Source organism: Candidatus Bathyarchaeota archaeon, from assembly GCA_026014585.1.
Lineage (GTDB): Archaea > Thermoproteota > Bathyarchaeia > Bathyarchaeales > Bathycorpusculaceae > Bathycorpusculum.
This window is the reverse complement of sequence record JAOZIA010000015.1, coordinates 1-40,542: the sequence shown is the minus strand read 5'-3', so window position 1 is coordinate 40,542 and position 40,542 is coordinate 1. Positions and strand designations below refer to the sequence as shown.

At 39.0% G+C, this 40,542-nt stretch carries 37 protein-coding genes; 12 read left to right on the top strand and 25 right to left on the bottom strand.

The annotated features are described in order from the left end of the window. The 6 genes from NWF01_06040 to NWF01_06015 all read left to right on the top strand — a co-directional run. Positions 1 to 905, top strand: a 905-nt coding sequence (locus NWF01_06040) for an RsmB/NOP family class I SAM-dependent RNA methyltransferase (protein MCW4024579.1), incomplete at its 5' end; no start/stop codon positions are given. A gap of 60 nt (positions 906 to 965) precedes the next feature. Further along, positions 966 to 1,559 carry a hypothetical protein gene (locus tag NWF01_06035; GenBank protein MCW4024578.1) on the top strand — a complete coding sequence of 198 codons (594 nt, stop codon included), beginning with the start codon at positions 966 to 968 and terminating at the stop codon, positions 1,557 to 1,559. 174 nt (positions 1,560 to 1,733) lie between these two features. Then, complete coding sequence (locus NWF01_06030; protein ID MCW4024577.1) at positions 1,734 to 1,925, top strand: hypothetical protein; 192 nt, start codon at positions 1,734 to 1,736, stop codon at positions 1,923 to 1,925. An 81-nt stretch (positions 1,926 to 2,006) separates the two neighbouring features. Next, on the top strand, positions 2,007 to 2,192 hold the full coding sequence (locus tag NWF01_06025) for a CooT family nickel-binding protein (protein MCW4024576.1): 186 nt from the start codon (positions 2,007 to 2,009) through the stop codon (positions 2,190 to 2,192). A gap of 430 nt (positions 2,193 to 2,622) precedes the next feature. Next, positions 2,623 to 3,294, top strand: coding sequence for a hypothetical protein (locus NWF01_06020; protein MCW4024575.1), 672 nt, complete (start codon positions 2,623 to 2,625; stop codon positions 3,292 to 3,294). After that, positions 3,295 to 3,549 carry a GIY-YIG nuclease family protein gene (locus NWF01_06015; protein MCW4024574.1) on the top strand — a complete coding sequence of 85 codons (255 nt, stop codon included), beginning with the start codon at positions 3,295 to 3,297 and terminating at the stop codon, positions 3,547 to 3,549. 4 nt (positions 3,550 to 3,553) lie between these two features. Here the strand turns inward: NWF01_06015 and NWF01_06010 are convergent, their stop codons facing one another. The 4 genes from NWF01_06010 to NWF01_05995 form a co-directional block, all read right to left on the bottom strand. Further along, a complete protein-coding gene (locus NWF01_06010) occupies positions 3,554 to 4,612 on the bottom strand; it encodes an NDP-sugar synthase (protein ID MCW4024573.1) in 1,059 nt (352 codons plus the stop codon). 211 nt (positions 4,613 to 4,823) lie between these two features. Continuing rightward, on the bottom strand, positions 4,824 to 5,552 hold the full coding sequence (locus NWF01_06005) for a polyprenol monophosphomannose synthase (protein MCW4024572.1): 729 nt from the start codon (positions 5,550 to 5,552) through the stop codon (positions 4,824 to 4,826). A gap of 72 nt (positions 5,553 to 5,624) precedes the next feature. Continuing rightward, positions 5,625 to 6,704, bottom strand: a complete 1,080-nt coding sequence (gene wecB, locus NWF01_06000; protein MCW4024571.1) for a UDP-N-acetylglucosamine 2-epimerase (non-hydrolyzing) — start codon at positions 6,702 to 6,704, stop codon at positions 5,625 to 5,627. A 79-nt stretch (positions 6,705 to 6,783) separates the two neighbouring features. After that, the gene (locus NWF01_05995) at positions 6,784 to 8,367 is read right to left on the bottom strand and encodes an oligosaccharide flippase family protein (GenBank protein MCW4024570.1); all 1,584 of its coding nucleotides are present in this window, start codon (positions 8,365 to 8,367) and stop codon (positions 6,784 to 6,786) included. 208 nt (positions 8,368 to 8,575) lie between these two features. On the opposite strand from NWF01_05995, the gene NWF01_05990 reads away from it, so the two are divergent. Then, a complete protein-coding gene (locus NWF01_05990) occupies positions 8,576 to 9,022 on the top strand; it encodes an NUDIX hydrolase (GenBank protein MCW4024569.1) in 447 nt (148 codons plus the stop codon). Here NWF01_05990 and NWF01_05985 read toward each other — a convergent pair. From NWF01_05985 to NWF01_05890, 20 genes are all read right to left on the bottom strand, one after another. Beyond that, positions 9,019 to 9,960, bottom strand: a complete 942-nt coding sequence (locus tag NWF01_05985) for a GDP-L-fucose synthase (protein ID MCW4024568.1) — start codon at positions 9,958 to 9,960, stop codon at positions 9,019 to 9,021. The two genes, NWF01_05990 and NWF01_05985, sit on opposite strands and share 4 nt — an antisense overlap. Then, positions 9,957 to 11,000, bottom strand: a complete 1,044-nt coding sequence (gmd, locus tag NWF01_05980) for a GDP-mannose 4,6-dehydratase (GenBank protein MCW4024567.1) — start codon at positions 10,998 to 11,000, stop codon at positions 9,957 to 9,959. The genes NWF01_05985 and gmd overlap by 4 nt, the downstream gene beginning before the upstream one ends. Positions 11,001 to 11,162: 162 nt before the next feature. After that, positions 11,163 to 12,746: a flippase gene (locus NWF01_05975; protein ID MCW4024566.1), complete on the bottom strand. Its 1,584-nt coding sequence runs from the start codon at positions 12,744 to 12,746 to the stop codon at positions 11,163 to 11,165. Positions 12,747 to 12,881: 135 nt separating this feature from the next. Further along, positions 12,882 to 14,534: a LamG domain-containing protein gene (locus NWF01_05970; protein ID MCW4024565.1), complete on the bottom strand. Its 1,653-nt coding sequence runs from the start codon at positions 14,532 to 14,534 to the stop codon at positions 12,882 to 12,884. Positions 14,535 to 14,551: 17 nt separating this feature from the next. Then, a complete protein-coding gene (locus NWF01_05965; GenBank protein ID MCW4024564.1) occupies positions 14,552 to 15,913 on the bottom strand; it encodes a nucleotide sugar dehydrogenase in 1,362 nt (453 codons plus the stop codon). A gap of 112 nt (positions 15,914 to 16,025) precedes the next feature. Then, positions 16,026 to 16,790, bottom strand: coding sequence for a class I SAM-dependent methyltransferase (locus NWF01_05960; protein MCW4024563.1), 765 nt, complete (start codon positions 16,788 to 16,790; stop codon positions 16,026 to 16,028). A gap of 13 nt (positions 16,791 to 16,803) precedes the next feature. Continuing rightward, positions 16,804 to 17,952 carry a glycosyltransferase family 4 protein gene (locus tag NWF01_05955; GenBank protein MCW4024562.1) on the bottom strand — a complete coding sequence of 383 codons (1,149 nt, stop codon included), beginning with the start codon at positions 17,950 to 17,952 and terminating at the stop codon, positions 16,804 to 16,806. Then, positions 17,945 to 22,183, bottom strand: a complete 4,239-nt coding sequence (locus NWF01_05950; GenBank protein ID MCW4024561.1) for a hypothetical protein — start codon at positions 22,181 to 22,183, stop codon at positions 17,945 to 17,947. The genes NWF01_05955 and NWF01_05950 overlap by 8 nt, the downstream gene beginning before the upstream one ends. 64 nt (positions 22,184 to 22,247) lie before the next feature. Next, a complete protein-coding gene (locus tag NWF01_05945; protein ID MCW4024560.1) occupies positions 22,248 to 23,393 on the bottom strand; it encodes a glycosyltransferase in 1,146 nt (381 codons plus the stop codon). A gap of 14 nt (positions 23,394 to 23,407) precedes the next feature. Further along, positions 23,408 to 24,652, bottom strand: coding sequence for a glycosyltransferase (locus NWF01_05940; GenBank protein ID MCW4024559.1), 1,245 nt, complete (start codon positions 24,650 to 24,652; stop codon positions 23,408 to 23,410). 12 nt (positions 24,653 to 24,664) lie between these two features. Further along, positions 24,665 to 25,864 carry a glycosyltransferase family 4 protein gene (locus tag NWF01_05935; protein ID MCW4024558.1) on the bottom strand — a complete coding sequence of 400 codons (1,200 nt, stop codon included), beginning with the start codon at positions 25,862 to 25,864 and terminating at the stop codon, positions 24,665 to 24,667. Between the two features lie 39 nt (positions 25,865 to 25,903). Further along, positions 25,904 to 27,145: a glycosyltransferase family 4 protein gene (locus NWF01_05930; GenBank protein MCW4024557.1), complete on the bottom strand. Its 1,242-nt coding sequence runs from the start codon at positions 27,143 to 27,145 to the stop codon at positions 25,904 to 25,906. Positions 27,146 to 27,157: 12 nt separating this feature from the next. Beyond that, the gene (locus NWF01_05925) at positions 27,158 to 28,126 is read right to left on the bottom strand and encodes a glycosyltransferase family 2 protein (GenBank protein MCW4024556.1); all 969 of its coding nucleotides are present in this window, start codon (positions 28,124 to 28,126) and stop codon (positions 27,158 to 27,160) included. A 63-nt stretch (positions 28,127 to 28,189) separates the two neighbouring features. Further along, complete coding sequence (locus NWF01_05920; GenBank protein MCW4024555.1) at positions 28,190 to 28,462, bottom strand: hypothetical protein; 273 nt, start codon at positions 28,460 to 28,462, stop codon at positions 28,190 to 28,192. Between the two features lie 153 nt (positions 28,463 to 28,615). Next, positions 28,616 to 30,193 (bottom strand): hypothetical protein, encoded by a 1,578-nt coding sequence (locus NWF01_05915; protein ID MCW4024554.1) that lies wholly within the window; start codon positions 30,191 to 30,193, stop codon positions 28,616 to 28,618. A 1-nt stretch (position 30,194) separates the two neighbouring features. Beyond that, the gene (locus NWF01_05910; GenBank protein ID MCW4024553.1) at positions 30,195 to 31,115 is read right to left on the bottom strand and encodes an NAD-dependent epimerase/dehydratase family protein; all 921 of its coding nucleotides are present in this window, start codon (positions 31,113 to 31,115) and stop codon (positions 30,195 to 30,197) included. Continuing rightward, positions 31,112 to 32,278, bottom strand: a complete 1,167-nt coding sequence (locus NWF01_05905) for a glycosyltransferase family 2 protein (GenBank protein MCW4024552.1) — start codon at positions 32,276 to 32,278, stop codon at positions 31,112 to 31,114. Before NWF01_05905 ends, NWF01_05910 begins: the two co-directional genes overlap by 4 nt. Positions 32,279 to 32,408: 130 nt before the next feature. Beyond that, positions 32,409 to 32,675: a hypothetical protein gene (locus NWF01_05900; GenBank protein MCW4024551.1), complete on the bottom strand. Its 267-nt coding sequence runs from the start codon at positions 32,673 to 32,675 to the stop codon at positions 32,409 to 32,411. 424 nt (positions 32,676 to 33,099) lie between these two features. Continuing rightward, positions 33,100 to 33,354: a hypothetical protein gene (locus NWF01_05895; protein MCW4024550.1), complete on the bottom strand. Its 255-nt coding sequence runs from the start codon at positions 33,352 to 33,354 to the stop codon at positions 33,100 to 33,102. Then, positions 33,351 to 33,779 carry a hypothetical protein gene (locus tag NWF01_05890; protein ID MCW4024549.1) on the bottom strand — a complete coding sequence of 143 codons (429 nt, stop codon included), beginning with the start codon at positions 33,777 to 33,779 and terminating at the stop codon, positions 33,351 to 33,353. The genes NWF01_05895 and NWF01_05890 overlap by 4 nt, the downstream gene beginning before the upstream one ends. A 296-nt stretch (positions 33,780 to 34,075) precedes the next feature. Between NWF01_05890 and NWF01_05885 the strand changes: the two genes are divergently transcribed. The 5 genes from NWF01_05885 (at position 34,076) to NWF01_05865 (ending at position 38,574) form a co-directional block, all read left to right on the top strand. Next, complete coding sequence (locus tag NWF01_05885) at positions 34,076 to 35,230, top strand: DEAD/DEAH box helicase (protein MCW4024548.1); 1,155 nt, start codon at positions 34,076 to 34,078, stop codon at positions 35,228 to 35,230. 108 nt (positions 35,231 to 35,338) lie between these two features. Continuing rightward, positions 35,339 to 36,562 carry a cysteine desulfurase gene (locus NWF01_05880; GenBank protein MCW4024547.1) on the top strand — a complete coding sequence of 408 codons (1,224 nt, stop codon included), beginning with the start codon at positions 35,339 to 35,341 and terminating at the stop codon, positions 36,560 to 36,562. Between the two features lies 1 nt (position 36,563). After that, positions 36,564 to 37,070, top strand: coding sequence for an iron-sulfur cluster assembly scaffold protein (locus NWF01_05875; protein MCW4024546.1), 507 nt, complete (start codon positions 36,564 to 36,566; stop codon positions 37,068 to 37,070). Beyond that, positions 37,067 to 38,305 (top strand): cysteine desulfurase, encoded by a 1,239-nt coding sequence (locus tag NWF01_05870; protein ID MCW4024545.1) that lies wholly within the window; start codon positions 37,067 to 37,069, stop codon positions 38,303 to 38,305. The genes NWF01_05875 and NWF01_05870 overlap by 4 nt, the downstream gene beginning before the upstream one ends. Beyond that, positions 38,305 to 38,574 (top strand): hypothetical protein, encoded by a 270-nt coding sequence (locus NWF01_05865; GenBank protein ID MCW4024544.1) that lies wholly within the window; start codon positions 38,305 to 38,307, stop codon positions 38,572 to 38,574. The genes NWF01_05870 and NWF01_05865 overlap by 1 nt, the downstream gene beginning before the upstream one ends. On the opposite strand, the gene NWF01_05860 is transcribed toward NWF01_05865, so the two are convergent. Beyond that, a complete protein-coding gene (locus tag NWF01_05860; GenBank protein MCW4024543.1) occupies positions 38,571 to 40,094 on the bottom strand; it encodes a hypothetical protein in 1,524 nt (507 codons plus the stop codon). The two genes, NWF01_05865 and NWF01_05860, sit on opposite strands and share 4 nt — an antisense overlap. Positions 40,095 to 40,542: the final 448 nt, after the last annotated feature.

The window sequence follows — 40,542 nt, the reverse complement described above, 5'->3', positions numbered from 1 at the left end:
TAAGCCTCAAAACCTTCCATCCCCTCTGGTTTGTCCAGTACTGCATTGGGCTTTTCGGACGGCAAGAAGCCGAAGCATTCCTACATGGCAGCATGAAAACACCGCCCGTATACATCCGAGTTAACACCCTCAAAGACCTCGAAGAAGACATCGTAGCAAAACTAAAAGAAGAAAACGTAACATTAGAAAAAACGGTGCCATTAGAGAACGTTTACCACGTAATCGAAACGAAGCAACCCCTCAACTCGCTACCCAGCTACAAAGCGGGATTGTTCTATATTCAGGATAAAGCGAGCTGTTTTGCCGCACAAGTCACAAATCCTCTGCCAGGCAGCACACTTTTTGACGTTTGTGCCGCTCCTGGAGCCAAAACCACCAATCTAGCCCAGTTAATGGATAATGAGGGCAGCATTACTTCGGTTGATTTTTCGGCTCGAAGGCTTGTGTCTTGGAAAAAGGAAATTGAGCGTATGGGAATAATTAATGCGGAGCCCGTGTTGGCGGATGCAACCCAACCGTTGCCTCTTGATGGAAAAGCGGATGCTGTTGTTTTAGACCCACCCTGCACCAGCACAGGCGTATTTGCCAAGCAACCCTCCGCAAAATGGCGCCTAACCCCAAAATCCTTAACAAAAATGGCGGAAATCCAGTGGCAAATGATTTGCAACTGCGCAGAAAAAGTCTCCCCGGGCGGAACCCTGACCTACTCGACCTGCAGCATCACTTTGGAGGAGAACGAGTGCATCATTGAGCGGTTCCTAAAAGAGCGCCCAGACTTCAAACTGGTTGATATTGAACCTAAAATCGGCGTGCCTGCCTTCAAAGGCTTAACGCAGTGTCAACGGCTCTATCCACACCTGCAAAGCTGCAACGGCTTTTTCATTGCCAAACTACAAAAAACCTAAGTGTGTTTTGAAGGGAGATTTAAATTTGCGGTCAAACAATAGTTGCGTCAGTGTCGTTTGATGGCAATTGAACAGTTTATGGTGCAATCTCCCTTCAGTGTTTTTGTAATCGTTATTGTTGCGGGCATTATTGCTGCTGGTTCGGTTCTTGCGGTGTTAGGTTTTTTGGGTAAATTGTCAAAATTTGTGTCCATTGGGTATAGATTGAATAGTAAATTGGTGGCTATAATCAGTGGGATTTTGTTGGTCGCGTTAGCTGTTAGTATAGCGTTTGTATATTTTTCTCCTTCAACAATTACGGTTGGTTCGGGATATGTTAATGTGCAGTTCGCAAACTTTTCGCCTGATTTACCTAATGTTCCTTTTGTCAGCGGAAACAAAAATATTACCTCCACTGAGGTAGCGTCTGTTTTTGTTGGGCAGGTAGGTTCGGGAAATTTTACTTTAGATAAACAGTATGGAACTAATTTTGATAATGTTAACGTAGGTGTTTTTACGCTTGGAAATGGAGCTAAAGCTTACGTGGCATCAAACAACTCAACCAACCTGATTATACAGTTAAACAGTGGAGAATACCTGATTTTGGGCACAGCAAACACTGATGCCCTTGCAGCGAGTTTTTCCAAAAACGTTTACCCACTAACCCCACCCTAAAGAGCACACTCAGCTAAGCCTGTTTGTTCTCCTCGAAATGAACACCACCGCTTGTTGCGCCCAATAACTATCGGTGTGCTGTAGGTTACTCAAGGCGACCACAAAAAACCAAACCCAAACACGACAACACCTTAAAATGAACCGCTACCCTAAACAAAGCAGAGGCACCACGCCTTGACCAATGGCAAAACCATCTTTTGGTTAACACTATTTTTTGCAACCATCACAGGCGTCACAGTTGCAGTAGCAGCAAACCCAGCCCAAAACCTAGCCATCTGGGCAGCACTGCTCCCACTGGTTTTCATAATTGTTGCTTTCTCAGCAGAAATCTTTGTTTTAGAAGCACTAAAAAACACAGCCAAATAAACATTTTTTCAACCCATTTTTGCATTAGCAGATAAAAGTCCTTATAACTTAGAAAACAGCTTTTCTTTAATGTGAGTCGTAATGTGCGAGTTTAATGTAATCTTAAACGGCAAAGTAATGTTCAGAGACGTAATTTACGCTAAAGCTGACGGCGACAAAGTGATTGTAAGAAACATTATGGGCGAGGCAAAAGAGTTTGAAGGATGCAAAATCACCGAAGTTGACGTAGCAGCAACAAGACTCGTCTTAACAGCCACCAACCCATAATCAATCTTCGCTCAAAGAAAAGAGGATGCCAAGTCGAGTCTAAGCCCAAATAGCAAATATTAGAGCCTAACTCATTGCTTTATTATCTCTGCTTTTTTCTTTGCAAAGATATTTGGCAACCAGTTATTTCCGTTGCAACTCCAACATTTACTGTTTCAGCGTACTTCTCGGCTTGGACAATATTAACTTAGCTTTTTTAAAAATATAAAAATAATTAACAGTGTCACCTGAAAAAAAATCTCAGCCTATTTTAGGGTTTTACAGGAAAATGCAGAAAAAATCATGCATAGAAAAGCAATTGTTCTTTTTTATGTAGACTATTTAAGGCTCTAAGCTGCAAATATGCTTTTTTGGCATGGGCAACATAGGTTTTCTTGTTTATATATTAAAACAAGCTTTGTTTTATTGTTAACTTTAAGGGTAGAGAAGCATGAGTGGAAAGCTCAAGTTTGAATATGATTTAACCAAGCTTCTTTGCAAACTGACCAAAGACACAGACAACGAAGTAGAAAACAAACTTAACATGCTAAAAGATTGGCTTATCAAACTACAAAAAGAAAACGTAGTAAAAATCAACCATTCCGTCATGGAACTCATCTGCTCAAAATTTTTAATCCAAAAAGGATACGACGTCCAAATCGAGTACCCCCTAAATGAAATACTAACCTGCGACCTATACGCCATAAAAGGAATGGGAAACTTGGTAGTTGAAATAGAAACAGGCTTCATACCACCAGAAAACGCGTTAGCACCCATGACCTACACGTCCGCTAGGTTGGCAAGCAAAATCATCCGATACAGTAGTTTTGCTGGAAAATTCGCTTTAGGTGTTCCGCCACATTACGTTTTACCTTTTCCATCCGCTTTAGCTAAGCCCCCAAGAAAACGCACAGAAGAAGAAATTAAAAAAATCAAAGCCTTATGTGATTATTACTATCAAAAACCACCAGTTACAATAGAAGATATCAAAAACGCGCATCTGCACGGAATTTACATTATTGATGTTGACAGAGGAAGTGTGCAAGAAATAGACCCTGAAGCTTATTTTGAACATGCGATACAGAAAGGTATGGACTTTAACTATAACATTGAGGAACAATAGATGGGGATGACATTTTTTGTTTACATAATTCAGTGCATTGATGGCAGTTTCTACACAGGTTACACTAAAAACCTGCAGCAACGAACACGACAACACCAAAATGGTAAAGGAGCAAAATACACTAAAGCCCACAAACCCGACAAGCTGGCATACGTAGAACGCTTCGATACGCAGGTAACAGCTATGCAGCGGGAGCGACAGATAAAAAAGCTGAGTCATCAGCAAAAACAGGATTTAATAGATAAAAATCCTTAGCGGTTTAACACTGCTGTGAGACGTTGCTGGCTGGACAAACCTTGGTTCCTTTACCTAAAGAGAGGTTATCTTTTACTTTTGCGTGGTCACCAATCAGGCAACCCTCGGCAATAGATGCTTCCTTGCCAATCAAAGCGGATTCACCAATACGTGCACCTAAAACGACGGCGCCGTCACCTATTTGTGTGTTCTCGAAAACAACTGAACCCTGAATCTGAACGTTTCTGCCAATGGTAACGTTTTTTCCTAAAATCACATTTGGCCCAACAGTCGAGTTTTCCCCAACCGTGACGCCTTTAGCGAAAGCAACAGGATCCCTGCATGAGAAATGAGAACAATTTACATGAGTAGCAAAATGCTCCAAAAACATCATGTTAGTCTGCAGGTATTCCTCGGGCTTGCCAATGTCAATCCATAAACCATCCAGTTTATGCCCGTAAAGCTTGCGTTCTTGAGCTAAGCTTGGAAAAATCTCGCGTTCCATAGAAACCGCCCTTCCGGCTGGGATGTAATCAAGAATTTTGGGGTCCACAACGTAAACACCTGCATTAATCAGTTTAGATGGTTCAGTGCCTTTGCAGGGTTTTTCAACAAAAGTCTTAATGCGACCACCATCTTCAAGCTCCGCAACACCATATCGACTGGGGTCATCCACACAATGAAGCGCAATTGTGGCAACAGCTTTGCCCTCTTTGTGGCTGTTTAGCAATTCGCGATAATTTATTTCAGTGATTAAATCGCCGTTTAAAATAAAAAAAGGCTCATCATGCCCAAGTAGCCTTTCAGCTTTTCTTACGGGTCCGGCTGTTCCAAGAGGCATGTTTGGTGGGTCATGGCTGTATTTGATTTTTAAACCGCATTTTGGAATATGCTGTTGTTTAATATGAAACTCTGTTAGTTTGTTGACAGCTAGGATTACCTCGTCAACGCCGTTATCAGCTAGTTTCTCAAAAGTCCACTGTAGCAGGGGCTTGTTTATTATTGGAAAAAGAGCCTTAGGTTTAGTGCAAGATAATGGTCGCAGTCTAGTTCCAAATCCACCAATTAGTATTAATGCCTTCAATTGTTAACCCTCAATCAAACATCGCTCTATCATCAATTTGACATATTACGCTAATAGTAGCCTTGCGCTAGAGTTAATGTTTTTACGGTTAAAATGTTTGTTTATTTTTTTTCTTTAGATGACTATATTTTTAGATACGGGTTTTTTGGTGGTGGTTTGGGTTTTGGTTGCTGACTGGTTATGTGATGTCTGATTAGTGCATGTTTAGGGTTTACTTGTGTAAGCCGGCTTTTAGTATGTATAGGAAAAAACTTCGGATTTCGATGCCTGCAAGTTTAGATTTGCCTCTTTTTCTATTTACAAAAGATATAGGAACTTCAATTACTTTGAAATTGTTGAGTTTTGCTTGCCGCACAGTTTCAATTTGGATTTCGTAGGTTTGACTGTGCAGGCTGTCAACTGCTACTTTAAGAAAATCCACTGAATAACAGCGATAGCCGCTGGTGCAGTCATTGAGTTTTATTTTAAGAGAAGACCTAGCCAAACGATTTGCAATGCGGCTAATTAATTTACGAGAAAAAGACCAACCCTCAATCCTGCCGCCACTGCAGTACCGGCTACCGATAACTATTCCACAACCCTCAACCATACCATCCAGAAGCGAAGGCAATTGTTGTGGGTTATGCGAAAAATCTGCATCCATAACAATTATTTTTTTAGGCATTTTTTCCAGAGCCAAGAAAAATTTGAAGGCATCTGTTATTGCTGAGCCTAACCCATTTTTTTTAGCTCGTTCGATAAGAAGAATGTTATCAGATTCTTTTTGGAGTTCACGCACAATCTGTGCGGTTCCATCAGGACTGGAATCGTCAACAACCAAGATTAAGGCATTTAATTTGAGGGCAAGGATGTCTTTGATTAATTTGTAAATGTTTTCTGCTTCACAATAGGTAGGAAGAACAATACCGATATCCGAGTTAAACCGTAAATTGTCTCTCATTTTATGAGCCATCAGAATTTACATATTAAACTATTAATAAACTTTGAGCAAACAAGCTCTCACTTGCCAGAGTTAAGAAAAATTGTCACGTAACACATTAACGATTTTCTGTCCAGTGGTTCCGTCTCCAAAGGGGTTGACCCAAATCCGACTTTTAGTTAAACCTTCTTTTGCAGCCTTAAGAATCCGAACCGAATCCGTTCCTGCCAAAATGTTTGACCCAACATCAATAGTTTCAGGACGCTCAGTATTCTCTCGAAGCGTAACACAAGGAACTCCCAAAATGCAAGTTTCTTCCTGAACCCCGCCAGAATCAGTCAAAACAAGTTTGGCTTTGCACTCAAGCTGCAAAAAAGCCAAATAATCCAAAGGCTCAACCAACGTTAAACCCGTGGTGTCTATGCCAAAGAGTTCAAGCTGCTTTTTAGCCCGCGGATGGATGGGGTAAATTATTGGAACATTGAACTCTTGCTGAACAAGCTGCAACCCACGAATAAGACCCGCGAAATGCTCCTTATTATCCACGTTTTCTTGACGATGAGAAGTCGCAAGCATAAACTGCCCCTCCTCCACAGCTAAATCATTTAGAATTTTGCTCTTTGCTTTGGCAATCTCTAAATTTTGGTAAACAGCATCCACAACTGTGTTCCCAACCACAAACACCTTCTCTTCAGGAATACCCTCATGTAGCAGAATTTGCTTTGATTTTTCGGTTGGTGCAAACAGGTAATCAGAACAATGATCAGCTAAAACACGATTAACCTCTTCAGGCATACCACGGTCATAACTTCGCAAGCCAGCTTCCACATGCCCAACCTTAATGTCAAGCTTTCCCGCAGCAACAGCACCAGCTAAAACCGTGTTTGTGTCACCTTGAACAAGAACAACATCAGGGTTTGTTTGTTGCAGAATTTTTTCTATACCAATTAGCATTTTTCCCGTTTGTTGTCCGTGGAAACCTGATCCGACATCCAAATTGAAGCTTGCTTCAGGAAGATTTAGTTGCTCAAAAAACACTCTATCCATGTTGTAACTGTAATGCTGTCCCGTATGCAAAATAAAATAATCCAAACCTAAACGCTGACACTCACGTATGATTGGAGAGAACTTGACTACTTCTGGTCTTGTTCCAAGGATTACTAAAATTTTCAAGCGCTAACAACCAACCAACAGAAACAACCTCAAACCTAATAACCCTTGCTCAATTGGCTATTATTGCAATAATTAGCTATTATAAGTTCATAAAAGTCATTACCCGTTCAAGAAAAGCAAGCAGTCTACTAATCAATCTACCAAGAACGCCGAGTCCTTCAACAATTAACTTCAAGTTAGCAATATCCTCTTTTGTAACAGACCGCGAAAACAGTAGTGCAGGAACCAAAACCACGACAAATACCAATACACCCAACAGCAACTCAATCCAAGCAGCAAAAGGCAACCAAGAAACCATAAAGTACGTCACGACAGCAGCAACACCAGATGAAAGAAGAATACACACAGAAGCTCTCCAATCTACAGTTGCACCATAAGTTTTCTTAACAAAATTCAGGCCCATAAAAAGGCTAGGCAAATTCGACACCAACATAGCTAAAATCAAACCTAAAACCCCAAAAAGCATTATCAAACCGTAACCTAAAGGAAAACCAATCAACCCAGTTAGCAGGGCCATTCGTAAAGTAAAACTTGTTTGACCTTGACCATTTAAAAGAGAAGGCAAAATAAGGTGCCCAAAAGCGATATACAAATATTGAATTGCAAACAATGCAAGAAAAAGCCCAGCAGTATTGTAAGTATTGCCAAATAATGTTGCCACAGCAGGTTCAGAAAGACACATAACTAAGGCTGTTACGGGCACCACAAGTAAAGAGCCATATTTAACTGAAAAACTGAAAATGTTCCTAAGAGATTCCTGATCCCTTCTTGGATCTAATTTAGAAAAAGCCGGAAACATCATAGTACTAATAGGTGTAATAAAAAACGCTATAAGAACCACAAAATTTATAGCGACGCCATAGTTGCCGATTTGTACGTTGTCTGCAGCATAATGAATAGGCAATAGAAAAGCGTAAAATTGTGGAAGCAACACAGTTATAATTGTAGCCAAAGATAAGGGCAAGCAATATGAAAATATTGCCGTAAAGTACGCCTTGATTTCTAATTTCTGCGAAAAAGGTTTAGGAAGCCGCCTGTAAATAACACCAATTAATGCCACACCAACTAAACCTGCAACAAACGCGCTAACCGTATAGCCTATTGAAGCGCCAGCAACCCCAAAACCCAAAGCCACTAAAGCAATCATAATTGCAGTTCTAAAAACACTTTGGAAAATCAACATAACACTGTTAAGCTCTAAGCGGTCGTATCCCGTGAAAGCCACAGTAGACGCCACCACTAAACTATTTGCAAGTATAGAAAAAGAAACAAGCTGAATGAATGGAGCAATAACGGGACGATTAAAGACCACCGTTGCTAGAAAATCCGCTGAAACAAACGAAAATATTGAAAGCACCAGCCCCATTACCACTTCAAATAAGACACCGGTCAAAAAGACACTACGAACCTCATCAACCCTACCCTCCGCACGATACTGAGCCACAAAACGAACCATAGCAGAATTCACACCCCAATCCCTCAAAACTTGAATCAATAATGGAGCCGTTATCACTATAGTGTATAACCCATACAGGTCTGAGCCTAGAAGCCTAGCAATAAATATGGCTCCAATTGACGAAATCAGGGTTGAAACAATCAAACCCCAAAGCACATGGAAACTGCCCTTCGCTGAAACCTTAGCGATATCCTCAACTTTGCTCATGTCACATTATTCCAATGTAAATGTATCTTTTTGTTTCAAAGAAGGGTTTATTGTTTGGGGTAAAAAAACGATGTAAAGCGGCACAGAAATGCGAAAACCTAACAGCTTGATTGTAAGCTCGTTGATAATTAAACAAAACAGCGCCGTCAAAAATAGAGTGATGATAAAATTTTTATATGTAGATTAGGAAGAAAAAAGAGAGAAAAACATGGTTACGTCTGATGAAAGTAATTTTATCCCTTCAGAATTATACAATCAGATAACGCAACTGTTACCAATCGTTTCTGTTGAAGCCGCCATAGAAATAGAAGGCGCGTTTCTTTTTTTGAAAAGAAACAACGAACCGGCCAAAGGCGAATGGTGGCTTCCAGGTGGCAGAATAAAAAAAGGAGAACTAATAGAAGATGCTTTGCGCAGGGAAATCAAGGAAGAAACAGGACTTGAAGTAACTCAGTGCAAGCTGATTAATGTTTACTCAAGGGTGTTTCCTCAACGTCACGACATCACGATAGCATATTTATGCAAGTGTAAAGGAACAAAAATAATTCTCAATGATGAACATTCGGAATATGTGTTCTTAAAAGAAAACACTGTACCGTTGCACCAGTACCTGCTGGAAGTCATTAAGGACTGCAAAGAGAGCATTAGAAGCTAACTTTGTTTTCTGTACCACCCAATGGTTTCCTGTAAACCTTCAATAAGGTCAGTTTTTGCTTCAAAACCAAACTCTGCACGCGCTCTTGTAATATCCAAGCATCGTCGTGGTTGCCCATCAGGTCTTGAAGTGTCCCAGACTATTTCACCGTTGAACCCTGTTAGTTTACCGATAAGATTCACCAGTTCTTTTATGGTTATTTCCTTTCCTGCACCAAGGTTTACAGGGGCTGGTTTATCATATTTTTCAGCTGCCGCAACTATTCCTTCAGCAGCATCCTTTGCATACAGAAACTCACGGGAAGCTTTGCCTGTTCCCCACACGACAACTTGTTTTTGGTTGCTTTCCACAGCGTCAACAAATTTTCGGATAAGTGCAGGAATAACATGGGAAGATTCAGGCTTAAAATTATCTTTAGGTCCATAAAGGTTCACAGGAAGCAAATAGATTATGTTCATACCGTACTGTTGCCTGTAGGCTTGCGCCATAACCAATAGGGCCTTTTTAGCGATACCGTAGGGAGCATTTGTTTCTTCAGGATAACCATTCCAGAGGTCATCTTCTTTGAAAGGGATGGGTGTAAATTTTGGGTAAGCACATACGGTACCAACTTGAACAAATTTTTTCACGTTAGCAACTCGGGAAGCTTCCATTAAATTAGCACCCATCATGATGTTATCATAAAATAGTGTCCCAGGATATTTCTGGTTAAAACCTATTCCGCCCACTCTTGCAGCTAAATGAATAATAACATCAACATTTTTAACCACATTCAAGCAATTGTCCCACGACCGCAAATCAGTAGTGCTACTTCTAGGAATAACTATCTGACTTCTTGCAACACCACGCTTGTTAACCAAATTATCAACTATATGGGAACCTAAAAAACCAGCCCCACCAGTTAAAAGCACAGTTTTATCTTCCCAGAAACTACTCAATCTACCTTCCACCATCTATCTGGAAATTTTTTGTTTAAAATTTCATCGCCTTCACCAATCGGCGTTAACCCAACTTTACGCATGTCCGCATCAACCATTACTTTAATCAGGTCTTTAAACTGAATTTTAGGTTTCCATCCGAGGACCTTACGGATTTTTCTTGAATCAGCAGCTAGATCCTCTGTTTCAGTAGGTCTATAGTATTTCTGATCAACTTTAACGTATTTATCCCAGTTCATGCCTGCATACGAAAATGCTTCTTCAACGAACTCTTGTACAGAATGTTGCTCACCTGTACCAACTACAAAATCATCTGGTTTGTCCATCTGAAGAATTTTCCACATTACTTCAACATATTCAGGCGCATAACCCCAATCCCGTTTAGGCTCAAGATTGCCGAGGTAAAGAAACTGTTGCTTTTTTGCAAGAATATTAGCAATAGCCATTGTGATCTTTCTTGTAACAAATATTTCGCCTCTACGGGGAGATTCGTGGTTAAAAAGAATGCCATTGCAGGCAAACATATTATAGCCCAAACGGTAATTCTTTGTCATCCAAAATGCGTAGACTTTTGCTGTTGCATAAGGACTAGTAGGACTAAAATTACTTTCCTCATTTTGAGGCGAAGGCACACGACCAAACATTTCACTGCTTGAAGCCTGATAAAATTTCCCATGATTACCACTACGTCGAATGGTCTCTAAAATTCTAGTCGTACCAAGGGCGGTAACGTTACCAGTATATTCAGGCATACTAAAACTAACCTTAACGTGACTTTGCGCCGCCAAATGATAAACTTCATCAGGCTTTACATTATAAAGTATATTTGCTATTTGCTCTGAATCAGAAAGGTCCCCATGATGAAGAAAGAAGCGTGCATTGGGGTCATGAGGGTCCACATAAACGTGATCAATCCTACTTGTATTAAATGTGCTTGCCCTACGAATTATTCCATGCACTTCATAACCTTTGGAAAGCAAAAACTCTGAAAGATAAGAACCATCCTGACCAGTAACACCTGTTAGGAAAGCTTTCTTCATATTAATCAAACCTAACAACACTAAACGGAGCAATATTAAGTTTTAAAAAAACCTTAACTCATTTTTTGTGATGTTGTTTTGGTACTTGCCAACCAGTTCAACCAATCAAAACAACAATCAACTATAAAATGGCATGTTTATTCTGATATGAAAATTTACCGTTTATAATTTTAGCAAAGTCATTATCCGCTCAAGCAAACTAAGAACTCTACAAACTGGCACACTCAACGCACCCAATCCACTTGTCATCACCTTCAAGTTTACAATATCAACTTTAGTTACAGAGCGTGACAACAACAATGCAGGTACCAAAACCACGAAAAACAAAATTACACCCAACAATAATCTAATCCAAGCAGCAAAAGGCAACCAAGAAACTACAAAATAAGTTATGGCCCCAGCAACCGCAGACGAAAGAAAGATACGTAAAGATGAACCCCAATCCAACGTTATACTATAAGTTCGTTTAATGAAAACAAGCCCCATAATAAGACTAGGCGCGCTGGAAATTATGGTAGTAAAAATAAGACCAAAAACCCCGAAAGACATTATAGAAAAATACCCCAATGGAAAACCAATCAACCCGGTCAATAAAGCCATCTTTAAAGTAAAACTTGTTTGACCTTGACCATTTAGTAAAGCGGACAAACTCAGGTTTCCAAAAATTACATATAAATATTGAATTGCAAACAAAGCAAGAAAGATACCAGCAGTAGTATATGTGGGTCCAAAAAGTGTTGCTACAGCGGGTTCAGATAAACTCATTACTATAACAGTTACGGGGACCACTAACAATGAACCATATTTCACCGAGAACTGAAAAATATTTCTCAATGACTCATGGTCCCTCTTTGCGTCCAATTTAGAAAAAGCGGGAAACATCATAGTGGCAATAGGAGTAATAACAAAAGAAATCAAAATTACAAAATTCATGGCTACACCATAGTTACCAATCTGCACATTATCTGTTATGTAATAAATTGGTAACAAAAATGCGTAAAATCTGGGAAGGAGCGATAGTATAATAGTTGCTAAAGACAGAGGCAAACAATAAGTTAACATAGCGGTGAAGTATGCTTTGATTTCAAGCTTACGAGAGAAGGGTTTAGGAAGCTTTCTATAGATAATACCAATTAAAGATAACCCAATTAAAGCCGCTATAAACGTACCAATTGTATAACCTACTGTAGCTCCAGAAGTACCAAAACCTAAAAACACCAATATTATTACAATTGCGGTTTTGAAAATATTCTGAAATATGAGCATTACACTGTTAAGTTCTAGCCTGTCATACCCTGTGAAAGCTGCAGTAGCTGCTGAAATTAAACCACTTGCGAATATGGCAAAAGAAACAATTTGGATAAGTGGAGCAATTAATGGACGATGGAAAATAACAGTTGCTAGAAAATCCGCTGAAACAAACGAAAACAAAGACAACACCAACCCAGCAGTAACCTCAAACAAAACACCAGTCAAAAAGACACTACGAACCTCATCAACCCTACCCTCCGCACGATACTGAGCCACAAAACGAACCATAGCAGAATTCACACCCCAATCCCTCAAAACTTGAAAAATGGGTGGAACCGTCAACACAATAGTGTATAAACCATACAAATCTGAGCCTAGAAGCCTAGCAATAAATATAGTTCCAATTGACGAAATCAGGGTTGAAACAACTAGCCCCCAAAACATATGAAAGCTACCCTTTGCTGAAACTTTAGCAACGTCTTTAGTTTTGCTCATCATATTGGCCTTTGTGAACTACAAGAATTAAAAAGGAGAGGTTTATTATTTACGGTAAAAAGTCAAACCATTTTCCCATTCACGGCTACCACGAATATCGTTTTCAATCAGGCTAAAGCACTTTTGCAGTCGAGTTTACAAGCCTGCGTTATCCACAATTTCAATCTTTATTATACCTCTCTTAAAGGAAACAAAAAAGACGAGAAAAACGGCAATCATAACTGCAACTAACAGAATAACCTGTTTTGAGAGCATACTGATTAGTTCTTGATTTGGAGAAGGCGTTGGAGAAGGGGGCGTTGATGTAGAAAATGTTGGAGTTGGAGTAGACGTAGGATTAGGAGTAGAAGTAGGAAGTATGTTGGAAGCAATTGTTTTAATCGAGTAAATTTCTGAAGCATTCCATATACCTAACGAGTTATTAGCATATTCGCGGAAGCTAACGATTACATCAACAGTATTATTTAAAGTCAAAGTAACGTTGCCCCAGTCAGGATTTGAAATAAACGCTGACCAAGTCGCGTTTACCCAATGTCCAGTATTGTTTGTGCTAAAAATGTATCCGCCACCATTCGTTAAACCCAGAGTATCAGTCCATAGAACAGAAAATGTCGAGTTACAACCTGAATAAGTTGAAGTCACGGACATATTTGAAGCAACAGGGGAACATGAAACCCAACTTATTATTCCATTAGATGCGTCATCAAGTGCCAGGGTTATAGTATAGTTCTCACTGTTCCAGATTCCTGATGTAAAAAATGGTTTTCCAAAAGTTGTCCAAACATTTACAGTTACACTTCCGTTTGCAATAAAAATTAATTTGTTATCAGTAAAAAAGTCAGTGCAGTTAACAAAACATGAATTGGAAAAATCATCTGCCAAACTTTGCACATGTATAACCATTGCAGCTTCAGTATTTGCATCAACAAAATTGTAATAGTTGGTCAGAATTGCAGGATCTGGCTCAGTATATAACAAGAAGATTTCATCAGCACTCAAAGGTTTATTGTATATTTTAACTTCATCGATACTACCTTTAAAATGTTGAACAGCTACATCGGAAGCTTGACCAATTGCAAAACTTTTATCACTGCTAAAATCACCCAAATCAACAGCGTGCATCTGAGCAGTAGACTCACCATTTATGTAAAGATAACACCATTTAGAAGTATAGTTGTAAGTAACTGAAATTGTCACCCATTCATTTGCTGGAAGCACAATTGCAGTAGTGAGGGTGTAGCTATGAGCAGGTTCGGGGGCATCTCTTAAAATAAACTCCACCTTATTTTCAGCATTCACCCGTAGACAATAATATGGGTTATAACCAGTGATTCCCTTTCTAAGAACTGTTCTCAGAGTTCCAGCATCCTCATCTAATTTTACAGTAGCACTCAAAGAAAAGCCTGTTAAATTCAGCTTTAAAGATTCAGAGTCACTCACTACAATGGCACCAGAGTTGTTAAAGTACCGAGCGTTTCCATATTTACCAGGCACAATAATCGTGTTTATTGCAGTTCCATTATTACCGTTACCAGAACTATCTGTTACTAGTGTACCACTTGTTTCGTCCATTGCCCAGTTACCTACTAAGGCGCTGTTGTATATACTGCCTTTTTGTGGAACATAGGCTAAATCTACATCTTGACCAAAAGTTAGGTAGGTATTATTATCAAAACCCCAGGATACAGACGAATCATAATTAAATGAGCCAGAAACCTCAAAAACACCTGAGATTTCTATGAAAAATAAAAAAAGTAGTAGACAAACAATAACTTTCTGCTTAGACATTAAACTGATCAACACAATTACTCATCATGCTTTTGTCCATAACCTACTCCATAATAACTAAACCCAGCGCTTAAAACCCTATCAGGCATAAGCATCCGCCTCCCGTCAACTATTACAGGGCTTCCATTCATTAACGATTTTAATGCAGATAAATCCAAGTTCTTAAATTCACTGTGGTCAGTAAGTATCATTAAACAATCTGACCCTGAAGCAGCTTCAGCAATGGAACAAGCACGTTTGGCACCAAAAGTTTCAGTACAATATGGGTCATAGACTGAAACATTTTTGCAAATGCCCAACAATTCACGGATTATTGGCTCAGAAGGAGTGAAACGAGAGTCATCAACATCAGCTTTGTAAGCAGTGCCAAGCACAGTAACGTAGCTGTCTCTAACGTTTTTACCGTTATTCTTTAGGCTGTCAATTAGCAATCCAACCATATGTTTAGGCATGTAATCGTTAATTTGACGAGCTGTTTCAACTATGCTTTGATTTGGAAATATTGTTTCGTATATCAGCAAATAGGGATCTTTAGTAAGACAGGGTCCACCTACACCAGGACCCACTAAATGTATGTTTACACGTGTATGAGTATTGGCTAGAGCAATTACTTTTACAACATCAGCATGATGCTTCTCACAAATCAATGCTAACTGGTTAGCAAAAGCAATATTCACATCCCTAAAAGTGTTCTCAGCGGTTTTTGATATTTCCGCTGTAGGAGCATCAGTTTCAATTATGTTTTTACAAACACGTCTAAAAACTGAAGAAGCTATTAAAGTACTGTTTGGTCCGATACCTCCTACAAGTCTGGGACTCTCAACAAATTCTTTAATAGCAACACCAGGTGCAATCCGTTCAGGTACATACGCCAAATAGAAATCTTTGTCAGGGGTCAACCCGCTTAATCTTGATAATAAGGGCACAATTTTATCATGCATAGTTCCAGGAGGAAGTGTACTGCAAACTGCAACCAACGTTCCTTCTTGCAATTCAGGCCCAATTTTTTGGATAGCGTTAATTAAAAAGGATAAATCAGGCTTCTTATCTACCCCAATAGGGGTTTGAACGGTGATTATTATAACACGTTTGTCACGGAAAATACTACTATAAAGTAACTCAGCTTTTAATTTACCTGATTGAACATGAGACGAAATTATTGTTTCCAAACCAGGCTCTTGTATTGGGCTATGCCCTTTACGTATACGTGCCACTATTGATTCTCGGATATCTATCGCTGTAACATTAAAGCCAGCCTGTGCAAACAAAGCAGCAGTTGGAAGACCTACATAACCAGTCCCTACAACAGCTAATGTACACTGTTGTTTTAGCATACAATCAACGTCATTGGATACTTTTTGCGTAAGTTTTTCAATCATTGACCTCTTCAGCCTCCAGTAAGACGAAATTATTATCTAAAACGAAAAGGTTGGTTATAGGTCTTTAGGCAACAGGGTACATATCCAAGCGAAATAAAGTAAAAAACTATCATCACAAACTTTGCAAAACGATAGATAGATTAGAACCTAGGAAAATAGGCATTTTATCGACGTAACGATCAAATATTTGCATAGATACGTAGCCCAATCTGAAGGGCAAAAAGCGTATAACTGATTGAAATAGGCTAATGTTAAAACTGTAGAGTTTAAATGTCTTAAAATATCCACGTACAAAAAACATTATCTCATCGGGATTAAAATCCCTATGTGGCAACTTATGACCATTTAAAACAATGAATTCTGGACGATGTTTTTTGCTAACCTTACTTAAGAGCAGTTTTGTAATGCCTAATGCACTGGGTGTAGTAATAAAGACAAGACCCTTATCTGAGATTACTCTAGATAGTTCTATGATAATCGACCTGGGATTTAAAAAATGCTCAAAAACTTCAATCATTGTTACTGATTGGAATGTTGAACCTTTAAAGGGTAAAAAATCTGCATCACAGAGTATAAAATCACAATTCTTGTATAAGAGAGCTGATTTACGTTTTGCTGCACGAAGTTTTCGTATGCTTATATCAACACCCACATAACTACAAGAATTTGCAGACAGAATTGAATGTATTTTTGTTAGTAATAATCCATCGCCACAACCAACATCTAACATGACATTAGCGTTGGAGGAACGAACCATTTTTTTTGCTTGATTATATATAGAAAGCAAGTGAATTTTTTCAGTTTTACTCATCCGGCTAAAAGACTCAGATATCGTAGGAAGTTCATCTTCAGCCCTCCGAATAAAGAATTTCTGCAATATAGGACCTCTATCAGTTAGTAGCGGTAGATAATCTCTTAATGAGTTTTAAGGTTTTGTCTAAATTTTTTAGAGAAAAATACGCCTTAATTAATTCTTTTGATCGGTTTCCAAAAGTTATTCGCAAAGTATCATCGGACATAAGACATTTTAAACTGTTATAGAGCGCATCGACCCTAGCCTCAGCCAACAAACCGTTATAACCATCTCGAACAACCTCTGGAATACCACCCACACGTGTCGACACTATTGGTTTGCTATGACTCATAGCCTCCAATAGAACCATAGGTAATCCCTCATAGAAAGATGGTAAAACAAACAGAACACAGTGGTCATATAGAAAAGATAATTCTTCATTTGATACATTGTCCAAAATATGTATTTGACTATCAATACATAAGGTGCGGGATAGTTGACGATATGTTTCCTTATCAGGTCCGTTACCAACTATTAAAAGATCCCCTGTGTATCCGTCATCGACTAGCAACTTGAAAGCATGTATAAGTAACGAAAAGGGCTTTTGTTTTTCATACAGTCTACCTGTTGAAAGAATAAAAGGACGCTCAGAAACACCGAATTTTTCACGGACAGCTATCATGGGCAAAGTCTGCTTTGATGGAAGATTAACCCAATTGTAGATTTTCACTAATTTAGACCGCGGAAGGTTAAGTTTTAAAGATTCATCTAAAGTGAAACGTGATACACAAATAATGGCACTTACCCAATAGTTAAATACAAAACGAAGTGCACGTTCAACTAACCAGCATGGTTTTAAAAAGCGATGTGCGTAAAAAGTGGTTTTTTGAACAGGTAAATGGAAACTAACAAGAGTTGGAGTACGTGATAAAAGACCCGCTAAAGCGGCAGCAGTTCCGGGTAAGTAATCATGCGCATGAATAATATCGATTTGATTTTTCTTCAATACGTAAAAAATGTTTATGAACAAAAACAAGATTGCAGGATAACGCAAAATAGAGAACACACGAGGGACACGTATTCTCTTTACAGGAATTCCATCAATCACATCTTTTTTAGGTGTGGAGGGCACCCAAGATAATACCATTGCAGAGTGTCCATTTTTCACTAAACTATCGCATAAATCATGAATGTGGTTTTGTACACCACCATTTTTTGGTAAGTAACTATTGTAAACTTCAAGCACTTTCAATAGAAGCACCTTTTGAGTTCTTAGACTGTAAGATGAAGACAGCTAAAAAGATAACACCTATGACAGCCACTAAGACGACAATTTCTTTGTTAAGCGTTTGCCAAGGTATAGAACCCCATTCACCCCATGGCACCACTTCAGATGTCTGTAATATTGCATTATCACTTAAAACAAAACCAGAAGCTAAAGTGTAAGTATCAGAATATGTAACGCCAAAAGAAATAGACCCAGTTATGTTTGCGTCTGTCCCAGCGTAAGCATAGAGCTGTTTTTCTATGTATAATGAACTAAACATTGAGGTTCCTGCGACAGTAACATTTGGAGCCCTTGCAAGATACTCTGATACACCTTGGGGGTTGACGTCAAAAATAATTGTGCCGTCCTCGACCGTATAGGTGGTCTTTGTTCCCACTCCATAGGGTTGAATGCTGAATTGAGCTGATGAACCCTTTGGAACAATAAGAGTGAACGTAAATGGCGTATCTGTTGACAATGCAGAGTAGAGCCCTAAGCCTCCTGATAAAGTTACGTTCTGACAGTTAAGTAGCCACGTTACATTGCCGGAGGTACTAAAATCATCCACAAGTACACTTGAATAATAATCGCTCGAGCGACCAGGAAGATTCATGGATAACGAAAGGACTTGATTTGAGGGCAAAATTACGCTGTCTGTTGATATACTAACGTCACCAGTAAGGATTGCTTGCTTGAAGGTCACAGAATCCATTTTCTCACTTCCTTCGAAAGGAGCTATGTTCAAGTTTTCCTGTTGGAACAGTAGCCCTAAAGAAGTAAACAAGGCTGCTTTTGTGGCTTGTGTTTTTTCACTGCTTAAAGCGGTGATATAAGGTTCTGCATACAAATAAGTTATTGTACCTGCCCCAACGTTTCTTTTCATAAATAATGGAGTACTCTCATTACCACCCTCATACGTTGCTATAATTGTGTCACCTTCGTCATATGAAAGGTAAGGAACATCAACGGGTGAAATAACAGTACGCGTTGAATTATCAAAAACGCTTTGGGCTTTAAAAGTGGTAGTTGATTGCTGTAAACCAAACATAGTAGAGAAATCGCCTAACCCGTCGCTATCAATAACGACTAAATCTCCACCGTTATTCACCCAATCGACTAGTTGTGAGGTTAGATTTTGACGATACAGTGAAGCAGAAGGTTCAACAATGCTAAAAGAAATAAAATCAGAAAACACATTTACATATGAAGAAGCATCAGCACGAAGCATAATCCGCATTTTTGAAACAGACGAAAAGTTGTGCCATTGATTGTTCTGCGTATCGAAAGAAACATCAATCCATGAATCCTGCTTAACAATATTATAATCTCTGTTATTCAAAGAGATAGCACCAGTCCAATACCAATTCTCATCACCGTCATCATATAGCATAATTCCAGCATAATCTGATTCGGCCATATTGTGGACGAAAACGCGCCAAGTAATGTATCTGCTCTCTGTTACGTTAATTTGTGGAAGTGAACGTTCATAACTTACAACAGTTGATTTATTTTCATTATTGGTATAGGACAATTCAAGTATGTCATCATTACTGATAGCTAATAGATCTTTGTTATTTTGAACCCAAGTAGCATTGTTAAACACATCATCTACAAAATCGTTAGATGGCGAATGAGGGTCAATAGGTAAAATCAGAACATTTTTAGTTTCTAGGGTAGGGTCTGAATCTAGAACTTCGGTGTAATTGATGGAAGATTGAGCAACCATCAGCATCACATAGTCAATGGATGATGAGTAGGTGACTGCGCTGGGAAGAATTATTGCTGTGTTTGAGTCTAATACAGGCGAAGCAAAAGAAGGAAGTGCATACACGGACGCATGAGAATTGGAGAAAATTTTAGAAAGTGCCGTAAGATACGACCCCATGAAACTGTTTGATGATAAAGAATTGAAGTCATCGTGACTGAGATAAAGATACTTTGATTTGTAATTGTTGAAATAATAGAGGGGCTCCTCAAGTCTTTGGGCATCAAATAACACTTGTCCTTTGTAAGCGTATGGAGCATAAAAACCTGTTCCCGAGAAGATATGTAACAGATCAGAAGATTTACTAGAATAAGTAAAAGCCAAGTTATAATCTGCAACGTCTCGACCTAACGCGACAGGATTAGTGTTTTGGTTGAGAAAATCCATGGCATCCAACTCAGCAGTTGATACCACATTAGAACTGTCTTCACTGTGCAATGTCCAATAATCCACAGTCATAAAGGTAGACATTGTCCCAGCTAAAATAACAAGGGTTACAAGTAAAACCGCAGATAACTTTTTGCTAAACCACCTTTTAGTCGAACCAGTACGGCTAGTTTGAAGGATTTTATCGAAAAGAAAAACTAAGCCTATACTAGCAATCAAAGAAGCAGGTATAAAAATAAGACCAATCATCCTGAACTCGTTAAAGCCTATATTGCCATAGCTCATGTTTAGATATGAAATTAATCTACCCATAAGAAAGAGCAAAAAAGTAAAAACCAACAAGAAAGCAAAAGTTTTCTTGTAACGCAAATAAATGCCCCGTAAATAAATCAAAGAAACAACAAGAAAAACACCAGTTACTCCGAAAAGAATTGGGTAGAAATACCAAGGCACAAAACGGGACGGCAAGGTAGATGACCACCAATAACCGTCTTTGATATTTAACCAAATTAGAATTGAAAGACCATAGACAAACACTACGGCGGAAACGAAGATTGGTAATACTTTATTGTATATGCCTTGGGTTTTGAAAAGTACAGATACACGGACGGCCTTTGACTTGAATTTATGTAAAAATAATAGAGTAACTGCAGAAAAAGCAAGGACAAACAAGCCCACAGTGAAATATAGTGTTCGAGTAAAGGAGGAAAAATTCCCAAGTTGATATACAAAATCGTATATGAGAATACCACACATCGAAAGTAGAACAGCGGCTAAAAATTCTTTCAAATTAGGTTTTAATTTGAACAACGAAAGTGAAAATATTGCTATAAATATAAGTAAAACTTCAGTAGTGTGAAGAATATATCCTGCTCCAAATGTTAAAGCGCACAAGAATATATAGGTACGGCGAGACAGGGTTTTTTGCCTTAATAGGTATAGTAATAAGAAAAACGCTGCAAAACCAATTGTTGCGGCGCCATTATCACCCATTATTGCCCAAAATCCTGGAGGATAACCTATGTCCAAATTTGTTTTTCCAAGAGCATCATTAAGTATGTTTATCCAAGTCACATTTGGGGTAATCACTCTAAGGAACAAAGCGTAAATCCAACCAAATCCTGAAAAGAACACCCAAATAATCGTTGCAAAGATAGGCGCTCGTTTGTCAATGGAACCGAGGTAAACTTCAGCCATAACATAGAAGCAAATAACAGATATGAAAAAAAACGCGTTCGAAACTATCCATGCATTAATTGCTGGGCATCCAGATAACTGGAAATATCCTGCGAGCACATCATGAAATGCACGCGTCACTAATGGAATCTCGGGTACACCTTTGATTATGTTTAGCGCCCAACTATAATGACGCCAGAAATCGGGCCCAATAAACAGCCAATATCTGGAATAGATAGAGCTTAAACACGAAATAAATAGCATAAATGCTGATGATAATATAAGTAAATTGAGGATACCAAAACTTTTTGTCTGGGGCTTTTCGCCATTTGGCGAAGAGTGCCTACGTATAAACGTTTTAATTGCTGAGCAACCAAGGAGTATAAAATTTATAATTATTATTCCCCCTAAACTTTGCCCAATAATGGCTAACAAAAAGAGGCTAATGATGAAGGCAAAACAGATGCGTGGGAGAATCTTCAACTCATTTTTACAGAAAATGTCTATCAGGACTAAACCGGGAAACAAAAAAGCCACAAACAGCGAGGAAATAAGCCTCACATAGTTGATGAGCGGTATATTCCCCCAATCAGTCAACTGGATACCTGCTGAGGGAACAATGAGAATAACGATTAAACAGATAAAATAAACAAGTAGAAACAATATTTTTTGGGATAAAAGAACGTTTGTGTTTATGTTTAATTTGAGATCTACATTAGCTATTTTTAGCAGCATTAGAAAAGTTAAGATACTTGCTGCGACTGAGATAAAAAATTTAAATTCATTTGAAAGCACAAAAAAAACAACGCTGCCCACAAAGGCAGATAATAGAACAAACAATAAGAAGCTAAATATACAGCGTTTTTCAAACGATTTTCTCATTAGAATATCAACCAAGTTAAAGAGCACAACCACTCAATAGGGTAAAGGCAAAGTTTTGTGTAATTCAAGCACATAATATATTTCTTAATGCAACACTGATATTTGACCAATCAAACTCTTTAGCATAATCAAATAAGTGGTTCCCCAAACTCGACCTAAGTGCTTTATCATTGTATAACTGAAAAATTTTATCAGTAAGGTCTTCGACATTGCTCGGCTCGTACATTAAGACTTGCTTTTTGTCGGTTAACTCAACGCCAATTATTTCCGTTTTTGCAATAATCACGGGTTTGCTGGCAGCACCAGCTTCAATGAGTTTAAGTGGAATAACAAGGTCAGTGCTACTAAGTTTCCGTCTAGGTATCATAATCACGTCAATATTTGCCATAAGCTGCGGAACTAATTCGAAAGGAGTTGACGTTACAGTAACGTTATCTTTCAATCCGTACTCATTGACCATTCTGTGAGCCTGTTGCAAGTTTGCCTTGGTGGATAATATTAATTTAAATGGAATTTTGTTTTTGAGCAATTTAAGCGCTTTAAGCAAGCAAGCTACATCGTTGAATTCGAGTAAAGAGCCGAAATAACCTAGTGTAAATGTGGAATTATCCTTAATGACAGAGGGTTTAGCCGATAAAAAGTGACTTATGGAGGCACCGACTCTGAGAACAGATATTTTGTCTGTTGAAATCCTGTGTTGTGCCATCAGGTCTTTTTTGAATGAAACGCTGGGAACAATTACTTTTTCTGATGTATGGATAGCTATTTGGTCTAAAATTAAAAGAATTTTACAGATTATTCTCCGGGTTAAGCGTGGGTTTTCAGTCTTGTATTCATCTGACCGGTAACTCATTAATTTAAATACTACAGGAATTCCGTGTAGCCACTGCATTGAAATAAAACCAACAGCTTCGGAGGCACCACGCACATAGATTACATCGAAAGCACGGTTGCCTATGAGACGATAAGGAATAAAAGTTGCTGACAAGAGTAAACTCCAGACAAAGTCAAATACAAAGGCAGGTTTACTAAAACGCCCGAAAGGCAATTCTATCGTATTAACGCTTTGTGAATCTAACAGATCAGCTAGCCTTTCAGACGGAACTTCTCTAGTTAGAGTTATTACACGCACAGATTCTTTGTTTGCTAAGTCTCGCATCAACTTACGTTCGTTTACACCACAGCCTAGCACTGAAAGGTAGGTAGGCAAGAAAGATAGAACTCTCAAGGTTGGTTTTTCCTATTAGATAAACTGTTTTCGACGATTTTAAGGTATAGTGAAACGTAAGAATCCACTGAGAAATACTGTTGGCAGACATCTTTGACTCTTTCAGAAGGATATCTACTTTTTTTGTAATCTGAAAGAATTTTCATTAACGCCTCATTGTTGCCCGTGTGGAAAACAAGGTTCCCATCTATTTTGCGAACCATTTCTGGAATGCCACCTGTATCAGAACCAATAACAGGGGTACCCACCGAAAATGCTTCCATTACAACTGTTGGACAGGGGTCATGGTTGAGGGAAGGAACAATTAAAGCGGATGCATCTTTGTAAAGCGACCATAACAACTCCTTATCAACATATCCCAAAAGAATTATTTTAGTCTGTAAAGAATATTTTTGTATAAGATTAACAATAGTCGCTTTCAAAGAACCATTACCAACTATAACCAGTTTTTTATCAATTTGATCAGAGTATTTTCGGAAAACCTCAATTAAATCAAGGATTCCTTTATGAGGCTCTAAGGCACCTGCAAATAAAAAGAAATCAGAATACCCAGAGGGTGCAATCACTTGTTTTTGAACAGGAACAAAATGAGGAACACACTCAATGCGATTTTTTAGTTGGGAAGAAAGGATTTCGTGAACCTTCAAGCTGGGCGTCAAGATTAAATCGACATCATCAATTGCCTTTTTAAAACTGTTAAAAAAATGACCAAATTGTGGAGGCTTATGAGACTTAAGTGCGCAATAAAAACAATTTTTCCGCTCAGTACAGGGTTGTTTAGCATTTTTTAGCAGATATGCTCTTTGACAAAGGAACCAGTAATCATGAGCTGTGTAAACAGATAGATAATCGCCTTTTTTGCGTAAGATTTGATGCCCAAAAAGCATAGGAGCATGAAAGTGAACCACATCGGGTTGTATTTCTTTCACTAACTTACTGAACTGGTTATTCATATACGCTGAAGTGCCGAAAAAGTAGGCAAAGTAAGAATCAGCAACTTTGAACGGCGAAGTCACAGTATGAATAAACATACCAGGATTAGCTTTTTCAAAGCTGCGGGCAACGGCATTAAACTCAGAAGAACAGTTTTTCAACGATTTTGAGGACCCGTCGAGACTGTTCATTATGTGCACCTCATGCCCTTTTTTAATTAAACCAATAGAGGCAGAATTAATTAAATCGCTAACACATGCAATATCTAGTTTAGGATAATATTTAGAAAACACAAACAAAAATTTCAAATATCAACACCCTTAAGCAACTGCATCATCAAAAATTCTAGCTAATTTCTTATTTCGGAGAGTTATTGAAAACTTTCCATTTTCTATTTCATAACGTCCCGCTAAACCCATCTTACGTCTGATGGCTTCATCTTCAATTAGTATACTAATTCTTTCAACTATGCCTTGCACTACCACGTCATGAGGCTCTCGTATCTTCCGAATAAAAGAGGGAGAACGCCACAGAGGAAGGAAGTTTTTGTCAGAATATTTAACATTTTTAGAGCAGTTTACTAAAAATCCGGTTCTGCCATTATCCACTAACTCATTATTTGCCCACACATCAGTTGTCACAACAGGCAGTTCATAGCTCATTGCATCCAGAATAACCATTCCGGGAGTAGAATGTCCAGGGAAAACAAAGATATCAGCTGTTTTAAATTCATTAGATAATTCTTCATACGTGATCAAATTGTCTATTATTCTTAAACCTTTCAAGTTAGAACAAAGAGTTTTTTCAAAGGGAGGAACATAACATCTCATTACTAGCTCAAGGTTGGGATAGATCTTCTTTAATTTACTAAAGGCCTCTATCATCTCTCGTCCACCTTTGATGTAAAAATCAATAATGTTGGATGGATTTGCGGTACCTACAAAAAGAATTTTGGCAGGTCCCCCAGAAGGTTCCTTCTTAAAATTCTTGGGATGAACTGCAAGACTCACAACCTCGATTTTATTGTCTAATTCCCCGCAATCAAAACATGCTTCCAAGCTTTTTTTAGCCATATTTGTCCAAGGCAATATTTTCTTACAGTATGGTGAACGAAAGGCTTTCTCTACAGTCTTTCTAACTAAATCAGTTCGACCATATGCAGCTAGAGCGCCTGCATGTTCTAAATCAACAACCCATGGTTGATTATAGTTTACAACATGTTGAGATACATAAATTAAGTCAGCATTAATCTTCGTGGGGGAAAATTTAGAGAGCGCAGAGTAATATATTAGAGGTCTAATACAATCATAGAGGTATTTTGTTGCTGAATAACTAATTATTTTCCGGTCTATTGGATAGAAACGAGATTGATTAATTGATGAGCCTTTTGGCACCAGAAAAGTATAGCCCTCAGGAGGATAACTTACTATCTCGTTATAGAGCGAGTGGAAATCCCACCCAGACAGCCGACCTTCTAAATAAATCGAACGACAAAGGGGGTTATCAAGTTTAACGCTCATAATTTTATGCACTTTTAAGTTATTTTAGTTATCAATATTTCAGTTTTCTGACAATACTTTATTATACACATAAAGTGTTTTTTCAGAGACATAATCCCAAGAGCTTTTTCTAAGTAAATCGTCGACGCCTTTTTGTATTTGAAGTCTTAAAGTGGAATCACTCATTGCACGATCAATTGAACTAGCTAATGCCACAGGGTCTTGAGGCGGAACTAGGATTGCATTTTCACCATCAGTAAGAAGGTCTCTAGCAAAATTCAGTTCAGAGATAACCACTAACTTCCTGTGCTGCAAAGCAAAAGTTAATGTGCTGCTTGCACCGAAATTGTAAATGTAAGGGAACACAATAATTTTTGATATATCCATCAACCTGTCAGTATCTTGTAGATTGAAGGCACCTAAAAAGATAACACGTTTTTGTTTAATCAAATTTGATGCAAGCTCGGTAAGATAGTTTTGATAGTATTGATAATATGAAGGAACATGACCCGCAATTACTAGGACCCAAGAAGGATGAGAAAAGGAAAGTTTTTCAAATGCCTTAATTAAGGTGTCCAATCCTTTTCGCGGGCTAACTGCACCTAAGGCAAGTATTACCTCTGATCCGACAGGTATATAGTCGTCAAACCTACGAGAAGGAGCGGAAGAATAAGCCACAGGAGCAACACCGTAAGGTATCACGGAAACTTTTCTAGGGTCCGATTTATAATCGTGACATAATAAGAGTTTTAAAGAATCTCCATGGACAATTACTTCATTAGATAAGGATGCAATCAGTCTATAAAGTAAGATAAATGCTGATTCAACAATTTTTTTGGAAAATTTCGGCAATGTAAAACCGGGTAAATTTAACTTGAAGTCATAGCGAGGGAGAACAGAATGAATGGTGGTTACACTTTTTATTTTTGCTATTCGAAGAAAAAGCAATAACAAAGGTAGAAGGATGCTCGCGTAAAAGACTCCGAATTCATTGAACTCCCATTGGATATGTACTATATTGACTCTATCATGTAATGCTCTTTTAAGAATATCAAAAGGGAAAGAGTAAGTTGACCAAATTTTTGGGTGAGCAGAGGGGTCTTTTGGCAAACGCTTCTCCGAGGAAAAGGGTATTTTTTTGTAATATTTTGGCCTATATATGAAAGAGGTAAAGTTTGGGTACAGGCGACTTAATGATTTTAGAAGAAAAGGACTGTACCATTGGCGGTAATCAACACACGCCAATCGGATAGTTTTTTTACCCAAATAGTTTTCCCTACTATAACAATCAGGTTTTTCCAAGATACGCGGCACTCAATGAGCTTTACTGGTTTTTTTGAAAAGACGCAGAATTGCATATAGTGTTATAGCTGTTGAAATCATAAAGAAGCCCATAAAAACAAAAGTGACCGATGCTAATGCAAGATTTGTTACTATACGATGTTCAATCGCATAAATATTCAGCAACCAAAACCCGAATAAGGTACCTACAGTGAGTGATAGTGCACCAGGTGCCCCCAAATACATTATAGGCCTGTCTTCGACAACTAAACGGACAATAGACATTATAAGACCAACACCGTGAGAAAACGGATGACTTGTAGAAGTTTTTACACCCACGCTATCACCGTATTTGCAGGACACAGGAACCTCATGTAACCTTAAACCAGTCTTGTTTACAGCTCGAATTAGTTCTAAGCTGGCACTCATACCATCCTCAGATATATCACCCAGAGTTTCAATAGCAAATTTACTATAAGCTCTAAAACCACTTTGAGAATCACTTATGGTATTTTTGCTGGCGCCATTGCTTAATTTTGTGATAACTTTTACACCCATTTGCCGATAGGCGGGCATGTCGGCTGTACCTTGTTCATCTATGAATCTGCTACCTAAAACGACATCTGCAATGCCCTCTTTGATAGGGTTAATTACACGTGGAATCTCGGAAGGGTCGTGTTGTCCATCTGAGTCAATAGTGACCAAAACATCGGCATTCAATTCCCGTGCCCGTTTAAATACACTTTGCAGTGCAGCACCATATCCTAAATTTCTTCTGTGACGAATAACTACAGCACCTAAACGTTCAGCAATTTCACCAGTTAGATCTGAAGAACCATCATCACATACGATTACTGTATGCACATGTTTTTGTGCGCCCAAAACTACTTTTGCAATTGTTTTCTCTTCATTATATGCAGGTATACCTGCAACAATGAGGGGACTTGCCTTTTCAACACCTATTTTTTTAAAGCTATTTGATGTTTCTTCAAGTTCAATCATAATAGTTACCCTAGATTCAATAGTAGAGCATTATAGAGCACACACTGAGTTAGTTAAGCAGAGTTACTTATTCGCATGCATTACAGCCAAGTATTTAGCGAAAGACAGATCTGGTGCCCAGTCTTTAGCTGAAATATTGCCCAAACCCTGAGCAATTATACTGATTTTTCCTGCAAGAGAACAGCCAATAGTTCTTGTCAGTTTGAAGAATTTACCTGTTAATAGCTCTTCCAACTTACTCACAACGATAGAGATACTTCTGGCAAGCTGTGAACTGCGTATGTCCGCTGTGACTTGTATTGTTAAATCAAAAAGCACTCGATCAATTCGAGACAAAGCTTTGAACCATATTCCTGAACGTATAGCTTTTAATCGCAATTTAAGTAGTTGAATGTTACTGAGCAAGTTTAAAATACTAACTACCCTCTATTTTGACTTCTCAATTTGGATGAAACATTTAACATATCCCTTAAAAGCTTTCTGGTCAAGCTAGTAAACTTCCCAAATAGATATTCGGTCAAAAGTCTGAAGTTCAAAAAAATCAGGGGATACATAAGCAATATCCCAACCAATAGGTTGATTCCACCCAACAAAATACACATCACCATACCCTAATGCACAGACCTTATTTAGTGCCAAATCAAGGCTATTTACATAATAAACTATAGTAATTGAATCATTTAGATACATTTTACCCCAATTTAAAAGGTGAAATTGTAAAATTACATAAGAAGAAGAGTTGATATTAGAATTTAACCAACTCATTGCTTTAACTACATCATCTACGTCTTGATAGGGAACTGACGGGTCAGTTGAGAAATAAAGCTGTGTTCCGGTGATGTTTGGCACGCTTTTGTTTGCATAAGTCATTGTTATAGGTGTCATAAGGTAAGCAGCACCTAAAGTCATCGTAATTAGAATCATAGCTTTGACTTTCTTATGAGAAATAGGTAAAGAAAAAAAAGTGTTTAACTTAAGAGACGAATTTTTCAATATTTTAGTTGCACCATAAATAGCGTAAAATGTGAAAGGATATACAAGCATGAACATCCAGCGGTGCCAGTATTGCAGAGCAAAGAACGGCACAATCAAGCAACCAAAGGAGCCGAATAGAGCCAGTAACACCCAAATCGTCAAGATGCCATTTCTGAAATAGCCTTTTTTGACAAGTAGGATATATGGTAAAAACAAAACAGTAAATAGTAAAACAACCTGTAGTAGCAACATCCAATAGTTTGAGTATGAATCGAGAGAAGTCTGAACCTGCAGATAATTAACAAAAAAAATAGATTGTCGAGCACTTACCACATCGCCAGCGTTCATAACGTTTGAAGGCATGGTATCAAAATTAACTGGATAAAGTTTAAAATATAAACCAACCATAAAAACTGATAACGCGGGAATAATACCAATTAACAACGGTTTAAAACTGCAGGTACTTTTATGTTCAATCAGTTTCCAACCCAAAAGGCCAATGATAGTGACCAGTAGAATTACTGCGGCATATTCATGAGCAAAAACCGTCAGCAAAGACAAACCCGTAAAAAGTGCAAAACCCCGTTTAGAATTAACAGTTTTAACATAAGAAAAAGCAAATAGTAAAAGGCCCAAGCCCAGAGTGTTTCTAAGCAAGTCCCAACTTATCCGAAGTGAAGCTAACTGCAAAGCAAAAAATATTGCTGCAACTAAGCTCATCTTGAAGCTCCAGTTGAGCGTTTTTCGTGCGAACCAATATACTCCAGCCACGTTCAAGCCAAAAAGCAAAGGTGCAAAAAACTTCAATATCATAAAGGGATCACCTTGAATGATTTTTTGAAGCGGAACTATAATTGCATACAGTAGCCAAGTGGTAGTAAAAATTTGTGTCCAGTTTGATATTATCAGTTCTTGTTGCATTTTTAATGCATAGTGTGTAGTGTCGTAGCCTATTGGGTTTGGGTAAGCCAGAAGTTCAGGTATCAATCTTACTGCAAAACCTATAAGCATACAGAAAGCTAAGGCTTTGTATTCTGATTGCGATATTTTGTTTAAGGTATTATTAAATATAGGTTTCACAAGTTTTGCCATACTATCTTTTTTGCAATTCCTGTAAGCCAGCAGATAATGAAATTCCTGCGTTTAAATCTAACAATTGTTTTAATTTTGAAAAGTTACCATAACTAAATTTAATATCACCTTCTCGGGTGTCTTCATAGGAAATTTTTAGTTTAGAATGAGCATTGTCCAAGATAGTTTGAGCCAATTCTTTAATGGTAACTGATTTGCCTGTTCCTATGTTCAGTATTTCTCCATCAGCTTTATTGCAATTCAACGCTCGAAATATGGCTTCAACTACTGTAGAAACATGAACAAAATCTCTTGTTTGTGTCCCATCACCATAAATTACTAAGGGTTGATCAAGTCTTAGGCGGTCAATGAACTTTGTTATTACTCCGCTGTACTCGTTTGAGCCTTGTCGCGGACCATAAACATTGAATAATCGAAATATAACCGATTTTAAATTCGCACGTTCATGAAATCCGATACAATATCGTTCGGCAAGCAATTTAGATTCAGCATACGGTGAAAGGGGATTGGTTGGGTGGACTTCATCTATTGGTAAATAAGTTGGGTCGCCGTATACTGCACATGAAGATATGAATACAAATTTGCTAACGCCTTTTTGTGCGCCAGCAGCAAGCAAGTTTAATGTTCCACCAATATTTGTTTCATAAGTAAGTTGTGGATTTTTCACAGAAAAAGGCACACTAACGATAGCGGCTAAGTGAGCGATGGAATTACAGTCTTTGACTGATTCTGTAACGGTTTCAAAATCATTAATGTCTCCTTTGATGAAATCAACTTTGCCAGTTTTTATGTGGCTCTCAATATTGGAAAGATTACCTGTTGAAAGATTATCAAGTACCCGAACATCATGACCACAGTTTACTAATCGGTCAATAAGATGACTGCCAATAAAGCCTGCACCACCAGTTACTAGTATCTTCATTTTAGTTCAACTTCTACTTTTTTGGGGAATGCAGGATCATTTACTGTACCACTTTTTTCAGTTTTAAGCCAATTTGCAGGTCTCCGAAGCAAGCTTTGCATGCCAGCATAGAAGGCTATGAATGATTGTATCATCCAGTAGCCAAAAACAAATGGTAGCCACAGTAGATTTTTTAAACGCATAGGCTTTGTAACATAAATCAAAGCAGTACCGCAGAGTAGGATAAGGATGGAGGTAGCGATCATTGAAAATGCAGATAGTCCGCTCCACAGGATATTGTAAGGTGCCTCGTTGAAGAATAAACCACATGTCATCAAATAAGAAAGTAAAGAAACCATCAGAATGAATGGGCCAACAAGAGTTACTTCAGCATCAAAGTTTCTCCAACTAGGTTTAGTCATTAATTTACCGTATTTGACTGCAACATCCATTGTTCCTCTAAACCAGCGGGTACGTTGGCTAAAGAGTGTTTTTAGTTTAGAGGGGCTTTCTTGCCAAGAAAGAACATCACCAGCATATCGTATAGCATACTTGTTTTCTGCAAGTTTAGCTGAAAACTCCATGTCTTCAGATAGGATATTTTCATCGAATCCTGAAAGTTTTTCAAGTACATCTCGTCTGATGAATTGACAACTGCCTTTAAGGTGGACAAATAATCCTAAAGTGTCTTTGCCACGCAGGTATGCTTCACACCAAACGGCTTCTTCATAGGAAATAAACTGTGTAAGCATGTTTTCTTTTGAGTTAATTGACATTGTTCGACCTTGAACCGCTGCAACATTGGAAACATCAAAATATTTAGCAGCTTTAATTAAGACGTCACACGCTGGAACGTTGTCTGCATCAAAAACCGCAATAAGTTCACCGCTAGCATGGCGCATACCATAATTTAGTGCAGAAGGTTTACCAGTTGAAGAGCTTCTTTGATAAAGTTGAAAATTTTTATTACTGAGGACAAATTGTTTGCATATATCAAGCGTATTATCTCTTGAACCGTCCTCAACAATAATTACTTCGTATTTGTCTGTTGGATAGTTTATTTTTGATAAAGAGGATAATAGTCTTCCGATAACTTTGCCCTCGTTTTTTGCTGGAACAATAACTGAAAATGTAGGTAAAACAGCTACATCAGCAGAGTTACCACTTTGTTTTCGCTTGGACAACCGAAGGTTTCTTACGCCAATTGCCAAGATAGGTAAATTATACAACACCCAAGCGTATACAACTACGAATAGCCCGATTAAGATTATATTTATTATTTCCAGCATGGTTGTTCCTTAATTTGATTTAACATTAAATTGAACCAATATTATATCCTGAATTGATTTTCATTACCGCAAGATATCTGGCAAACCCAAACTCACTAGCCCATTCGCGGGCAATTTTGTTACCCCAGCTTTGAGCAAACACACTAAATTTATTGGCTGCCTGAAAACCAATTTCTTTTGTTGCTCGCGAGAGACCACTTTCGATAAGATTGCCCAACTTGCTTGTGATGGAAAGAAGTTGAGTTACCAGCGTCGTACTGCAAACATTGTCGTTAGCAACTTGTATTGTCAAGTTTACTAGTACACGATCTATTCTACTTAATACTTTAAACCATAAACCCGAACGCATTGCCTTCAATCTCAACTTAATTAGACTTATTTTTTCTATGAAGCTAAATATTTTTCGGAACTTCCTTTTCATCTACTTAACCAAACTATAGCTTAGTTGAGCAACAAGTTATTTGCTTCTGTAGTCTATTAAGCTTTATTCATATAAGTCAAATAAGATAATCTGATGGACACAAAAACAGCTTTGAATTAAGACATATTTAGCCAAATGGCTGAAAAAACAAGATATTTTTTAAAAATATGGAGCTACTGTCTGGGAAAAACAGTGGGGAAGTTTTTCTCGTTTATTTACTCCCACATTAATTAATAGCAACCTTAGTCTTTCCTGATTTTTCTTCAAAATAGCATCCACAATATTTCCAAAACAGCTAACTGTCTTCAGCGTCTTCTTTTGCTAGCTCAACAGAAACAGAATCAACATGACTAGCCCTCTGACGTAGCTTTTTCTTTCTATATGCTTCGTCACGCCCGCGCATAAAAGCCTCTTCTTCAACAGTTATTTCATCATCGTCAAGCATTTGTTCACGTTGTTTTGAATTGTAAATATCATAAGTATCATCTGTTTCTTTTTCGATTGACCGAGTGGAAAAATGTGGTGGAGGTTTTTTGGTTTTTTTACTCATTTCACAAAACGTCTCCGTAATTTCTCTTCAAATAGAAGCAGAAGTGCTCCAATAAACATTATGCCTGAAGCAAAAAATTGAGTTGAAGTGTTCCACACGCCAAACAGGAAATAGTAAGAGGTCCAAGTCCACTCATATGCTGGAAAAACACCCTGAGTCCATAAGCCAAAATAAACCAAGTCTTGTGTAGATGTTACTACAAAGGCTTCTAAAAAAATAGTTAATTTTGTGTTTTTGTGGTAGAGGTGAAGCGTGAGTATTGCTGTTTGGTAGAGCAAAATGTAGACTATTTGATTGGTAAAGTACCAGTTGATGCTAAATACTAAACCGTAAGAATATAACTCTTTATTGATTAAATAGTCAAGTCTAGTGTATAGAAGCATAAGACAAAAAAATACGAATAGCCCAATGATCCATTTCTTCATAAAACTTAGCCTGCTTAAAAGTAAGCTTTCAGTTGGAACCAAATCGAAAAGAACCAAATGATAATACATTTACGTTTGTGATTGAAATAATACAACAACATCAAAAACAAATTATATAGAAAACTACACTAATTTCTCAAAAATTAAGTATTGAATACCCTCAAATCCTGCTAAAGCCTTTTATACGCCCTTCAAAATGTTGTTAGTTCGTCACATTAACTCATGTATCACTAAAGCTCCTGAGCTTTCGAAAATAGGCATGAATTATTTCTGTGGCAGGAGAAAAAATAATCAATATGCAAATTCAAAAATTTCAAGACTTACCTCTAAGTGGGGAAGTCTTAAGAAGTATAGAGGAACTTGGGTTTAAGGAACTTTTTCCAATACAAGCCCAAGCGATAATACCACTGCTTGAAGGCAGAGACGTTATCGGTCAAGCGCAAACAGGAACAGGAAAAACCGCAGCTTTCGGGCTGCCCATGGTTGAACGGATAAACCGCGAAATCCGTGGTGTTCAAGGCCTGATTTTGACACCAACCCGTGAGCTTGCCTTGCAAGTAGCAGATAACATGGCAAAATTCGCCAAACACCGCAAAATCAAAGTCTTAGCAGTTTATGGCGGGGAATCCATCAACAAACAAATCCACGCGCTATCAAGTGGAGTTCACATTGTAGTAGGCACGCCAGGTCGCTTAATTGACCTAATGAAGCGGCGTGTGTTGAATTTATCAGCGGCGAAGATTGTTGTTTTGGATGAGGCAGATCGCATGCTGGACATGGGCTTTATTGATGATATCAAGTATATCCTATCTAAGGTGCCCAAAGACAGACAAACCAGCCTTTTTAGCGCAACCATTGACCAAAATGTCATGAGCATCTGCAATCAGTACATGAAAAACCCAGAAAAAATCATGGTTAGCAAAGACGAGATAGCAGTAACCCAGATGAAACAGTACTACATAGCCGTTAACCAAAGCGGCAAATTCAACGCACTCATTAACATCCTACAAGACCAAAGCGTGGATAAAGCCATTGTTTTCTGCCGAACCCGCCATGAAGCAAGCAAACTTTCCGACCAACTCTACCGCAGACGCATCCGCTCACAAGCACTGCACGCTGGTTTTACACAAGCACAAAGAGAACGTGCAATTGGAGATTTCCGTTCAGGCAGAACAAACCTGCTTATCGCCACTGATGTTGCAGCTCGTGGCTTAGACATTGAAGGCATAACCCACATAATCAACTATGATGTTCCAATGGATCCACCGAACTATTTCCACCGCATCGGCAGAACCGCACGCAAAGGAACGGAAGGCACCGCAATCACGCTTGTCAGCTTTAGTGAAATGACATACTTTAACGACATTCGGTCACTGACAAAAACAAAAATTCAAGAAATAAAAACTGCAACCCAAGAAGCTGACGATTCGCCAATCCAAAGCTTCGTCTAACCTTCTTATTTTTTAACAACCCAAATCAGCCAAAGTTTTTTTACTTGATTAATTATTATTTTGAACAGTAGCGAGTTATCTTATCCCTAAAAACGGTCAGGATACTGTATGGTTGAAAACGTAAAAGAACTCCTAAAACTCCACGAAGGCATAACCCGCCAAGTCTACCTAGACAACGAAAACAGCTGCATTGTCCCCCAAGAAGTCGTAGACGCAATGCTGCCCTACTTTAACAAAACTGCCTATGGCAACCCCTCACTCACCCACAAACCCGGCTGGGAAGCATTCGAAGCCGTAATGGGGTGCTTCCAAAAAATCAGCAAATTCATCGGCGCAAAAAACCAAGAAGAACTCACTTTTACACCCAGCGAAACCGAAGCAAACAATCAAGCCATCATGGGCGCCTGTTTTGCGCAGAAAGAGCATGGTAAAAAAATCGTAATCAGCGAAATCGAACCCGTCAACGTGATGCAAACTGCAGAGATGATGAGTAAATTTGGGTTTTCAACTGTTAAAGTGCCTGTTGACTATGAGGGCTTTGTGGATTTGGAAAAACTCAGAGAAGCAGTAGACAAAGAAACAATCCTCGTCAGTATCTCCGCCGTGAACAATGAAATCGGCACAATCCAACCCCTCAAGGAAGCCGTGCAAATCGTTAAAGACAAAAACCCCAAAACGCTCTTTCACACGGGCGCCAGCGACGCATACTGCAGAATCCCCTTCAACGTACAAGACCTAAACGTTGACATGGCAACACTGAGTAGTTACAAGATTCAGGGTCCACGCGGTATGGGCGCACTGTGGCTTCGAGACGGCATAAGCATGGAACGCATCATTGAAGGACAAATTGGGACTCAGCGGCTTTGGCCAGGCATTGAAAACACGCCCTTAATTGTTGGCTTCACCAAGGCATCTGAGTTGGCTTTCCAAGATTTCGATGCCAATGTTGCTAAAATGCGGAGATTACGCGATATGCTGGTTGATGGCATATTTGGTGAGCTTTCGGATTTACGGTTTAACGGTCCAAAAGGAGACAAACGCAGCCCCGACAACGCCAACGTCAGCATTTTGCGCTGTGAGGGCGAAGCGTTAACCATTGAATTGAGTCTTAAGGGCGTTTATGTGTCCAGTGGAAGCGCCTGTAGTCGAAGGCTTTTGCAGCCAAGCCACGTGTTGGTTGCGATTGGGCGCAGATACAGTGAAGCTCATGGCAGCATTTTGATGAAGGTTACGCGTAGCTTTACAGAAGAGGATATAGCTTACGTTTTGGAAGTGTTACCTTCAGCTGTGAATAGGATAAGAGGCATCGTTGGTTCAACAGGAGTAGAATAAAATGTCACGAATACCCCTACCGTACAACCCCAAAGTTATGGATTTATTCCGTAACCCCAAAAACCTTGGAAAAATGGAAGACGCAACAGTAGTCGCCATCGCAGGCAATCCCGCCTGTGGAGACATGATAACCTTTTACCTCAAAATCGAAAACAACACAATAACCAAAGCCAGCTTCGAAAGTTACGGCTGCGCAGCCAACATCGCCACATCCAACATAGTTACTGAAATGATTAAAGGCTTAAGCTTAGAAACTGCATGGACTGACATCACTTGGAAACGTGTCACCGAAGAAATTGGGGGTTTGCCCAGCGTCAAGTTCCACTGTGGTGTTCTTGCTGTGGGTGCACTTAAACGTGCCATCCGCCAGTATTTTACGGAAAAAGGCGGCGAAGCACCAGTTTGGCTTCCTAAAGATTTAACGTTTGAGGAGAAACAAGCCTTAGAGGAAGAGGAACTTGCTAAGACTCTTTCAAAGAGGCTTAAGCCGGAGGAAGAAAAAAAATAAGTTTTGACCCCGACAGGATTCGCCAAGATTTCCCAATTCTGAAAAGGCAAATTAACGGCAATCCAATGATTTACTTCGACAACGCTGCAACTACCCAAAAACCACAAAAAGTAATCGACGCCATAAACGACTATTACGTTAACCACAACGCAAACGTACACCGAGGCGTCCACACCCTCTCCATCGAAGCAACAGACCTCTACGAAAAAGCACGAAGCAAAACCGCAGAGTTCATCGGCGCAAAAGACCCCGCAAACATTGTTTTTGTCAGGGGAACAACTGAGGCGATTAACTTGGCGGCGTATTCTTGGGGAATCAGCAACCTATCCGTTGGCGATGAGGTTTTGGTTTCTCTTATGGAGCATCACAGCAACATTGTACCATGGGAAATCATCTCAAAACTCAAAGGCTTCACAATAAAATACGCCAAAGTAAACGAAGAAGGCATACTTGACATCGAGGACTTCCAAAGCAAACTATCTAAAAAAACCAAAATTGCCTGCCTAAGCCAAGTTTCAAACGTCAGCGGAGTCATAAACGACATAAAACCCATCACAAAAATGGTGCATGATAACGGCTCACTCATGCTGGTTGACGGTGCGCAGTCGGTGCCTCACATGCCAGTGGACGTGTCGGATTTGGATGTTGATTTTTTGGCGTTTTCAGGTCATAAAATGTTGGGTCCAACAGGCATCGGCGTGTTGTATGGCAAAAAGGAATTGCTTAAGGCTATGTCGCCTTTTCAGGGCGGCGGTGAAATGATAAGAGACGTTTCGTTCAACACGGGCAAAGCACGTTGTGATATTGTTTATAATGAGTTGCCGTGGAAGTTTGAAGCAGGAACCCCTGACATTTGCGGTGCTATTGGGCTAAACGCAGCTATTGATTACCTTCAAGGCTTAGGGATGGCTCAGATTTTTGAGCATGAAAAAGCCTTAACCGCATACGCGATGAAACGGATGCTTGAATGCAGCAACGTCACAATGTATGGTCCAAGTGATGCCACTATGAAATGCGGAATTATCCCATTTGGTGTTAAGGGTTTGTCATCTCATGATGTTGCCCTGCTCTGCGACAACTACGGCATAATGATTCGTAGCGGATATCACTGTGCCCAGCCACTGCACGAAATCTTTAAGATTCAATCTTCTGCGCGGGCAAGCTTTTACCTCTACAATACACAACAGGAAGTTGACCGCTTCATAGATATATTAAAGGAGATTGAGACGCAGTAATGGCGTCGGTTGATGATTATGTTGCACGAATAGAGGGGGTATGTGGTGCCGAAAGAGATGTGGTGGTTATTTTTAAGTTTGAGAAAAAAGATGAAGTCATCCAAAAAATAATGCAAAGAACTCAACATAAAAACACGATTGCGGGCGTAATTTATGAGTTAACCTTTAAAGAATACTCTTTTCGGCTCTACACCAGCGGGAAAGCGATTTTTCGCAGCATAAAAAACAAGCAAATCCTCAAAAAACTCTTAGCTGATTTACTGCTTTAACGTTTGAGTTTGATTTTTGTTCTGCTAACCCAGTTGAATACGGGAAACAAGGGTTTTTTGATAACTGATGGCAGGGCATCTTTTAGGGGTTTATGTAGTCCAAGCGTGACCGCAAGTTTTCCTTTACGTGAAAGCGGTATAACGTACCTGTTTAGGGGGTACTGTACGAAGCCATTGTTTTGCTTAAAGATATCAAGGGAAGGGTGATTGCCGATTCTGCCATACATCAACCAGTGCGCCTTCTTCTGCGTAGCAACTTCTACAGCTTTTGCTAAAACCGCATTGTTTAGGGCTTTGTCCCAGTGTTTTTGGAGTGAAAGAATCTGAGCAACTATACCGATATTGTCACCGAACTCCAGTTGGATAAAGCCCAACAGTTCCTCATCCAAGTAAGCGCCGATAAAGATGCCGTCCTGCGCAGACATAACCTGAGCCTCAACATTTTCCAGTGAAACACCATAATGCGAAAAAGCACGGCCTTGACGTATTGGGGTTTCATTATAAATTTTCCAAATACCCAACGCTAACTCTTTACTGGGCTCAACAATTTTGACTTGAACCCCGCTTTTCTCAGCCTTACGCACCATATTGCGGGTTTTCTTGCCTATTTGCGCCCACCATTGCTCATAACTGGAAATTTCCAGTAACGCAATATTGTCAGAGTTTTTTATCCATGTCGTGGGTGGGTTTGGTATTGGATTGCACCATGAACGTTCAAGAAAACTGTAAACGTCAACGTTTCGGTCTTTTAATTTCCCAAGAAAAGCCTCGTTGAAAACGGAATCTTTCAGGTATTCAGTTGTGAAACTGGCGATTTTTATAAGACCTTTCTTTTGGATACTTAAATTGTCAAGGTCACCGTCAACCTGCAAAATCTTCTTCAACGTAGGGTAGAAGGGTCCACGGTGGTTTAGTTTTCCACGATTAAAGAGCCATTCAGGGTGAACATGCAAGATTTCCCCTGTTTTTACGGCGCGGGCAACAATCTCGTCTACGTCCTTGGGAGACATAACGTTGCAGCACCAGTCTAAGCCGATAGAGTTTACGGGATGCCCATCGTTTGGGAACTCGTAGAAGGATTTTAGTGGAAAATCAGAAGGCACAGATGCTCTGGTTTGTCCAGGTTTTCTTTTCCAAATTATTTGTCCAAGCAATCGTTGGGTTCCATGAATGGTGTAGTAGCGGATTTTTTTGCCTGTTATTGCCTCGAGTTTTTTAAGTTCTTTTTGGGCTTTTTTTGCGATGTGTAAGCCGATTTCATGTTTTGAATTGTCAAGCAATTCGCGGAGTTGCTTGTCGGGGATGGTTTTGGGTGTGAAAAACCAGTATGCCTTAATGTTTTGGTCTGATTCGTTAATCATTTTGGCGATGATTTTAGCGTTTTTCACGTAGCCTGATTTGACTGTGATGCCCAAGAAGGCTAAAATGAGGCTTTTGTTGCGTGAAGGGTACGGGTAATCCACGTCAAGCCGAAGAAGTACTAAATCGTCAGTTTTAGTATCATTTTGGGGTTGGGGCATCTGCAATTTCAAGTCAATCTAAGAAAGCAGCAACCTCACATTTTTGCTTTATGATACAAAACCAGCCCACAGCCTCAAAAGGCACAACTCTTGTTTGAGCGGAAAACGGTTTAGGCTAAAACTCAGCCACCAAATTCAGCATACTAATAACTTGAAAATGCTTCATTAGTGACCTCCCCTCTATCGTTTCTGCAATGAATTTCATAGGCACCAAATAGAAATGCTGTAGTTGAAGAAATTTTGGAACCCTTGAAACGTATCACAAGAGCAGCTGACGCCGGCGGCTTTGGATGAGGAGCAGTAAGCCTCAAAACCTTCCATCCCCTCTGGTTTGTCCAGTACTGCATTGGGCTTTTCGGACGGCAAGAAGCCGAAGCATTCCTACATGGCAGCATGAAAACACCGCCCGTATACATCCGAGTTAACACCCTCAAAGACCTCGAAGAAG

Bases quoted from the DNA above. Each gene is read 5' to 3' on its own strand.
- NWF01_06035 (MCW4024578.1), top strand. From the start codon at position 966: ATGGCAATTGAACAGTTTATGGTGCAATCTCCCTTCAGTGTTTTTGTA.
- NWF01_06025 (MCW4024576.1), top strand. From the start codon at position 2,007: ATGTGCGAGTTTAATGTAATCTTAAACGGCAAAGTAATGTTCAGAGAC.
- NWF01_06020 (MCW4024575.1), top strand. From the start codon at position 2,623: ATGAGTGGAAAGCTCAAGTTTGAATATGATTTAACCAAGCTTCTTTGC.
- NWF01_06015 (MCW4024574.1), top strand. From the start codon at position 3,295: ATGGGGATGACATTTTTTGTTTACATAATTCAGTGCATTGATGGCAGT.
- NWF01_06005 (MCW4024572.1), bottom strand. From the start codon at position 5,552: ATGAGAGACAATTTACGGTTTAACTCGGATATCGGTATTGTTCTTCCT.
- NWF01_05995 (MCW4024570.1), bottom strand. From the start codon at position 8,367: ATGAGCAAAGTTGAGGATATCGCTAAGGTTTCAGCGAAGGGCAGTTTC.
- NWF01_05990 (MCW4024569.1), top strand. From the start codon at position 8,576: ATGGTTACGTCTGATGAAAGTAATTTTATCCCTTCAGAATTATACAAT.
- gmd (MCW4024567.1), bottom strand. From the start codon at position 11,000: ATGAAGAAAGCTTTCCTAACAGGTGTTACTGGTCAGGATGGTTCTTAT.
- NWF01_05975 (MCW4024566.1), bottom strand. From the start codon at position 12,746: ATGAGCAAAACTAAAGACGTTGCTAAAGTTTCAGCAAAGGGTAGCTTT.
- NWF01_05970 (MCW4024565.1), bottom strand. From the start codon at position 14,534: ATGTCTAAGCAGAAAGTTATTGTTTGTCTACTACTTTTTTTATTTTTC.
- NWF01_05965 (MCW4024564.1), bottom strand. From the start codon at position 15,913: ATGATTGAAAAACTTACGCAAAAAGTATCCAATGACGTTGATTGTATG.
- NWF01_05950 (MCW4024561.1), bottom strand. From the start codon at position 22,183: ATGAGAAAATCGTTTGAAAAACGCTGTATATTTAGCTTCTTATTGTTT.
- NWF01_05935 (MCW4024558.1), bottom strand. From the start codon at position 25,864: ATGAGCGTTAAACTTGATAACCCCCTTTGTCGTTCGATTTATTTAGAA.
- NWF01_05925 (MCW4024556.1), bottom strand. From the start codon at position 28,126: ATGATTGAACTTGAAGAAACATCAAATAGCTTTAAAAAAATAGGTGTT.
- NWF01_05915 (MCW4024554.1), bottom strand. From the start codon at position 30,193: ATGGCAAAACTTGTGAAACCTATATTTAATAATACCTTAAACAAAATA.
- NWF01_05910 (MCW4024553.1), bottom strand. From the start codon at position 31,115: ATGAAGATACTAGTAACTGGTGGTGCAGGCTTTATTGGCAGTCATCTT.
- NWF01_05895 (MCW4024550.1), bottom strand. From the start codon at position 33,354: ATGAGTAAAAAAACCAAAAAACCTCCACCACATTTTTCCACTCGGTCA.
- NWF01_05890 (MCW4024549.1), bottom strand. From the start codon at position 33,779: ATGAAGAAATGGATCATTGGGCTATTCGTATTTTTTTGTCTTATGCTT.
- NWF01_05885 (MCW4024548.1), top strand. From the start codon at position 34,076: ATGCAAATTCAAAAATTTCAAGACTTACCTCTAAGTGGGGAAGTCTTA.
- NWF01_05880 (MCW4024547.1), top strand. From the start codon at position 35,339: ATGGTTGAAAACGTAAAAGAACTCCTAAAACTCCACGAAGGCATAACC.
- NWF01_05875 (MCW4024546.1), top strand. From the start codon at position 36,564: ATGTCACGAATACCCCTACCGTACAACCCCAAAGTTATGGATTTATTC.
- NWF01_05865 (MCW4024544.1), top strand. From the start codon at position 38,305: ATGGCGTCGGTTGATGATTATGTTGCACGAATAGAGGGGGTATGTGGT.
- NWF01_05860 (MCW4024543.1), bottom strand. From the start codon at position 40,094: ATGCCCCAACCCCAAAATGATACTAAAACTGACGATTTAGTACTTCTT.